This is a genomic window from Escherichia sp. HH41S, from assembly GCF_009820115.1.
Taxonomy (GTDB): domain Bacteria; phylum Pseudomonadota; class Gammaproteobacteria; order Enterobacterales; family Enterobacteriaceae; genus Escherichia; species Escherichia coli_F.
The window spans coordinates 173,015-230,685 of sequence record NZ_VNXE01000015.1 but is presented as its reverse complement, the minus strand read 5'-3'; the positions used below and the strand labels follow the sequence as shown (position 1 = coordinate 230,685).

General features: G+C 51.3%; 51 protein-coding genes, 1 tRNA gene and 2 pseudogenes (1 of these 54 cut by a window edge). 28 read left to right on the top strand and 26 right to left on the bottom strand.

The features are described from left to right. Positions 1-41: 41 nt before the first annotated feature. The 5 genes from glxR (at position 42) to glxK (ending at position 6,490) form a co-directional block, all read left to right on the top strand. Positions 42-920, top strand: coding sequence for a 2-hydroxy-3-oxopropionate reductase (glxR, locus tag FQZ95_RS04290; RefSeq protein WP_000765839.1), 879 nt, complete (start codon positions 42-44; stop codon positions 918-920). Positions 921-1,088: 168 nt separating this feature from the next. Then, positions 1,089-2,543 (top strand): allantoin transporter, encoded by a 1,455-nt coding sequence (locus FQZ95_RS04285; RefSeq protein ID WP_160529911.1) that lies wholly within the window; start codon positions 1,089-1,091, stop codon positions 2,541-2,543. A 60-nt stretch (positions 2,544-2,603) separates the two neighbouring features. Next, the gene (allB, locus tag FQZ95_RS04280; RefSeq protein WP_000006898.1) at positions 2,604-3,965 is read left to right on the top strand and encodes an allantoinase AllB; all 1,362 of its coding nucleotides are present in this window, start codon (positions 2,604-2,606) and stop codon (positions 3,963-3,965) included. Between the two features lie 56 nt (positions 3,966-4,021). After that, positions 4,022-5,323 (top strand): uracil/xanthine transporter, encoded by a 1,302-nt coding sequence (locus tag FQZ95_RS04275; RefSeq protein ID WP_148048135.1) that lies wholly within the window; start codon positions 4,022-4,024, stop codon positions 5,321-5,323. A 21-nt stretch (positions 5,324-5,344) separates the two neighbouring features. Then, positions 5,345-6,490 carry a glycerate 3-kinase gene (gene glxK, locus FQZ95_RS04270; protein ID WP_160529910.1) on the top strand — a complete coding sequence of 382 codons (1,146 nt, stop codon included), beginning with the start codon at positions 5,345-5,347 and terminating at the stop codon, positions 6,488-6,490. A 128-nt stretch (positions 6,491-6,618) separates the two neighbouring features. Here the strand turns inward: glxK and allE are convergent, their stop codons facing one another. Genes allE through allD form a run of 3 tightly spaced genes read right to left on the bottom strand, consistent with a single transcriptional unit; the run spans position 6,619 to position 9,721 of the window. Continuing rightward, positions 6,619-7,404: a (S)-ureidoglycine aminohydrolase gene (gene allE / locus FQZ95_RS04265; RefSeq protein WP_000540941.1), complete on the bottom strand. Its 786-nt coding sequence runs from the start codon at positions 7,402-7,404 to the stop codon at positions 6,619-6,621. Positions 7,405-7,414: 10 nt separating this feature from the next. After that, on the bottom strand, positions 7,415-8,650 hold the full coding sequence (gene allC, locus FQZ95_RS04260) for an allantoate deiminase (RefSeq protein WP_160529909.1): 1,236 nt from the start codon (positions 8,648-8,650) through the stop codon (positions 7,415-7,417). 21 nt (positions 8,651-8,671) lie between these two features. Further along, a complete protein-coding gene (gene allD, locus FQZ95_RS04255) occupies positions 8,672-9,721 on the bottom strand; it encodes an ureidoglycolate dehydrogenase (protein ID WP_032183526.1) in 1,050 nt (349 codons plus the stop codon). 316 nt (positions 9,722-10,037) lie between these two features. On the opposite strand from allD, the gene FQZ95_RS04250 reads away from it, so the two are divergent. The 4 genes from FQZ95_RS04250 to FQZ95_RS04235 are packed head-to-tail and all read left to right on the top strand — an operon-like array spanning position 10,038 to position 14,690. Further along, positions 10,038-11,705 carry an acyl-CoA synthetase FdrA gene (locus FQZ95_RS04250; RefSeq protein WP_032183527.1) on the top strand — a complete coding sequence of 556 codons (1,668 nt, stop codon included), beginning with the start codon at positions 10,038-10,040 and terminating at the stop codon, positions 11,703-11,705. 9 nt (positions 11,706-11,714) lie between these two features. Further along, entirely contained in the window at positions 11,715-12,974 is a 1,260-nt protein-coding gene (locus FQZ95_RS04245) for a DUF1116 domain-containing protein (protein ID WP_032183528.1), read from the top strand. 10 nt (positions 12,975-12,984) lie between these two features. Beyond that, the gene (locus tag FQZ95_RS04240; protein ID WP_032183530.1) at positions 12,985-13,800 is read left to right on the top strand and encodes a DUF2877 domain-containing protein; all 816 of its coding nucleotides are present in this window, start codon (positions 12,985-12,987) and stop codon (positions 13,798-13,800) included. Then, positions 13,797-14,690 (top strand): carbamate kinase, encoded by an 894-nt coding sequence (locus FQZ95_RS04235; RefSeq protein ID WP_032183532.1) that lies wholly within the window; start codon positions 13,797-13,799, stop codon positions 14,688-14,690. The genes FQZ95_RS04240 and FQZ95_RS04235 overlap by 4 nt, the downstream gene beginning before the upstream one ends. Positions 14,691-14,809: 119 nt before the next feature. On the opposite strand, the gene purK is transcribed toward FQZ95_RS04235, so the two are convergent. The 4 genes from purK to ppiB form a co-directional block, all read right to left on the bottom strand. Next, the gene (gene purK, locus FQZ95_RS04230; RefSeq protein WP_088541946.1) at positions 14,810-15,877 is read right to left on the bottom strand and encodes a 5-(carboxyamino)imidazole ribonucleotide synthase; all 1,068 of its coding nucleotides are present in this window, start codon (positions 15,875-15,877) and stop codon (positions 14,810-14,812) included. Beyond that, the gene (gene purE, locus FQZ95_RS04225) at positions 15,874-16,383 is read right to left on the bottom strand and encodes a 5-(carboxyamino)imidazole ribonucleotide mutase (RefSeq protein ID WP_001295318.1); all 510 of its coding nucleotides are present in this window, start codon (positions 16,381-16,383) and stop codon (positions 15,874-15,876) included. Before purE ends, purK begins: the two co-directional genes overlap by 4 nt. Before the next feature lie 116 nt (positions 16,384-16,499). Further along, entirely contained in the window at positions 16,500-17,222 is a 723-nt protein-coding gene (gene lpxH / locus FQZ95_RS04220; RefSeq protein WP_088541947.1) for a UDP-2,3-diacylglucosamine diphosphatase, read from the bottom strand. A gap of 2 nt (positions 17,223-17,224) precedes the next feature. After that, positions 17,225-17,719, bottom strand: a complete 495-nt coding sequence (gene ppiB / locus FQZ95_RS04215) for a peptidylprolyl isomerase B (protein WP_000256002.1) — start codon at positions 17,717-17,719, stop codon at positions 17,225-17,227. A gap of 173 nt (positions 17,720-17,892) precedes the next feature. Here ppiB and cysS point away from each other — a divergent pair, with 173 nt between their 5' ends. Then, positions 17,893-19,278 carry a cysteine--tRNA ligase gene (cysS, locus tag FQZ95_RS04210; RefSeq protein WP_000912346.1) on the top strand — a complete coding sequence of 462 codons (1,386 nt, stop codon included), beginning with the start codon at positions 17,893-17,895 and terminating at the stop codon, positions 19,276-19,278. Positions 19,279-19,313: 35 nt separating this feature from the next. Here cysS and FQZ95_RS04205 read toward each other — a convergent pair whose 3' ends face one another. From FQZ95_RS04205 to folD, 3 genes are all read right to left on the bottom strand, one after another. Next, entirely contained in the window at positions 19,314-19,835 is a 522-nt protein-coding gene (locus tag FQZ95_RS04205) for a metal-dependent hydrolase (RefSeq protein ID WP_160529908.1), read from the bottom strand. A gap of 107 nt (positions 19,836-19,942) precedes the next feature. After that, positions 19,943-20,155: a ribosome-associated protein YbcJ gene (ybcJ, locus tag FQZ95_RS04200; RefSeq protein ID WP_000190288.1), complete on the bottom strand. Its 213-nt coding sequence runs from the start codon at positions 20,153-20,155 to the stop codon at positions 19,943-19,945. 1 nt (position 20,156) lies between these two features. Further along, a complete protein-coding gene (gene folD / locus FQZ95_RS04195; protein ID WP_000729155.1) occupies positions 20,157-21,023 on the bottom strand; it encodes a bifunctional methylenetetrahydrofolate dehydrogenase/methenyltetrahydrofolate cyclohydrolase FolD in 867 nt (288 codons plus the stop codon). Positions 21,024-21,494: 471 nt separating this feature from the next. Between folD and fimA the strand changes: the two genes are divergently transcribed. The 5 genes from fimA to sfmF all read left to right on the top strand — a co-directional run bounded on the left by fimA (position 21,495) and on the right by sfmF (position 27,135). Then, positions 21,495-22,037 carry a type 1 fimbrial major subunit FimA gene (fimA, locus tag FQZ95_RS04190; protein ID WP_000776555.1) on the top strand — a complete coding sequence of 181 codons (543 nt, stop codon included), beginning with the start codon at positions 21,495-21,497 and terminating at the stop codon, positions 22,035-22,037. Positions 22,038-22,256: 219 nt separating this feature from the next. Then, entirely contained in the window at positions 22,257-22,949 is a 693-nt protein-coding gene (gene fimC / locus FQZ95_RS04185; protein WP_000988389.1) for a type 1 fimbria chaperone FimC, read from the top strand. A 30-nt stretch (positions 22,950-22,979) separates the two neighbouring features. Continuing rightward, positions 22,980-25,589 (top strand): fimbrial biogenesis usher protein, encoded by a 2,610-nt coding sequence (locus FQZ95_RS04180; protein ID WP_160529907.1) that lies wholly within the window; start codon positions 22,980-22,982, stop codon positions 25,587-25,589. Between the two features lie 12 nt (positions 25,590-25,601). After that, the gene (gene fimH / locus FQZ95_RS04175; RefSeq protein ID WP_160529906.1) at positions 25,602-26,609 is read left to right on the top strand and encodes a type 1 fimbria D-mannose specific adhesin FimH; all 1,008 of its coding nucleotides are present in this window, start codon (positions 25,602-25,604) and stop codon (positions 26,607-26,609) included. A 10-nt stretch (positions 26,610-26,619) separates the two neighbouring features. Then, positions 26,620-27,135, top strand: a complete 516-nt coding sequence (sfmF, locus tag FQZ95_RS04170; RefSeq protein ID WP_160529905.1) for a fimbria assembly protein — start codon at positions 26,620-26,622, stop codon at positions 27,133-27,135. Positions 27,136-27,137: 2 nt separating this feature from the next. Here the strand turns inward: sfmF and fimZ are convergent, their stop codons facing one another. Then, entirely contained in the window at positions 27,138-27,770 is a 633-nt protein-coding gene (gene fimZ, locus FQZ95_RS04165) for a fimbria biosynthesis transcriptional regulator FimZ (RefSeq protein WP_000805420.1), read from the bottom strand. Positions 27,771-28,012: 242 nt separating this feature from the next. Here fimZ and FQZ95_RS04160 point away from each other — a divergent pair. After that, positions 28,013-28,089, top strand: a tRNA-Arg gene (locus FQZ95_RS04160). Positions 28,090-28,134: 45 nt separating this feature from the next. Here the strand turns inward: FQZ95_RS04160 and envY are convergent. The 6 genes from envY to cusR all read right to left on the bottom strand — a co-directional run bounded on the left by envY (position 28,135) and on the right by cusR (position 37,431). Beyond that, positions 28,135-28,896, bottom strand: coding sequence for a DNA-binding transcriptional regulator EnvY (envY, locus tag FQZ95_RS04155; RefSeq protein ID WP_112912134.1), 762 nt, complete (start codon positions 28,894-28,896; stop codon positions 28,135-28,137). A 182-nt stretch (positions 28,897-29,078) separates the two neighbouring features. Then, positions 29,079-29,969 carry a DUF4434 family protein gene (locus FQZ95_RS04150; protein WP_160529904.1) on the bottom strand — a complete coding sequence of 297 codons (891 nt, stop codon included), beginning with the start codon at positions 29,967-29,969 and terminating at the stop codon, positions 29,079-29,081. Beyond that, positions 29,970-32,942 (bottom strand): bacteriophage adsorption protein NfrA, encoded by a 2,973-nt coding sequence (gene nfrA, locus FQZ95_RS04145; protein ID WP_160529903.1) that lies wholly within the window; start codon positions 32,940-32,942, stop codon positions 29,970-29,972. It abuts the gene before it with no gap. After that, positions 32,929-35,166, bottom strand: a complete 2,238-nt coding sequence (nfrB, locus tag FQZ95_RS04140; RefSeq protein ID WP_105288296.1) for a cyclic di-3',5'-guanylate-activated glycosyltransferase NfrB — start codon at positions 35,164-35,166, stop codon at positions 32,929-32,931. The genes nfrA and nfrB overlap by 14 nt, the downstream gene beginning before the upstream one ends. A 149-nt stretch (positions 35,167-35,315) precedes the next feature. Beyond that, on the bottom strand, positions 35,316-36,758 hold the full coding sequence (gene cusS, locus FQZ95_RS04135; RefSeq protein ID WP_160529902.1) for a Cu(+)/Ag(+) sensor histidine kinase CusS: 1,443 nt from the start codon (positions 36,756-36,758) through the stop codon (positions 35,316-35,318). Continuing rightward, a complete protein-coding gene (gene cusR / locus FQZ95_RS04130) occupies positions 36,748-37,431 on the bottom strand; it encodes a copper response regulator transcription factor CusR (RefSeq protein ID WP_000770953.1) in 684 nt (227 codons plus the stop codon). Before cusR ends, cusS begins: the two co-directional genes overlap by 11 nt. 156 nt (positions 37,432-37,587) lie before the next feature. On the opposite strand from cusR, the gene cusC reads away from it, so the two are divergent. From cusC to pheP, 5 genes are all read left to right on the top strand, one after another. Then, entirely contained in the window at positions 37,588-38,970 is a 1,383-nt protein-coding gene (gene cusC / locus FQZ95_RS04125) for a Cu(+)/Ag(+) efflux RND transporter outer membrane channel CusC (RefSeq protein ID WP_160529901.1), read from the top strand. 22 nt (positions 38,971-38,992) lie between these two features. Beyond that, the gene (gene cusF / locus FQZ95_RS04120; protein WP_000709873.1) at positions 38,993-39,325 is read left to right on the top strand and encodes a Cu(+)/Ag(+) efflux RND transporter periplasmic metallochaperone CusF; all 333 of its coding nucleotides are present in this window, start codon (positions 38,993-38,995) and stop codon (positions 39,323-39,325) included. Positions 39,326-39,340: 15 nt separating this feature from the next. After that, the gene (gene cusB, locus FQZ95_RS04115) at positions 39,341-40,564 is read left to right on the top strand and encodes a Cu(+)/Ag(+) efflux RND transporter periplasmic adaptor subunit CusB (RefSeq protein WP_160529900.1); all 1,224 of its coding nucleotides are present in this window, start codon (positions 39,341-39,343) and stop codon (positions 40,562-40,564) included. Between the two features lie 11 nt (positions 40,565-40,575). Continuing rightward, a complete protein-coding gene (gene cusA, locus FQZ95_RS04110) occupies positions 40,576-43,719 on the top strand; it encodes a Cu(+)/Ag(+) efflux RND transporter permease subunit CusA (protein ID WP_160529899.1) in 3,144 nt (1,047 codons plus the stop codon). Positions 43,720-43,820: 101 nt separating this feature from the next. Next, a complete protein-coding gene (pheP, locus tag FQZ95_RS04105; RefSeq protein WP_032183580.1) occupies positions 43,821-45,197 on the top strand; it encodes a phenylalanine transporter in 1,377 nt (458 codons plus the stop codon). 79 nt (positions 45,198-45,276) lie between these two features. Here pheP and ybdG read toward each other — a convergent pair whose 3' ends face one another. From ybdG to FQZ95_RS04080, 5 genes are all read right to left on the bottom strand, one after another. Further along, the gene (gene ybdG, locus FQZ95_RS04100) at positions 45,277-46,524 is read right to left on the bottom strand and encodes a mechanosensitive ion channel YbdG (protein WP_001153126.1); all 1,248 of its coding nucleotides are present in this window, start codon (positions 46,522-46,524) and stop codon (positions 45,277-45,279) included. A 107-nt stretch (positions 46,525-46,631) separates the two neighbouring features. After that, on the bottom strand, positions 46,632-47,285 hold the full coding sequence (nfsB, locus tag FQZ95_RS04095) for an oxygen-insensitive NAD(P)H nitroreductase (protein WP_088541950.1): 654 nt from the start codon (positions 47,283-47,285) through the stop codon (positions 46,632-46,634). Positions 47,286-47,379: 94 nt separating this feature from the next. Beyond that, complete coding sequence (locus FQZ95_RS04090; RefSeq protein ID WP_088541951.1) at positions 47,380-47,748, bottom strand: MmcQ/YjbR family DNA-binding protein; 369 nt, start codon at positions 47,746-47,748, stop codon at positions 47,380-47,382. Positions 47,749-47,812: 64 nt separating this feature from the next. Further along, positions 47,813-48,061 (bottom strand): DUF1158 domain-containing protein, encoded by a 249-nt coding sequence (locus FQZ95_RS04085; protein WP_088541952.1) that lies wholly within the window; start codon positions 48,059-48,061, stop codon positions 47,813-47,815. A gap of 65 nt (positions 48,062-48,126) precedes the next feature. After that, positions 48,127-49,245, bottom strand: coding sequence for a YbdK family carboxylate-amine ligase (locus FQZ95_RS04080; RefSeq protein WP_088541953.1), 1,119 nt, complete (start codon positions 49,243-49,245; stop codon positions 48,127-48,129). 58 nt (positions 49,246-49,303) lie between these two features. Here FQZ95_RS04080 and FQZ95_RS26670 point away from each other — a divergent pair, with 58 nt between their 5' ends. Beyond that, on the top strand, positions 49,304-49,432 hold the full coding sequence (locus FQZ95_RS26670; protein WP_265327857.1) for a hypothetical protein: 129 nt from the start codon (positions 49,304-49,306) through the stop codon (positions 49,430-49,432). Positions 49,433-49,467: 35 nt separating this feature from the next. Here the strand turns inward: FQZ95_RS26670 and FQZ95_RS26805 are convergent. Continuing rightward, positions 49,468-49,727, bottom strand: a pseudogene (locus FQZ95_RS26805) (hypothetical protein). On the opposite strand from FQZ95_RS26805, the gene hokE (FQZ95_RS04075) reads away from it, so the two are divergent. Continuing rightward, positions 49,696-49,848 carry a type I toxin-antitoxin system toxin HokE gene (hokE, locus tag FQZ95_RS04075; protein WP_000956465.1) on the top strand — a complete coding sequence of 51 codons (153 nt, stop codon included), beginning with the start codon at positions 49,696-49,698 and terminating at the stop codon, positions 49,846-49,848. The pseudogene FQZ95_RS26805 and the gene hokE (FQZ95_RS04075) sit on opposite strands and share 32 nt — an antisense overlap. Before the next feature lie 350 nt (positions 49,849-50,198). After that, positions 50,199-50,351: a type I toxin-antitoxin system toxin HokE gene (hokE, locus tag FQZ95_RS26080; RefSeq protein WP_000956467.1), complete on the top strand. Its 153-nt coding sequence runs from the start codon at positions 50,199-50,201 to the stop codon at positions 50,349-50,351. A gap of 107 nt (positions 50,352-50,458) precedes the next feature. Here hokE (FQZ95_RS26080) and FQZ95_RS26800 read toward each other — a convergent pair. Continuing rightward, positions 50,459-50,732: pseudogene (locus FQZ95_RS26800) on the bottom strand (hypothetical protein). Here FQZ95_RS26800 and hokE (FQZ95_RS04065) point away from each other — a divergent pair. Further along, positions 50,701-50,853 carry a type I toxin-antitoxin system toxin HokE gene (gene hokE / locus FQZ95_RS04065; RefSeq protein WP_000956467.1) on the top strand — a complete coding sequence of 51 codons (153 nt, stop codon included), beginning with the start codon at positions 50,701-50,703 and terminating at the stop codon, positions 50,851-50,853. The pseudogene FQZ95_RS26800 and the gene hokE (FQZ95_RS04065) overlap by 32 nt on opposite strands. 121 nt (positions 50,854-50,974) lie before the next feature. Here the strand turns inward: hokE (FQZ95_RS04065) and entD are convergent, their stop codons facing one another. After that, a complete protein-coding gene (gene entD, locus FQZ95_RS04060) occupies positions 50,975-51,595 on the bottom strand; it encodes an enterobactin synthase subunit EntD (RefSeq protein WP_077630135.1) in 621 nt (206 codons plus the stop codon). A 174-nt stretch (positions 51,596-51,769) separates the two neighbouring features. After that, positions 51,770-54,010, bottom strand: a complete 2,241-nt coding sequence (gene fepA, locus FQZ95_RS04055) for a siderophore enterobactin receptor FepA (RefSeq protein ID WP_032183587.1) — start codon at positions 54,008-54,010, stop codon at positions 51,770-51,772. Between the two features lie 242 nt (positions 54,011-54,252). Here fepA and fes point away from each other — a divergent pair, with 242 nt between their 5' ends. The 3 genes in view from fes to entF are tightly spaced (at most 2 nt apart) and all read left to right on the top strand, a layout consistent with a single transcriptional unit that may run on beyond the window. Next, on the top strand, positions 54,253-55,455 hold the full coding sequence (gene fes / locus FQZ95_RS04050) for an enterochelin esterase (protein ID WP_088542214.1): 1,203 nt from the start codon (positions 54,253-54,255) through the stop codon (positions 55,453-55,455). Between the two features lie 2 nt (positions 55,456-55,457). Further along, positions 55,458-55,676, top strand: a complete 219-nt coding sequence (locus FQZ95_RS04045) for an MbtH family protein (protein ID WP_000885808.1) — start codon at positions 55,458-55,460, stop codon at positions 55,674-55,676. Beyond that, on the top strand, positions 55,673-57,671 hold the 5' portion of the coding sequence (entF, locus tag FQZ95_RS04040) for an enterobactin non-ribosomal peptide synthetase EntF (RefSeq protein WP_160529898.1). The gene runs 1,883 nt beyond the window's last position; only the first 1,999 of its 3,882 coding nucleotides appear in the window; the start codon lies at positions 55,673-55,675; the stop codon falls past the right edge of the window. Before FQZ95_RS04045 ends, entF begins: the two co-directional genes overlap by 4 nt.

Below are 57,671 nucleotides of genomic sequence, written 5' to 3'. Positions count from 1 at the left end.
TGTCTGAATTCAGGAAAAGCGAAATTTAAAAGAGGTTAATTATGAAACTGGGATTTATTGGCTTAGGCATTATGGGTACACCGATGGCCATTAATCTGGCGCGTGCCGGTCATCAACTGCATGTCACAACCATTGGTCCGGTTGCTGATGAATTACTGTCACTGGGTGCCGTCAGTGTTGAAACTGCGCGCCAGGTAACGGAAGCATCGGACATCATTTTTATTATGGTGCCGGATACGCCACAGGTTGAAGAAGTTCTGTTTGGTGAAAATGGTTGTACCAAAGCCTCGCTGAAGGGCAAAACCATTGTTGATATGAGCTCCATTTCCCCGATCGAAACTAAACGTTTCGCTCGTCAGGTGAATGAACTGGGCGGTGATTATCTCGATGCGCCCGTCTCCGGCGGTGAAATCGGCGCGCGTGAAGGGACGTTGTCGATTATGGTTGGCGGTGACGAAGCGGTATTTGAACGTGTTAAACCGCTGTTTGAACTGCTCGGTAAAAATATCACCCTCGTGGGCGGTAACGGCGACGGCCAGACCTGCAAAGTGGCAAATCAGATTATCGTGGCGCTCAATATTGAAGCGGTTTCTGAAGCCCTGCTGTTTGCTTCAAAAGCCGGAGCGGATCCGGTACGGGTGCGCCAGGCGCTGATGGGCGGCTTTGCTTCCTCACGTATTCTGGAAGTTCACGGTGAGCGCATGATTAAACGCACCTTTAATCCAGGTTTCAAAATTGCGCTGCACCAGAAAGATCTCAACCTGGCACTGCAAAGTGCGAAAGCACTGGCGCTGAACCTGCCAAACACCGCGACCTGCCAGGAATTGTTTAATACCTGTGCGGCAAACGGTGGCAGCCAGTTGGATCACTCTGCGTTAGTGCAGGCGCTGGAATTAATGGCTAACCATAAACTGGCCTGATACCCGCAATAAAAATGGCCGATATCAGAAAATGAATCGGCCAGCAATATTAAAAAAGAAAGCAGCCAAAGATGTTGCTTCAGTATTAAAAATAATATTTTTATTTTATTTGTTCCTCATAGCTAGATTAAAAAGACGTTATTCGATACGTGAAATTAAGAGGGATTTATGGAACATCAGAGAAAACTATTCCAGCAACGCGGCTATAGCGAAGATCTATTGCCGAAAACGCAAAGCCAGCGGACCTGGAAAACATTTAACTATTTTACCTTATGGATGGGTTCGGTTCATAACGTTCCCAATTATGTGATGGTTGGCGGCTTTTTTATTCTCGGCTTGTCTACCTTTAGTATTATGCTGGCAATTATCCTCAGTGCCTTTTTCATTGCCGCGGTAATGGTATTAAACGGTGCTGCGGGCAGTAAATACGGCGTACCGTTTGCCATGATCCTGCGTGCTTCTTACGGCGTACGTGGTGCACTGTTTCCCGGATTATTAAGAGGCGGTATTGCTGCCATTATGTGGTTTGGCCTGCAATGTTACGCCGGATCGCTGGCTTGCTTGATCCTGATTGGCAAAATCTGGCCGGGATTTTTAACTCTCGGTGGTGATTTTACCCTGTTAGGGCTTTCTCTACCGGGCTTAATCACTTTCTTACTCTTCTGGCTGGTGAACGTCGGAATCGGTTTCGGTGGTGGCAAAGTTTTAAATAAATTCACCGCCATTCTTAACCCGTGTATCTATGTTGTCTTCGGCGGTATGGCGATTTGGGCGATTTCGCTGGTCGGGATCGGTCCAATCTTTGACTACATTCCGAGCGGTATTCAGAAAGCAGAAAACGGTGGCTTCCTGTTCCTGGTGGTGATTAACGCGGTAGTTGCGGTCTGGGCGGCACCGGCGGTGAGCGCATCCGACTTTACGCAAAACGCCTACTCGTTTCGTGAGCAAGCGCTGGGGCAAACGCTGGGTTTAGTTGTGGCCTATATTCTGTTTGCGGTCGCCGGGGTATGTATTATTGCCGGAGCCAGTATTCACTACGGCGCTGACACCTGGAACGTGCTGGATATTGTTCAGCGTTGGGATAGCCTGTTTGCCTCGTTCTTTGCGGTACTGGTTATTCTGATGACGACTATCTCCACTAACGCCACCGGTAATATTATTCCGGCTGGTTATCAGATTGCCGCTATTGCACCGACGAAACTGACCTATAAAAACGGCGTACTGATTGCCAGTATTATCAGCCTGCTGATCTGCCCGTGGAAATTAATGGAAAATCAGGACAGTATTTATCTGTTCCTCGATATTATCGGCGGAATGCTGGGTCCGGTAATTGGTGTCATGATGGCGCATTATTTTGTGGTGATGCGCGGACAAATTAATCTTGATGAACTGTATACCGCAGCAGGGGATTTCAAATATTACGATAACGGCTTTAACCTTACCGCGTTCTCAGTAACTTTGGTCGCCGTTATTTTATCTCTCGGTGGTAAATTTATTCCGTTCATGGAGCCTTTATCACGCGTTTCATGGTTTGTCGGCGTTATTGTCGCCTTTGCGGCCTACGCCTTATTAAAGAAACGTACTGCAGCAGAAAAAACAGGAGAACAAAAAGTCACAGGTTAATTAATCCCGATATTGAACATTGAGTTAAAAAACCAATCTGTATTTTACAAGGAGTTTGTTATGTCTTTTGATTTAATCATTAAAAACGGCACCGTTATTTTAGAAAACGAAGCTCGCGTTGTAGATATCGCCGTTAAAGGCGGAAAAATTGCTGCTATCGGTCAGGATCTGGGCGATGCAAAAGAAGTTATGGATGCGTCTGGTCTGGTGGTTTCGCCAGGCATGGTTGATGCGCACACCCATATTTCTGAACCGGGTCGTAGCCACTGGGAAGGTTATGAAACGGGTACTCGCGCAGCGGCAAAAGGGGGTATCACCACCATGATCGAAATGCCGCTCAACCAGCTGCCTGCAACGGTTGACCGCGCATCGATTGAACTGAAGTTTGATGCCGCTAAAGGCAAGCTGACTATCGATGCGGCGCAACTCGGTGGCCTGGTGTCTTACAACATCGACCGTCTGCATGAGCTGGATGAAGTGGGCGTTGTCGGCTTCAAATGCTTCGTTGCGACCTGTGGCGATCGCGGTATCGACAACGACTTCCGTGACGTCAATGACTGGCAGTTCTTCAAAGGTGCGCAGAAGCTGGGCGAACTGGGTCAGCCAGTGCTGGTGCACTGCGAAAATGCGCTGATCTGTGACGAACTGGGCGAAGAAGCGAAGCGCGAAGGTCGCGTAACCGCTCATGACTATGTGGCTTCGCGTCCGGTGTTTACCGAAGTGGAAGCGATTCGCCGCGTACTGTACCTGGCGAAAGTCGCCGGTTGCCGTCTGCACGTTTGCCACATCAGCAGCCCGGAAGGTGTTGAAGAGGTGACTCGTGCGCGTCAGGAAGGCCAGGACGTTACCTGTGAATCCTGCCCGCATTACTTTGTACTGGATACCGATCAGTTCGAAGAAATCGGTACTCTGGCGAAGTGTTCACCACCGATCCGCGATCTGGAAAACCAGAAAGGCATGTGGGAAAAACTGTTTAACGGTGAAATCGACTGCCTGGTTTCCGACCACTCTCCATGCCCGCCGGAAATGAAAGCCGGTAACATCATGAAAGCATGGGGCGGTATCGCCGGTCTGCAAAGCTGCATGGACGTGATGTTCGATGAAGCAGTACAGAAACGTGGTATGTCTCTGCCGATGTTCGGCAAATTAATGGCAACTAACGCAGCAGATATTTTCGGTTTGCAGCAAAAAGGCCGTATCGCCCCAGGAAAAGATGCCGACTTCGTCTTCATTCAGCCGAATAGCAGCTATGTTCTTACCAATGACGATCTGGAATATCGCCACAAAGTCAGCCCGTATGTTGGCCGTACCATTGGCGCGCGTATCACGAAAACCCTCTTACGTGGTGATGTGATTTACGACATCGAACAGGGCTTCCCTGTTGCGCCGAAAGGTCAATTTATCCTTAAACATCAGCAGTAATCTGGCCCCTGCAATGCCCGTCCTTGCGGCGGGCATTCTCCGGTTAAGGTGTGTTTATGTTCAATTTTGCAGTGAGCCGTGAAAGCCTGTTATCAGGATTTCAGTGGTTTTTCTTTATTTTTTGCAACACGGTTGTGGTTCCTCCTACGCTACTTTCGGCTTTTCAGTTGCCGCAAAGTAGCCTGCTTACGCTCACGCAATATGCTTTTCTTGCTACCGCGCTGGCCTGTTTCGCTCAGGCGTTCTGCGGTCATCGTCGCGCTATTATGGAAGGTCCGGGCGGCCTGTGGTGGGGAACCATCCTTACTATCACCCTTGGCGAAGCATCGCGCGGAACCCCGATCAACGATATCGCTACCAGTCTGGCGGTGGGGATTGCGATTTCTGGCGTGCTGACGATGTTGATTGGTTTTAGCGGATTAGGTCATCGCCTGGCGCGGTTATTTACGCCGTCGGTGATGGTCTTGTTTATGTTGATGCTGGGCGCGCAGCTGACCACTATCTTTTTCAAAGGTATGCTCGGGCTGCCGTTTGGCATAGCCGACCCGAATTTTAAAATTCAGTTACCGCCGTTCGCGCTCTCGGTGGCGGTGATGTGCCTGGTACTGGCGATGATTATCTTCCTGCCGCAACGTTTTGCCCGTTATGGCCTGCTGGTCGGTACCATAACCGGCTGGTTGTTGTGGTACTTTTGCTTTCCTTCTTCGCATTCGCTCTCCGGTGAGTTGCACTGGCAGTGGTTCCCGCTCGGCAGTGGCGGTGCTTTGTCGCCGGGGATTATTCTGACGGCGGTGATTACAGGTCTGGTAAATATCAGCAATACCTACGGTGCGATTCGTGGCACGGATGTTTTTTATCCGCAACAGGGCGCGGGGAATACGCGTTATCGTCGCAGCTTTGTGGCGACCGGATTTATGACGCTGATAACCGTGCCGCTGGCGGTAATTCCATTTTCACCGTTCGTTTCATCCATTGGTTTATTAACCCAGACCGGCGACTATACGCGACGATCGTTTATTTATGGCAGCGTTATTTGCCTGCTGGTGGCGTTGGTTCCGGCACTCACGCGACTGTTTTGCAGTATCCCCTTACCAGTGAGTAGCGCGGTCATGCTGGTTTCTTATCTGCCTTTACTCTTTTCCGCGCTGGTGTTTAGCCAGCAAATCACGTTTACCGCTCGCAATATTTATCGACTCGCATTGCCGTTATTTGTCGGCATATTTTTAATGGCATTACCGCCTGTGTATCTGCAAGACCTTCCATTAACGCTTCGTCCTCTGCTCAGTAACGGCTTACTGGTCGGAATTTTACTGGCTGTTCTTATGGATAATCTTATTCCGTGGGAACGCATCGAATAATTTTTTGAAAAAGGATTGATAATGAAGATTGTCATTGCGCCAGACTCGTTTAAAGAGAGCTTAAGTGCAGAAAAATGTTGTCAGGCAATTAAAGCCGGGTTTTCGACCCTCTTTCCCGATGCGCACTATATCTGTTTGCCGATAGCGGATGGCGGCGAAGGGACGGTGGAGGCGATGGTCGCAGCGACGGGCGGCAAAATCGTGACACTTGAAGTCTGTGGGCCGATGGGCGAAACAGTGAATGCTTTTTATGGCATTACCGGCGACGGGAAAACGGCGGTGATTGAGATGGCGGCGGCAAGTGGCCTGATGCTGGTCGCGCCTGAGAAGCGTAATCCGTTGCTGGCGTCAAGTTATGGCACTGGCGAGCTGATTCGTCATGCGCTGGATAACGGTATTCGCCATATTATTCTCGGCATTGGTGGTAGCGCGACGGTCGACGGCGGTATGGGCATGGCGCAGGCGCTCGGTGTGCGTTTCCTTGATGCCGACGGTCAGGTGCTGGCGGCTAACGGCGGCAATTTAGCACGCGTGGCAAGTATTGAGATGGATGAATGCGATCCGCGTCTGGCGAACTGCCATATTGAAGTAGCGTGCGATGTAGATAATCCGTTGGTAGGGGCACGCGGCGCGGCGGCGGTGTTTGGCCCGCAAAAAGGGGCGACGCCAGAAATGGTCGAAGAGCTGGAACAGGGGCTGCAAAATTACGCCCGTGTTTTACAACAGCTAACTGAAATCAACGTCTGCCAGATGGCGGGCGGCGGCGCGGCGGGCGGTATGGGCATTGCGGCGGCGGTATTCCTCAATGCGGATATTAAACCGGGTATTGAGATTGTGTTGAATGCGGTCAATCTTGCGCAGGCGGTGCAGGGCGCAGCGCTGGTGATCACCGGGGAAGGACGCATCGACTCGCAAACGGCAGGCGGTAAAGCGCCGCTGGGTGTGGCATCGGTGGCGAAGCAGTTTAATGTACCGGTGATTGGGATTGCTGGCGTATTGGGTGATGGCGTGGAAGTGGTGCACCAGTACGGCATTGACGCGGTATTCAGCATTTTGCCACGTCTGGCACCTTTAGCCGAAGTGCTCGCCAGCGGTGAAACCAATCTCTTCAACAGTGCGCGAAATATTGCCTGCGCCATTAAAATAGGTCAGGGAATTAAAAACTGACTCTTACCTTTAAAGCGGATGCGATTTATATCGCATCTTTTTTTACCTGAATTTACCGCAAAAAAAGCCACGGTATAAACCGTGGCAAAATCCAACATAGCTAAAAATAATCAGGCGAGTGGTATGACTTAAATCTCAACGTCGCGGTTACAATCCTTCGAATAAATATAACTAAACGCTTCACCACGCCCTACGCCATAACCGGCCTGTAAGGAATAAGCGCCCATAAAGATGTAATCGCCTTTTTTCACCGGGATCCAGTTATTGTCGAGGTTATAAACCCCCTGACCGGAAAGAATATAGGCACCGTGTTCCTGAACGTGTGTTTCGATATAACCGTGGCTGGCACCTGGTGCAAAAGAGAGGATATGCATGTTCATATCAAAGCCTAACTCTTTGGGCAGGAAGTCCAGCAAGATCACATCGTCCATACCTTCATAGTGAATGCGTTCCAGTTCGCTGGCATTGCCAGAAACCAACCACGGCGCATGGCCTTCTACCGGAACATAGCGGCGCTTATACAAGAATATTTGGCTGTCTTCGGCCTGAGCATTAACAAACGTCATTAAGGAACCCGGCGGGCAATAAAGATAGCCACCTTCACTTAAGGAAAATGTTTTCCCTTCAGCTTCGGCAGTGATATTTCCAGAAATCACATACAGGAACGTTTCAATTCCTTCACCACCGAAGCCCTGTTGGTTGCCGCCGTTTTGATGCAGTGTGACCAGATAATCAACAAAAGAGGCCCCCAGCTTTGGCGTGGACAGGATTGTCGCGTCACAATTTTCAAAGCCCGGAATAATATTTTTTACCAGACCGTCCGGGGTTAGCAGCGCGAAATTACCGTGTTTAACAATCGCACGGTTAGCCAGTAAATCATCGCGGTAACCGGTGACGTTATTTAAATATCCCATTTATAACTCCTTATTTCTGCCAGGCAAGTTGATAAAGCATGAGTGCCAACGTTTTGACCCCTTCGGCAAGGTCGGTAATATTGGTGCGTTCCGCCGGGTTATGGCTGATCCCGTTGATGCTGGGAATGAAAATCATGCAGGTCGGCACGCGAGGCGCGAAAATTTGTGCGTCGTGCCCGGCACCACTGTGCATTACCCGGTAATTCAGTTTTTCGCTTTCACACAATTCTGTCAGGGTGGCGACAAGCTCCTTGTTCATCGGCACGGGTTCTTCATCCATCCATAAATCGATATCAATACCAATGTCCATTTCATCGCAAATCGCCCGCATGTCGTTTTCTAACTGTTGGGTAAAATCGCGCAACACGGCAGTGTCGGTATGACGACAATCAATAGTGAACGTGGTTTTACCCGGCACTACATTCACCGTATTCGGGCGCGGCTCCACCTTGCCAAAGGTCAGCACCAGCGGATCGCCCATCTTTTTCGCTTTCTCAACTGACTGATGGCAAATGCGACTGAAAGCGTAAACCGTATCACGACGATAACCCATCGGCGTGGTGCCTGCATGGTTTGATTCGCCGTTCAGCGTCACCGTGTAGCGACGTTGCCCGACAATCGCATTCACCACGCCAATTGACTGACCATTACTTTCCAGCACACAACCCTGTTCGATATGCAGTTCGACAAAGGCTTTGATGTCCTGACGCGGAGCCAGTGGGGCGGCGGGCAGAGTAAATCCACAAGCCTTCATCGCATCGACAAAACTATTTCCTTTGGCATCACAGATATTCCGCACGTCGTCAGGATTCGCCAGCCCAAAGATATTTTTACTGCCCCAGAAGACATACGGGAAGCGGCTGCCTTCTTCTTCCGCCATTGCCACCACTTCGACCGTTCGCAGCGGCGCGCCGTATTGCGTTTTCAGCCAGTCAATCGCCAGCCACGCCGCCAGTGCGCCGAATTGTCCGTCGAGGTTACCGCCGTTAACCACGGTATCAATATGCGAACCGCTCAGAATCACTTCCTGGGGGTATTCGCTGCCGTTCAGGCGGCCGTATAAATTCCCCACTTCATCGAAACGTGTTTCCAGCCCACTTGCTGCCATTCTTTTTTTAAATTGCTGCTGGGTTTCCAGCCACTCCGGCGAATAAAGTAAACGGGTCATTCCACCCGTTGGGTCAGCGCCAAAAGAGGAAAGCCAGGGCAGCGTTTCTTCTATGGCTTGACGGAAATGTGTAATCATAAGAAAGTCCTGTCTCAACAATTATTGCGCAAAGGGATTTTTCGTTTCGTATGACGTGTTATAAAGCGCGTCGGAAATTAAATACTGGTAAATATCATCAACAATTTCGATGCCTTCGACGGCGGCTTTGCGTTGTTTAATATCCTGATCCTGTCCGGGATAATAAACCTGGTTAAAACCGGGCGCGGGGGTTATGGCATTTAATTCGCGCATGGTCTGGCTAAGATGTTGACGGAATAATTCGCTGGAGGAGAAAAAATTCGGGTTAATAACTACATGTAATTGCCCTAAATTACGCCCGGCGTGTAAATCGTCATACATCGAACTGACCTGACGCCCGAACGGTAAGCCGAGTAAGACGCCTGAGAGGACGTCGATCATCATCATCAGGCCATAACCTTTCGGTCCGGCAGCCGGGAGCAGGGCGTTAACCGCGAAGGGATCGGTTGTTGGTGCACCGTTTTTATCGACCGCCCAGGTATCCGGGATAGACATATTGCGCGAGCGGGCGTCGAGCACTTTTCCCCATGCCTGTACGGTAGTCGCCATATCAAAAGTAAGAATCTCGTCGCCTTTTCCCGGCGCGGCAAAGGCCAGTGGGTTAGTGCCGTAGTAAATTTCCGCGCCGCCAAACGGCACCACCATTGGATCGGACTGGCACATCGAAATGCCAATCAATCCGGCGCGGGCTGCCTGCTGCACAAAATAAGAGATTGCGCCGCTGTGACCCATCCGGCTGATGCCGACCACCGCCACGCCATGTTGTTGGGCGGTTTTGATGGCATGTTCCATACCCATTTTCGCCGCGACCTGTCCGGCGGCATTGTCAGCATGTAAAATTGCCGAGCACGGTCCGGTTTCTTCAAGACGAAACGCTGGTTCGCGGTTGGTGCCGCCTTTTGATATGCGCTCTGCGTAGTATTCAACGCGCACCGCGCCATGAGAGTGGATCCCTCTGGCATCGGCGTAAACCAATACTTCAGCCACGGTTGCAGCGTGCTCACGTTTTAACCCAGCCTGACAGAGTTTATTCTCAATTAACTGGTGGAGTGTTTCCCGACTGATTTTCATCTGTCTTCCTTTTTAACGACGGTGTGAAGCATGACTGCAATTAACATACAGGGAAAATATCTGGATTATGTGATCCAGACAGGCAAAAAAATATAGTTAGAATTTATTTGATAATCCGCTCGCTTTTAACCTGGTTTTTAAAACAACTATGCTTATTAAAAAATAACGTGTAATAGTCTGGCGGTTATTTGAATTCTTTTGTTAATAATGTCTGTGTGATATTCATCACCTTATTTACTCGTTGTCATCGATACCGTAATCGCCACATTAACACTGCTCGTGCAATTGCCATGGGTGCAATTTTTAAGGAGTTGTTATGATCCACGCCTTTATTAAAAAAGGGTGTTTTCAGGATTCAGTCAGTTTAATGATTATTTCACGAAAACTCAGCGAATCAGAAAATGTTGATGATGTTACCGTAATGATGGGTACGCCCGCCAATAAAGCGTTACTAGAGACTACAGGTTTCTGGCATGACGATTTTAATCACGCCACGCCGAACGATATTTGCGTGGCAATTCGTAGCGAAGCGGCGGATGCGGGGATCGCGCAGGCGATTATGCAGCAGCTTGAAGAGGCGCTAAAGCAACTGGCGCAGGGAACGGGCAGCAGCCAGGCGTTGACGCAGGTACGTCGCTGGGACAGTGCCAGTCAGAAATTACCCGATGCCAATCTGGCGCTGATTTCAGTGGCTGGCGAGTATGCGGCGGAGCTGGCGAATCAGGCGCTGGATCGCAACCTCAACGTGATGATGTTCTCCGATAACGTCACGCTGGAAGATGAAATCCAACTTAAAACCCGCGCACGGGAAAAAGGCTTGCTGGTGATGGGGCCAGACTGCGGTACGTCGATGATTGCCGCCACGCCGCTGGCTTTTGCTAACGTGATGCCGGAAGGCAACATTGGCGTCATTGGCGCTTCCGGTACCGGGATTCAGGAACTGTGTTCGCAGATTGCACTGGCAGGTGAGGGAATTACTCACGCGATTGGTCTTGGCGGGCGCGACCTCAGCCGTGAAGTGGGCGGCATCAGTGCGCTAACGGCGCTGGAAATGTTAAGCACCGATGCGAAAAGCGAAGTGCTGGCATTTGTTTCAAAACCACCTGCCGAAGCTGTGCGTCTGAAAATTGTTAATGCCATGAAAGCAACCGGCAAACCAACGGTGGCGCTGTTTTTAGGTTATATCCCGGCGGTGGCCCGCGACGAAAATGTCTGGTTTGCCTCCTCGCTGGATGAGGCCGCGCGTCTGGCTTGCCTGCTTTCACGCATTACGGCGCGACGTAACGCAATAGCACCTGTCAGCAGCGGACTTATTTGCGGCTTGTATACCGGCGGTACGCTGGCCGCCGAAGCGGCGGGATTACTTGCCAGGCATCTTGGCGTGGTAGCCGACGATGCCCATCATCACGGCATGATGCTGGACGCCGATGGTCACCAGATCATTGACCTCGGCGATGATTTCTACACCGTCGGGCGTCCCCATCCGATGATCGACCCAACCTTACGCAACCAGTTAATTGCCGATCTCGGCGCTAAACCGCAAGTGCGCGTATTGCTGCTTGATGTGGTGATTGGCTTCGGTGCGACTGCCGATCCTGCAGCCTCGCTGGTAAGCGCCTGGCAAAAAGCCTGTGCCGCGCGTTCAGACAATCAACCACTGTATGCCATTGCCACAGTGACAGGCACTGAACGTGACCCGCAATGCCGCTCGCAACAAATCGCCACGCTGGAAGATGCGGGGATCACGGTAGTGAGTTCGCTGCCGGAAGCCACCTTGCTGGCGGCGGCGTTAATTCATCCGCTCTCGCCTGCCGCACAGCAACATACACCGTCATTACTGGAAAACGTCGCCGTGATTAACATCGGATTACGCAGCTTTGCGCTGGAGCTACAAAGCGCCAACAAACCGGTTGTGCATTACCAATGGTCGCCAGTCGCCGGCGGCAATAAAAAACTGGCTCGTTTATTAGAACGTTTGCAATAAGGGGTTCCCATGTTTACATCAGTGGCGCAAGCCAATGCTGCGGTTATCGAACAAATTCGTCGCGCTCGTCCACACTGGCTGGATGTGCAACCGGCTTCTTCACTCATTAATGAATTAAATCAGGGTAAAACACTGCTTCACGCCGGGCCGCCGATGCGCTGGCAGGAGATGACCGGCCCCATGAAAGGGGCGTGCGTGGGCGCATGTCTGTTCGAAGGCTGGGTGAAAGATGAAGCGCAGGCGCTGGCAATACTGGAGCAGGGGGAAGTGAACTTCATTCCTTGTCACCATGTGAATGCTGTCGGGCCAATGGGCGGAATTACTTCTGCCAGTATGCCGATGCTGGTGGTCGAGAACGTGACCGACGGTAACCGGGCGTACTGCAACCTCAACGAAGGTATCGGTAAAGTGATGCGTTTTGGCGCTTACGGCGAAGATGTCCTGACTCGCCATCGCTGGATGCGTGATGTGTTAATGCCGGTATTAAGCGCGGCGCTGGGGCGCATGGAGCGCGGTATCGATCTCACCGCGATGATGGCGCAGGGCATTACGATGGGCGATGAATTCCATCAACGCAATATTGCTTCCTCAGCACTGTTAATGCGTGCGCTGGCCCCACAAATTGCTCGCCTCGATCATGATAAACAGCACATTGCGGAAGTGATGGATTTCCTCAGCGTGACCGATCAGTTCTTCCTTAACCTCGCGATGGCTTACTGCAAGGCGGCGATGGATGCTGGTGCGATGATCCGCGCAGGCAGCATCGTCACGGCAATGACCCGCAACGGCAATATGTTCGGGATTCGGGTCAGCGGGCTGGGCGAACGCTGGTTTACTGCGCCTGTAAACACTCCCCAAGGTCTGTTTTTCACCGGCTTCTCGCAGGAGCAGGCGAACCCGGATATGGGCGATAGCGCGATTACCGAAACCTTTGGTATCGGTGGTGCGGCAATGATCGCCGCCCCTGGCGTAACACGCTTTGTCGGTGCAGGTGGTATGGAAGCAGCCAGAGCTGTATCTGAAGAGATGGCAGAAATCTTCCTTGAGCGCAATATGCAGTTGCAGATCCCTGGCTGGGATTTCCAGGGCGCGTGTCTGGGGCTGGATATTCGTCGCGTGGTAGAAACCGGTATTACACCACTCATCAATACGGGTATCGCCCATAAAGAGGCGGGGATCGGGCAGATTGGTGCAGGTACTGTGCGGGCACCGCTGGCGTGCTTTGAACAGGCGCTGGAAGCTCTGGCTGAAAGCATGGGGATTGGTTGAGGAACGCGCAATGACGATCATCCATCCTCTGCTTGCCAGCCGTAGTGCACCGAATTATCGCCAGTCCTGGCGGTTAGCGGGCGTGTGGCGGCGGGCGATTAACCTGATGACGGAAAGCGGTGAATTGTTAACGCTGCATCGTCAGGGTAGTGGTTTCGGTCCCGGAGGATGGGTGCTTCGCCGCGCGCAATTCGATGCGTTATGCGGTGGATTATGCGGCAATGAACGACCACAGGTTATGGCTCAAGGGATTCGCCTCGGTCGTTTCACGGTTAAACAGCCACAGCGTTATTGTTTGCTACGTATTACGCCGCCTGCGCATCCTCAACCGCTTGCAGCTACATGGATGCAACGCGCGGAGGAAACCGGGCTTTTCGGGCCACTGGCGTTGGCGGCAGGCGATCCGCTGCCTGCTGAATTACGCCAGTTTCGCCACTGTTTTCAGGCCGCGCTCACTGGTGTTAAGACCGACTGGCGGCACTGGCTGGGTAAAGGGCCGGGATTAACGCCGAGTCATGATGACACGCTAACGGGAATGCTGCTGGCAGCCTGGTATTATGGCGCTTTAGATGCGCGCTCCGGTCGCCCGTTTTTTGCCTGTTCCGACAATCTTCAACTCGTTACCACAGCGGTGAGCGTTAATTATTTACGTTATGCCGCGCACGGATATTTCGCCTCGCCACTCCTGCACTTTGTTCATGCTCTGAGTTGCACGAAACGTACTGCTGTGGCGATTGATTCGCTGCTGGCGCTGGGGCATACGTCAGGGGCAGATACGCTGCTGGGGTTCTGGCTTGGTCAACAATTATTACAAGGAACACCATGAAAACACTGGTTGTGGCTCTTGGGGGCAACGCCTTACTCCAGCGCGGCGAAGCGCTGACGGCAGAAAATCAATATCGCAATATTGCCAGTGCTGTTCCCGCGCTGGCGTGCCTGGCCCGTTCTTATCGGCTGGCGATTGTTCACGGCAACGGACCGCAGGTGGGGCTGCTGGCGTTACAGAATCTGGCGTGGAAAGAGGTAGAACCGTATCCGCTGGATGTGCTGGTGGCGGAAAGCCAGGGGATGATTGGCTATATGCTGGCGCAGAGCTTGAGCGCACAGCCGCAGATGCCGCCTGTCACGACGGTGCTGACGCGCATTGAAGTTTCGCCTGATGATCCGGCGTTTTTGCAGCCAGAGAAGTTTATCGGTCCGGTTTATCAGCCAGAAGAACAAGAGGCACTGGAAGCGGCTTATGGCTGGCAGATGAAACGTGATGGTAAATATTTACGCCGGGTGGTGGCGTCTCCGCAACCGCGTAAAATTCTCGACAGTGAAGCCATCGAGTTGTTGCTCAAAGAGGGGCATGTGGTGATTTGCAGTGGCGGCGGCGGTGTTCCGGTGACGGATGACGGAGCAGGGAGTGAAGCTGTGATTGATAAAGATCTCGCCGCGGCGTTGCTTGCCGAGCAGATTAATGCCGATGGACTGGTGATCCTCACCGATGCTGACGCGGTTTATGAAAACTGGGGAACGCCGCAGCAACGCGCCATTCGCCATGCCACACCGGATGAGTTAGCGCCATTTGCCAAAGCCGATGGGGCGATGGGACCGAAGGTAACGGCGGTGAGTGGTTATGTCAGAAGCCGTGGTAAACCTGCGTGGATTGGGGCGTTATCGCGGATTGAAGAGACGCTGGCGGGCGAAGCGGGGACCTGTATTTCGCTTTAGTCGTAGGCATTCGGTATTTGTGCCTGATGCGATGCTGATTATCCGACCTGGAAATATCACCGCTTCCGCAGGTCGGATAAGGCGTTCACGCCGCATCCGGCAGGAATATGAGTACCAGGTTAACTGAACTTACTCTGCGCCCACATCACGCCGCTGGCATACTCCGGCGGCAGCAGCGGGATTAATGCTTCCAGCGTCGCGGTCAGACGCGATGTGTCGCTGTCGGTCAAATTCAGATGCCCCACCTTACGGCCCGGACGCACTTCTTTGTCGTACCAGTGCAGATGCACCAGCGGCAGTTTCAGCCAGTCATAGTTCACATCGCTACCAATCAGGTTGATCATCACTGACGGGCTATTTACCACCGGTTGCGGTAACGGCAGATCGGTAATCGCCCGCAGATGCAGCTCAAACTGGCTGATGCTGGCACCGTTTTGTGTCCAGTGACCACTGTTATGCACACGCGGAGCCAGTTCGTTGATCAGCAGACCTTGCGGAGTGATAAAACACTCCATCGCCATCACGCCCACATAGCCCAGATCCTGCATAATCGCCGACAGCATCTCTTCGGCCTGCGCCTGCTGCTGTGCGTTGGCCTGCGGGAAAGCGACGCTGGTGCGCAAAATACCATCCTGATGCAGGTTATGCGTCAGCGGATAAAACACAGTGCTGCCATCAAAGCCGCGCGCGCCAACCAGCGATACTTCACCAGTGAAGTTAATGCCCTGCTCGACAATACATTCGCCGTAGCATTCAGCCGGTAACTGTGCGGTTTCATCGGCGCGTAAACGCCATTGACCGCGACCGTCATAGCCACCAGTGCGACGCTTAACAATCGCCAGTTCACCTAAACGATCAAACACCGCAGGCCACTCACTGCGATCGGCAAGTAACTGCCACGGTGCAGTCGGCAGGTGAAGCTTGTCGAAAAGCTGCTTCTGAGTCAGACGGTCGGCAATAATCGGGAACACATCGCGGTTCACAAAGGCCGGATGGCGTGCCAGCTCGCGCGTTAATGCGGTTTCCGGCCAGCGTTCGATCTCAGCGGTAATCACGCTTTGTTGAAAGGGCACCGCCGCCGGTTCAGCGTCCAGCCCGACCGGCCAGACAGCAATGCCTAACGGTTCGCCTGCCTGGCGCAACATACGGCCTAACTGCCCGTTACCGAGGACGCAAACCTGTTTCATGCCGCACCTCGCGGGTCCGGGTTTTCCAGCACTTCATCAGTCTGGGCTTTGCGCCAGTCATTCAAACGCTGGTGCAGTTCTTTATCATGAGTCGCAAGAATTTGTGCTGCCAGTAACGCGGCGTTTGCCGCGCCAGCTTTACCTATCGCCAGCGTACCCACCGGAATGCCGCGCGGCATTTGTACGATGGAGTAGAGGCTATCGACACCGCTCAGTGCGGCGCTCTGTACTGGCACACCCAGCACTGGCACCAGCGTTTTGGCGGCAATCATGCCCGGCAGGTGCGCTGCGCCGCCTGCGCCCGCAATAATCACCTGATAACCGTTCTCTTCGGCACTTTCGGCGAAGCTGAACAGTTTATCGGGGGTGCGGTGAGCAGAAACCACTTCAACGTGGTGCGGGACATTCAGGATTTCGAAGATTTCGGCGGCGAACTGCATGGTAGCCCAGTCGCTTTTGGACCCCATCACGATGGCGACACGCGCCGGATTATTGCGGGAAGACATGCGTCTTAAAACTCCTGTGGTGCACAACTCTCGGCTTTAGAGGGCACAGAGAATAGCACGGAAAGAGAGCAAGGAAAACGGTTGCGTGGCTGTGAAATCAGTAAAGTTGCGGGTATTTAAAACGGAAAATGAATCAGCTCAACGTCATCCGCCGTGACTTTCACCATTGAACCTTCCGTATGCCAGGCACCCAACACGACACGGAAAGCAGGTTGCTGATTGGCGATAAGTTCATGGATCGCCGGGCGATGGGTATGCCCGTGGATCAGCCATTGCACCTGATGTTTTTCCATCGCACTGACCACCGCGTTTTGGTTAACGTCCATGATCGCCAGCGATTTACTGCTGTTGGCTTCTTTGCTGTTCGCGCGCATTCGCGCGGCAATGCGTTTACGCACAAACAACGGCAGGGCGAGGAATAGCGTTTGCAGCCAGGGTTTGTGGACTTTGGCGCGAAAAGCCTGATAACCGATGTCATCGGTGCACAGCGTGTCGCCATGCATAATCAACACCCGGCGACCATAAAGTTCGAGCACTTTTTCTTCCGGCAATAACGTCATGCCACTCTCACAGGCAAAGCGTTTGCCAAGCAGAAAATCACGGTTGCCATGAATGAAATAACAGGGAACACCGGAATCGGACACCGCTTTGATCGCTGCGGCCATCTGGCGATGAAGTGGGTTGGGATCGTCATCGCCAATCCATGCTTCAAACAGATCGCCAAGAATATACAGCGCGTCGGCCTTGCGGGCTTCCCCCGCTAAAAAACGCAGAAAACCGGCGGTGATCGCCGGTTCTTCCACGCAGAGATGAAGATCTGCAATAAAGAGTGTCGCCACGATTACTCGCTAACGGTCACGCTTTCAATGATAACGTCTTCTTTTGGCACGTCCTGGTGCATACCGCTACGACCGGTTGCTACACCTTTGATTTTGTCAACCACGTCCATGCCTTCAACCACTTCAGCAAACACGCAGTAACCCCAACCTTGCAGGCTTTCGCCAGAGAAGTTCAGGAAGTCGTTATCAACCACGTTGATGAAGAACTGTGCAGTTGCAGAGTGCGGTGCCTGAGTACGGGCCATTGCCAGCGTACCGCGGGTGTTTTTCAGACCGTTGTTGGCTTCGTTTTTGATCGGTTCTTTGGTGGCTTTTTGCTTCATGCCTGGCTCAAAACCGCCGCCCTGAATCATAAAGCCGTTGATAACACGGTGGAAAATGGTGTTGTTGTAAAAACCTTCGCGGCAGTAGTCCAGGAAGTTTTTAACTGTTTCAGGTGCTTTATCGTCAAAAGTTTTGATGACAATATCGCCGTGATTGGTGTGGAAAGTAACCATTTTTGCATCCTGTTCCGTTTGATTGGTGCTTCAACCCGATTCGGGTCATATATAGGGTGGTGTTATAGCATAACCGCACGATCGGATCATCACGCAATGTATGCTGATTCGCGCGGGAAATATGGGTATTATACGCAACTCAATTACCCACACATGTCTAAACGGAATCTTCGATGCTAAAAATCTTCAATACTCTGACACGCCAAAAAGAGGAATTTAAGCCTATTCACGCCGGGGAAGTCGGCATGTACGTGTGTGGAATCACCGTTTACGATCTCTGTCATATCGGTCACGGGCGTACCTTTGTTGCCTTTGATGTGGTTGCACGCTATTTGCGTTTCCTCGGCTATAAGCTGAAGTATGTGCGCAACATTACCGATATCGACGACAAAATCATCAAGCGTGCCAATGAAAATGGCGAAAGCTTTGTAGCGCTGGTGGATCGCATGATCGCCGAAATGCACAAAGATTTTGATGCTTTGAACATTCTGCGCCCGGATATGGAGCCGCGCGCGACGCACCATATCGCAGAAATTATTGAGCTCACTGAGCAACTGATCGCCAAAGGTCACGCTTATGTGGCGGACAACGGCGACGTGATGTTCGACGTACCGACCGATCCAACCTATGGCGTGCTGTCGCGTCAGGATCTCGACCAGCTGCAGGCAGGCGCGCGCGTTGACGTGGTCGACGACAAACGCAACCCGATGGACTTCGTTCTGTGGAAGATGTCGAAAGAGGGCGAACCGAGCTGGCCGTCTCCGTGGGGCGCAGGCCGTCCAGGCTGGCACATTGAATGTTCGGCAATGAACTGCAAGCAGTTGGGTAACCACTTTGATATCCACGGCGGTGGTTCAGACCTGATGTTCCCACACCACGAAAACGAAATCGCTCAGTCCACCTGTGCCCATGATGGTCAGTATGTGAACTACTGGATGCACTCGGGGATGGTAATGGTTGACCGAGAGAAGATGTCCAAATCGCTGGGTAACTTCTTTACCGTGCGCGATGTGCTGAAATACTACGACGCGGAAACCGTGCGTTACTTCCTGATGTCGGGCCACTATCGCAGCCAGCTGAACTACAGCGAAGAGAACCTGAAGCAGGCACGCGCGGCGCTGGAGCGTCTCTACACTGCGCTGCGCGGCACAGATAAAACCGTTGCTCCTGCGGGTGGCGAAGCGTTTGAAGCGCGCTTTATTGAAGCGATGGACGACGATTTCAACACCCCGGAAGCCTATTCCGTGCTGTTTGATATGGCGCGTGAAGTGAACCGTCTGAAAGCAGAAGATATGGCAGCGGCGAACGCAATGGCGTCTCATCTGCGTAAACTTTCTGCCGTGCTGGGCCTGCTGGAGCAAGAACCAGAAGCATTCCTGCAAAGCGGCGCGCAGGCAGACGACAGCGAAGTGGCTGAGATTGAAGCCTTAATTCAACAGCGTCTGGATGCCCGTAAAGCCAAAGATTGGGCGGCGGCGGATGCGGCGCGTGACCGTCTTAACCAGATGGGGATCGTGCTTGAAGATGGTCCGCAAGGAACCACCTGGCGTCGTAAGTAAATACTCTATTGCCGGATGCGAGTTCTCGCATCCGGTTATCGCCTCCACCACCACAACATTCCCATCAGTACCATCCCCGGCAACCATACCCACATCAATTCAGAAATTATTACCTGATGACCGTACGGCGTGGTGTAACGAGACAACGCGAACGGCGCGACCTTAATCACCTGCCAGGAAGCGAAAAAGCGTTCATCTGACCACGGCCACAGCCAGCCAACGCCTTTACCGCCAGTGGTTACCGAATCCAGCAAGCTGTGCGATAACAAGGAGACGGTTAAAAACAGCCAGCAGCGAATCAGCCCAGCCCTGAACCATCGACGTCCAATCAGCACACATAACAGCGGGACAACAAACGCAAACACCAGCGAATGGGTAAACCCGCGATGACCAAAAACATTGCCGTAAGCAACGCCAAATTTAAACGACAATACGTCGGCATCGGGTAGCATCGCCAGGATGATTCCGGCAAATAACAGGCGCGGAGGGATGACTTTCGAACCCAACCCTAAACCAATGCAAAGGGGAACGGCGGCGTGCGTAATAACGGTTGGCATGATGGTCGCTTCGGCAAAATGTCGATGCTATCAGCATGGATGACAGGGACGTAGAGGACAAAAGTCTGAAAAGAGAACCGGCCTGTTGATACAGGCCGGGAAAGGGATCAGGCAACAACCTGTACGCTGTGACCTGCAAAACTCACTGTCTGACCGGCGACGATTTTGCAGCGTTTGCGCGTTTCAACCGCGCCGTCGACTTTTACCTGGCCTTCAGCAATCGCGATTTTCGCCTGTGCGCCGCTTTCGCTCCAGCCTTCCAGTTTCAGCAAGTCGCACAGCTCAACGTGCGGATGTTTACCTAAAGAAAATGTCGCCATGTTACTCACCCTGTGGATCATGATATTCAACGCACGCCTGTAGCGTGTTTTCGATCAGCGTGGCAACCGTCATCGGGCCAACGCCGCCCGGAACAGGCGTAATGTATGAGGCGCGTTTAGCCGCGTCTTCAAACACCACGTCGCCCACAACTTTGCCATTTTCCAGACGGTTGATGCCGACATCAATCACAATTGCGCCTTCTTTGATCCAGTCACCGGGAATAAAGCCTGGCTTACCGACGGCAACGATCAGTAGATCGGCATTTTCTACGTGATGACGCAGATTTTTAGTGAAGCGGTGAGTCACGGTGGTGGTGCAACCTGCGAGCAACAGTTCCATGCTCATTGGGCGACCGACGATATTCGATGCGCCAATCACCACGGCGTTAAGGCCGAAGGTATCAATGTTGTAACGCTCAAGCAGTGTGACGATACCACGCGGGGTGCAGGGGCGCAGACGTGGCGCGCGCTGGCACAGACGACCGACGTTATAAGGATGGAAACCGTCAACGTCTTTGTCCGGGTGAATTCGTTCCAGCACTTTGACGTTATCAATACCCGCCGGTAACGGCAGTTGGACCAGAATGCCATCAATGGTGTTGTCGGCATTCAGCGCATCGATAAGCTCCAGCAGCTCCGCTTCGCTGGTGGTTTCCGGGAGGTCATAAGAACGGGAGACGAACCCGACTTCTTCACAAGCTTTGCGTTTGCTTGCGACATAAATTTGCGATGCAGGGTTGCTACCCACCAGTACTACGGCCAGTCCTGGTGCCCGCAGTCCAGCTGCAATACGTGCCTGAACTTTTTGAGCAACTTCAGAGCGCACCTGCTGCGCAATCGTTTTACCGTCAATAATCTTTGCTGCCATCAGAGAGAGGATTCCATCTGTTACGTAGGTCGAAGGGGATGCGCCTATTTTGTCAGAAGCGGGGCGCGCTGTCAGGTTTCGTTTCAGATTTATCGTGTGAAGCGGCCTCTTGCGAAGGTGAGGCACACCGTCGCTGAGATTGAAAACTTCATTTTTCGTCCATGATGACGTTGTAAATCTGGAACTGATTTATTTCCTTGTCTAAGGATTAAGATAATTTAAGAAATACCTGACAATATAAAAAGAATTTTCAGCCTGGTAATTTACCGCTTCAGGTCTATATTTGTGTTGAATATATTTTGCGCGGAAATATTCATCTGACGGGGCTCTCTATTTTTTAGAATAGAGTGCATATTTTCAATTAAGACCTTCTTAGAGGATAAAAAGGAATTTTACTACTATCAGTGTCTTAAATAAAGTAATCGGTTATATACGGATGTGGAGTCGATAAATGAGATTGAAGGAATATATATGAAATTAAGATTTATTTCGTCTGCGCTGGCTGCCGCACTATTCGCCGCTACGGGTAGTTATGCTGCCGTTGTAGATGGCGGTACAATTCACTTTGAAGGCGAACTGGTGAATGCTGCCTGTTCAGTGAATACTGACTCGGCAGACCAGGTTGTCACACTCGGTCAATATCGTACCGATATTTTCAATGCTGTTGGTAATACCTCTGCATTAATTCCATTCACTATACAGTTGAACGACTGCGATCCTGTTGTTGCCGCTAATGCTGCCGTTGCATTTTCTGGTCAGGCGGATGCAATCAATGATAATTTATTGGCCATTGCATCCAGTACCAATACAACAACAGCAACGGGTGTCGGTATTGAAATACTTGATAATACATCCGCAATTCTCAAACCTGATGGGAATAGCTTCTCAACCAACCAGAACTTGATCCCCGGGACCAACGTTCTTCATTTTTCTGCGCGTTATAAAGGCACCGGTACAAGTGCATCAGCAGGGCAAGCAAATGCTGACGCGACTTTTATTATGAGATACGAATAATCAAAACTACGTAGTTTTGAATTATATATCACGTCTTATAACAAAGTAATGTACCGGTTGTCTGAAGCGGTATGGTGGCAATGTAAATCGAAATCACGCTCACTTTGTATCATGCCGCTTTATTAAATGAAAAGGGAATGATGTGTTGTAATAAACCAAAGCAATCATTTCTTTATACTCCTTATTTTTGCCGTCAGGAATACACAAGGCGTATTAACTATGATGACTAAAATAAAGTTATTGATGCCCATTATATTTTATTTAATCATTTCGGCCAGCGCCCATGCTGCCGGAGGGATCGCATTAGGTGCCACGCGTATTATTTATCCCGCTGATGCTAAACAGACTGCGGTATGGATTAGAAATAGCCATACCAATGAGCGCTTTCTGGTCAATTCGTGGATTGAAAACAGTAGCGGTGTAAAAGAAAAGTCATTCATCATTACACCGCCACTGTTTGTTAGTGAACCCAAAAGCGAAAATACCTTGCGTATTATTTACACCGGTCCACCGCTGGCGGCAGATCGTGAGTCTTTGTTCTGGATGAATGTTAAGACGATCCCTTCGGTAGATAAAAATGCATTGAACGGCAGGAATGTTTTGCAACTGGCGATTTTATCGCGCATGAAGTTATTTCTCCGTCCAATTCAACTACAAGAATTACCCGCAGAAGCGCCGGACACACTCAAGTTTTCGCGATCCGGTAACTATATCAATGTTCATAATCCATCACCTTTTTATGTCACCCTGGTTAACCTGCAAGTGGGCAGCCAAAAGTTGGGGAATGCTATGGCTGCACCCAGAGTTAATTCACAAATTCCCTTACCCTCAGGAGTACAGGGAAAGCTGAAATTTCAGACCGTTAATGATTATGGTTCAGTAACCCCGGTCAGAGAAGTGAACTTAAACTAACCGAATCATCTGACAATATCAGAGCTAATTATGAAAATACCCACTACTACGGATATTCCGCAGAGGTATACCTGGTGTCTGGCCGGAATTTGTTATTCATCTCTTGCCATTTTACCCTCCTTTTTAAGCTATGCGGAAAGTTATTTCAACCCGGCATTTTTATTAGAGAATGGCACATCCGTTGCTGATTTATCGCGCTTTGAGAGAGGTAATCATCAACCTGCGGGTGTGTATCGGGTGGATCTCTGGCGTAATGATGAGTTCATTGGTTCACAGGATATCGTATTTGAATCGACGACAGTAAATACAGGTGATAAATCAGGTGGGTTAATGCCTTGTTTTAACCAGGCACTCCTTGAACGAATTGGCCTTAATAGCAGTGCATTTCCCGAGTTAGCTCAGCAGCAAAACAATAAATGCATCAATTTACTGAAAGCTATACCTGATGCCACAATTAACTTCGATTTTGCAGCGATGCGCCTGAACATCACTATTCCTCAGATAGCGTTGTTGAGTAGCGCTCACGGTTACATTCCGCCTGAAGAGTGGGATGAAGGTATTCCTGCTTTACTCCTGAATTATAATTTCACCGGTAACAGAGGTAATGGTAACGATAGCTATTTTTTTAGTGAACTCAGTGGGATTAATATTGGCCCGTGGCGTTTACGCAACAATGGTTCCTGGAACTATTTTCGCGGAAATGGATATCATTCAGAACAGTGGAATAATATTGGCACCTGGGTACAGCGCGCCATTATTCCGCTGAAAAGTGAACTGGTAATGGGAGACGGTAATACAGGGAGTGATATTTTCGATGGCGTCGGATTTCGAGGTGTACGGCTTTATTCTTCTGATAATATGTATCCAGATAGCCAGCAAGGGTTTGCCCCAACGGTACGTGGGATTGCCCGTACGGCGGCCCAGCTAACGATTCGGCAAAATGGTTTTATTATCTATCAAAGCTATGTTTCCCCCGGCGCTTTCGAAATTACAGATTTGCACCCGACATCTTCAAATGGCGATCTGGACGTCACCATCGACGAGCGCGATGGTAATCAGCAGAATTACACTATTCCGTATTCAACAGTGCCAATTTTACAACGCGAAGGGCGTTTCAAATTTGACCTGACGGCGGGCGATTTTCGTAGCGGTAATAGTCAGCAATCGTCGCCTTTCTTTTTTCAGGGCACGGCACTCGGCGGTTTACCACAGGAATTTACTGCCTACGGCGGGACGCAATTATCTGCAAATTACACCGCCTTTTTGTTAGGGCTGGGGCGCAACCTCGGGAACTGGGGCGCAGTATCGCTGGATGTAACGCATGCGCGCAGTCAGTTAGCCGACGACAGTCGTCATGAGGGGGATTCCATTCGCTTCCTCTATGCGAAATCAATGAACACTTTCGGCACCAATTTTCAGTTAATGGGTTACCGCTATTCGACACAAGGTTTTTATACCCTTGATGATGTTGCGTATCGTCGAATGGAGGGGTACGAATATGATTACGATTATGACGGTGAGCATCGCGATGAACCGATAATCGTGAATTACCACAATTTACGCTTTAGTCGTAAAGACCGTTTGCAGTTAAATATTTCACAATCACTTAATGACTTTGGCTCGCTTTATATTTCTGGTACCCATCAAAAATACTGGAATACTTCGGATTCAGATACCTGGTATCAGGTGGGGTATACCAGCAGCTGGGTTGGCATCAGTTATTCACTCTCATTTTCGTGGAATGAATCTGTAGGGATCCCCGATAACGAACGTATTGTCGGACTTAATGTTTCAGTGCCTTTCAATGTTCTGACCAAACGTCGCTACACCCGGGAAAATGCGCTCGATCGCGCTTATGCCTCCTTTAACGCCAACCGTAACAGCAACGGGCAAAATAGCTGGCTGGCAGGCGTTGGTGGGACCTTACTGGAAGGCCACAACCTGAGTTATCACGTAAGCCAGGGCGATACCTCGAATAATGGGTACACGGGCAGCGCCACGGCAAACTGGCAGGCCGCTTACGGTACGCTGGGGGTCGGGTATAACTACGACCGCGATCAACATGACGTTAACTGGCAGCTGTCTGGCGGTGTGGTCGGGCATGAAAATGGTATAACGCTGAGCCAGCCTTTAGGGGATACCAATGTTTTGATTAAAGCGCCTGGCGCAGGCGGTGTACGCATTGAAAATCAAACTGGAATTTTAACCGACTGGCGCGGCTATGCGGTGATGCCGTATGCCACGGTTTATCGGTATAACCGTATCGCGCTTGATACCAATACGATGGGGAATTCCATCGATGTTGAAAAAAATATTAGCAGCGTTGTGCCGACGCAAGGCGCGTTGGTTCGTGCCAATTTTGATACCCGCATAGGCGTGCGGGCGCTCATTACCGTTACCCAGGGCGGAAAACCGGTGCCGTTTGGATCACTGGTACGGGAAAACAGTACCGGAATAACCAGTATGGTGGGTGATGACGGGCAAGTTTATTTAAGTGGTGCGCCATTGTCTGGTGAATTACTGGTTCAGTGGGGAGACGGCGCGAACTCACGCTGCATTGCGCACTATGTATTGCCGAAGCAAAGCTTACAGCAAGCCGTCACTGTTATTTCGGCAGTTTGCACACATCCTGGCTCATAAAGGAAATTATCAATGAAGATAATCTGCAGGTCATTATTGGCAATGGCATGTTTGTGGTTAACAAACATATCCTGGGCTACTGTTTGTGCAAATAGTACTGGCGTAGCAGAAGATGAACACTATGATCTCTCAAATGTTTTTAATAGCACCAATAACCAGCCAGGTCAGATTGTTGTTTTACCGGAAAAATCCGGCTGGGTAGGTGTGTCAGCAATTTGCCCACCCGGCACGCTGGTGAATTATACATACCGTAGTTATGTCACCAACTTTGTTGTTCAGGAAACTATCGATAATTATAAATATATGCAATTAAATGATTATCTATTAGGTGCGATGAGTCTGGTTGATAGCGTGATGGATATTCAGTTTCCCCCGCAAAATTATATCCGTATGGGAACAGATCCTAACGTTTCGCAAAACCTTCCGTTCGGGGTGATGGATTCTCGTTTGATATTTCGTTTAAAGGTTATTCGTCCTTTTATTAACATGGTGGAGATCCCCAGACAGGTGATGTTTACCGTGTATGTGACATCAACGCCTTACGATCCGTTGGTTACACCTGTTTATACCATTAGTTTTGGTGGCCGGGTTGAAGTACCGCAAAACTGCGAATTAAATACCGGGCAAATTGTTGAATTTGATTTTGGTGATATCGGTGCATCGTTATTTAGTGCGGCAGGGCCGGGGAATCGACCTAATGGTGTCATGCCGCAAACCAAGAATATTGCGATCAAATGTACGAATGTTGCTGCGCAGGCTTATTTAACAATGCGTCTGGAAGCCAGTGCCGTTTCTGGTCAGGCGATGGTGTCGGACAATCAGGATTTAGGTTTTATTGTCGCCGATCAGAACGATACGCCGATCACGCCTAACGATCTCAATAGCGTTATTCCTTTCCGTCTGGATGCAGCTGCGGCAGCCAATGTCACACTTCGCGCCTGGCCTATCAGTATTACCGGTCAAAAACCGACCGAAGGGCCGTTTAGCGCGCTGGGGTATTTACGCGTCGATTATCAATGAGGTATGGAGAATGAGAAGAGAACTCTTTAGCTGTTTCTGCGGGCTACTGTGGAGTTCCAGTGGATGGGCAGCTGACCCTTTAGGAACGATTAATATCAATTTGCACGGTAACGTTGTTGATTTCTCCTGTACCGTAAACACAGCGGATATTGATAAGACGGTAGATTTAGGCAGATGGCCTACGACACAACTACTGACCGCTGGCGATACCACGGCACTCGTCCCTTTTAGCCTGCGGCTGGAGGGATGTCCTCCGGGTTCAGTCGCGATTTTATTTACGGGAACGCCGGCATCCGATACCAACCTGCTGGCCCTGGACGATCCCGCAATGGCACAAACCGTCGCTATCGAATTACGCAAGAGCGATCGCTCCCGGCTTGCGCTGGGCGAGGCGAGCCCGACTGAGGAGGTAGATGCAAATGGCAATGTAACGCTAAACTTTTTTGCCAATTATCGAGCGTTAGCCAGCGGTGTCCAACCAGGTGTGGCGAAAGCGGATGCGATATTTATGATCAATTATAATTAATATTATATTAATTCATATAATTTGGCGTAGTCGATAAGTTCTACAATTGAATGCAAACCGAGTTTGCCATAAATATTAGATTTATGCGCACTAATTGTTTTATTGCTAAGTAATAGTTTGTCGGCAATTTCTTTATTAGATAATCCGCTAACCAGATAGCGTAATATAGTCACTTCACGATTAGATAGCACTGTAGCTGTTGAATTATTGGTGCTGCATTTATTACTTTTTATATAGTTGAGCGTTTCACTGGGAAAAAAAGTGTATCCAGAGAGAATCATCTGAACGGCATGAAAAATATCATTCTGATCATTGCATTTACTGACAAAACCGTTAGCACCCGCTTGTATCGCTCTGCCAGCATAAAAGCATTCTGATTTCGATGATAAAAATAATACTTTCACCGTACTCTGGATTTGTTTGATTCTTTTCAGGAAGGTAAAACCGTCTGTACCGGGTAAGTCTATATCCATAATGATTAAATCAACAGGACGGGTTCGGAGATAATCGATGGTTATGCGGTAATCATCCGTTTTCAGGACAATCTGCAATTCACTGTTTTTTTGCAACAGAACTTCAATGGACATTCTGATGATAGGATGGGTATCCATAATGATCACCGACGTTGGTTTCATAGTTACCAGTCTCATAGGATCGGACAATTTTCCGTTAGGGCGGGAAATTGTACTTTGATACATGAAAATACGGGTTTTCTTGATTCAGACGCACAGCGGTGTACGTTTGTTTGCCGCTATAGCGAAATAAATCAGAAAATCAGACGCGGTCGTTCACTTGTTCAGCAACCAGATCAAAAGCCATTGACTCAGCAAGGGTTGACCGTATAATTCACGCGATTACACCGCATTGCGGTATCAACGCGCCCTTAGCTCAGTTGGATAGAGCAACGACCTTCTAAGTCGTGGGCCGCAGGTTCGAATCCTGCAGGGCGCGCCATTTCTTCTTCATTTATGCCAGTCTTATCTGTTTCCGCTTTGCCCTTCACCACATCACTTTTTGTCGCTGTTTGGCGAGATAATTCAACGGTGTCAGGCCGTAAAACGCCTTAAAAACAGAGATAAAGTACGACGTGCTGCTATAGCCACATAATTGCGCTACCTGAGTGATATTTTTGTTATCCATCAATAACATCTGTACGGCGTAACGCATACGACACTCTGTGACAATCTGGCTATAGCTGGTATTTTCGTTTTTTAATTTCTTTTTGAGCAGGCTGGGGCTTAAACAGAGCGAACTGGCGACAATTCGCAGATTCCAGTAATGCTGAATATCGCTTTGAATAATGCGGCAGACGCTGTCGCGGACGCTGCTGCGTAAGATATACATCAGTAGGGCAATAAACCGCGATTGCTCAAGAAAGTTAGACAATACGGTAAAAAGCAATGCGCGCGTCAACTCCGCTTCGCAGGGTTTGCTGGGTTGCTGCTTGCTGTGGTTGGCGGCTAGCCGGAACACTTCCGGTGTACGGCTATGACAAGCGATAACCGGGGTAGCCAGCCGCGACCAGGGCTTTACGCAGGTTAAGTTCTTATTTAAAAACAACAGATAATCGTTGATGATGTTACGGTTGATGTGGGTGATTAATACGTGATTTAACGTTGAGAGTTCAATGATGTTATTGTTGCACGCGAAGGCGGCCAGGTAATTTTTCGGAAGGGTAAACGTAGCATGGTTATTGACGCTTACCTCTACCTCTTTTTCGGTCAGGATCACCACGCAAGGTTCACTGCTGCTCAATTGCATTTCGCACTCCTCAGATATCAGAAACTCCGCTCAAAGGATCTATGCTTCCTGCATGAGTGATCGGCCCGTTCGCCGATAACGATCTTCTTTCTTTAGCACGCTTTTTAGCAATTAATCTTGATGGAATTCTGACGAGAGCGAAAGAGGTAAGCCAGGTCGTACCCGACTTACCTGGAGGAGATTTAATACTCGAGAATACCGTGCGCAACGGGCAAATAGCGCAGAGAGAAATAGAGCGTGTCTTTACCGCAAGAGGAACGTTTCGCTAACAGTGAGGCAATTTCTGCGTCTGGCTTCGGTTTCGCGGTAAAGGTTTTGCCTTTACCGGCGACAAACAGTTCATAAACAATGCCGCTGGCAGGGGCGGAGCTTTGGCAATCGGCGCTGGCCTGTAGATAACGTTCACGCTGTTCAGCAGTAAGTTTATCCACGCCGCTGCCATCCTGAACCCAGACATTAACGCCGGTTGCTTTAACGTGTTCCAGCAGTTGGCGATAGCCATCGGGCGACATATTTCCGGCGAAAAAACTACTGATATAAACCGGTTTTGCCGAAACATCACTAATCAGCCGCTGCGCATTGTTTAACCACGTTAGCAAGGGCTGACGGGCGGCTTCGCTGCGCCAGTTCAGGTCGTCAATTTCTGCGCTGATGTACCAGCCATCCGGCGTTACGCCAGGTACGGCGCTCCATATTCTGGCTTGCTGGAGATCGGCTGCCAGCAGGCGATTAAGATAGCTTTCCAGCGCCGCGGACGACTGTTTCTGGTGCATAAAAAATTCTGGATCGGCGTTCAGCCCGACAATCAGCTTCAGGCCAGCCTGTTGCGCAGCTGCGGCACGCTTAAACAATAACGCGCGCTGTTCTGGCTGGGTGAATGCATCGCCGTAACGGGTCCATTGCAAAACCAGGGTATCGAAGCCTTGCAAACGTAACTGACTCATCAGCCCCTGCCACTGGGTATCGGTAACCTGACTATCACGGTTTTGTGGTTGCCAGATAATACCTTTCATCGCAAAGGAAAAAGGGCTGACCAAAAGCAGTGTCAGCAATACGAAAATGAACTTACGCATTTACCAGTGCACTCCAATGGTGAGAAACGCGTTGTTGCGCTCTCCGTTACGTTGATTAATCGCCTTAAAGGTATGTTGATATTCGACGCCGAGACTGACTTTGTGCGGCCAGGCGTCGTAGTGCGTCTCGCCGGTCCAGATATTCCAGCGGACCCCGACACCGCCAAGCTGCGCGCCCTGAGTGCCTTTATCACGATAACCGTTGTCCTGAACGTGAGCGTAAGGCTCAATAGTCTGTCCGTTCGCCACCTTCTGATGCCAGCTTACGCGATAATCTGCCGTCCACGCCTGAATATCCTGGCGGACATATTGCGCCGCATCGAGGTACAGGTTTTGGGCAAACCAGCCTGAACCGTTCGGGTGCCATTCGTCGCTGTATTTGCCGCCATTAAAGAATGAGGCGCTGGCGCGCAGCATGGTATCGGATGCGCCGTTTTGTCCGTTCAGCGGCAATTGCTGTTCGACGGCGAGGAAAAAGATCTGATCGCGCAGCGGCTTCCAGCGCAGACCGGTGCCGGACATCGGATTTTTCACCGGCATCATCACCCCGTTTTCTCCGGTATCGGCAAATACACGGCTGTAAACCGAGAGCAGATCGCCTTCCAGCAGCATATTGCGTCCGATGCGGTACTCGGCTTCCAGTTGCCCGTAGCTACGATAGCTTTTCCCTGGCGCTGCGCCGCCGACATTATTGTTAGCGGTACTCATTGCGCCGGAACGCAAGCCGATAGAAGAATCGAAACTGAACGTCCAGCGGCGACCGACCTCCTCATGCAGACGGCGGAAATTGAAGCGTTGCTGATTTTGCTCTGGGGTCAGTGGGGTTATCAGCGCCTGATTATCAATGTCATCAATCACCAGCCGGGCGTAGTGCTGCGTCGCAGGCATATCATCCAGACGCTGGTTCACGTAGGCCAGTTGTCGGATAAGTGCCGGATCGTCCGGTAGCCCTTTATGCGCCTGTTCGAGCATTTCCCGCGACTGTGCGATATCACCGCTATCCCACAAGGCGTAACCGAGCGCTGCCTGGGTGTTGCTATTATTCGGTTCCAGTTCCAGAGCGGCGCGCAAATCACTCACCGCCGCCGGGACATTATGACGTTGGCGATAAATTGTCGCCCGCGCAACGTAAGCGTTGGCAGAAGGCGCAATATTGATTGAGCGCGTGAGATCGTTCAGTGCGAGTTCCGGCTGACCAGGAATGTAACGTTGCGCATGCAGCCACCAGTAGAGGGCATTGTTTCCCAGCCCACGTTGTTCTGCCTGCTGAAGCCAGCGATCGCGAGCCGCACCATTTCCTGCCGCCTGGGCGGTATTGGCAGCAGCAAGCAGATCCTCATTGCTCATGTCGTGAAGACTGATTTTCTGCCAGGCCGCCAGTGCGGTGGCGTAATCCTCAACCTGATACGCCTGATAGGCTACCGCACGATGTTGCCAGGCGTTCGGTTGCCGTTGTTCGGCCTGAAGCCATGCATACAACGCCACACCGGGTAGCGTGTCCCGATAACACTTTGCCAGACGGTTCCAGGCGGCGGCATCGTAGGAAGGCGACATATCGCCCAGCAAGCGAACTATTGCCGGGCAATTATCTGCAATACCCGGCAACTGACTTTGCCACTGACGTTGCTCCGCCAGCGGTAAGGGTTTCGATAAAATCGCCACCTTCGCCGGAGTTGCCAGGTAAGGATGACTTTCCAGCAAAGACGCCAGTCGCGTCATTAAAGTCTGGCTGACGCGCGCATCGCCCTGGAAGGGATAGCGTTGCAGCAACAAATCGGCAGCTTCGCGTGACTGCTCGTTCTGCATCAGTTGCCAGGTCAGTTGATCCAGGCGGGTAAGATTTGTCGGTTCTTGCTGATACAGCAATCGTGCCAGACGCAGAGCTTCAGCCTTGTTATGAGTCGCTACGCTAACGGTATAACGCTCCTCAAGCATTTCATTGGCGGGGAGGGTGGCGAGCAGTTTTTGCGCTGCGTCGTACTGACCTTCTTTTAACAGCACCGGTAGCGTCGCGCCAACAACATACTGGCGGTTATCGGCAAACTGTACCGTATAATTCGCCAACGCCTGAACGGGGTTGGCGCTGTATTTAGATAACAGATAGAGCCAACTTTTCTCTTGTGCGTCCGTGGTAAACAGCGGCTTATTTTCAATGAGATAATGCTGGAGGCGTGCTTTCTCGCCACGATAAGCCAGCGCGGTCGCGTAAGTAATGTACGACTGTGGATCGGTGAAGATCCCCTCTGATTGCAGCGCCAGGATCCGATCATCCAGCTGGCCTGCGAGCAGAACATCAAACCACTGACGGCGCTCAGCTGCGTTTAATGTATTTTGTTGCCGTGATTCACTGAACAACGTTTCTGCCAGCGACCACTGCTTGAGGTAGATTGCCCGTTGCAGCAGATCGGTTCGCAGCGTTTTTCCTTCCGGCGATGCAGCAAACGTCGCATCGTTCAGTTGCGCTCTGGCGACAGGTAATTGTGCCAGCCGCAGGGCATTCTGCCCGACTTCACTGCGACAACGCAGGGTCGGCGCAGCGTCGCACGCTTTTTGCTGGGCAAGCAGTTCTTCAACAGTCGTAACGCTTTTCACTTCAACTGGAATAGCCGCCAGACTGCGCTCAAGTCGGGCATCTCCTGGGTGACGTTTCAGTTGATCCTCAAGCAACAGCCGCGCCCGGTCATCATGACCAAAATGGCGATAGGCTTCCGCAAGGTATAAAGTCAGCGGAATATTATCCGGCACCTGCTGGTGTATATATTCAAATTCGCGGATGGCGGTTGCTTCGTCGTTATTTTTCTGTGCCTTCAGCGCCTTATCGAGACGGGGATAAATAACAAAATGGCGATAATCGCTCAGCCCCAGCTCTTCTGCGCTGGTGCCGATATTGTCTGCGAGTGCGCTGGTACTCAATAAAGACGTCAGCAGTAAACCAGACCATCCGATGACGCGATTAAGGTTATTCTCCTTCATTTTCGGACTCCAGTTGCGCAACCTGTTCTGTGTTTAAACCTGCTTTGAGTAATAGTGATTGCATCGAAACTTGTAATTCGCGTTGAATTGTCAGGACGCGATCCAACGTTTCCTGGCTGATAACGCCTTCGGTGACCAAAAACTTGCCGAGCGGCAGAGAACTGCGTTCATGGCGCAATAACAACACGTTAATTGCTGAACGATTAATATGACCTAGCGTGGTCAGTATTTCGGCGAACAGGAACTGATGCGGCACATATTGCCGCCAGATTTCACCGGCCTGCTGTTCCGTGAGCCACTGATGCTGAACCGCATTGTACAACATTGCCCGCGGATCGTGACCGCGTCGGCGTGCATACCAGTGACGTAACCCCGTGACAATTTGTCCCCGCAGAACAATGACGTAACGCACTTTGCGTCCGACTTTACGCGTCAGGGCTGCCAGCGAAACCGGGTCAATACCATCTTCACTGCCGACAATTAACTCATCATTTTCCAGACGCAGCGGTAGCACCGCATAATGCAGCGCCACGGAGGCCGGCATCGCGGCAATCAGCGAAGAAGGGATCTGCCAGGCATCGATGGACTCCCACGCCACGCCGTTTTGCTCTGCCAGTGCCTGTGCCAGCTGTTCGGCGCTAATCAGCCCCTGCATCAGCATTGAACCGCCCAGGCGTAGACCTTCGACACGATTACGCAGTGCCGTATCGAGTTGTTCTTCAGTGATGACCTGATTTTCCAGCAGAATTTGACCTAACGGGCGCAACGAGCGGGTATCGCCAGTGACGCTGGGGAAGTCATGCGTTGTTTTATCCCACGCGACGCGACGTGGATCGCCGTGTTGAAGCACCTGTTTTAACGCGCGCCAGTTGGCCATGAAGTTAATCAGGTTGCCCCAGAAAAGACGCAGGACAGATAGCAGCCCCTGCGTCAGACCGTAGTAGCCAGTGACAAAAATCACCCGCTGCACGATGCGGTTAACCATCAAACCAAAGTTTAGCCACAGCAGGGTCATTAACCATGTGCTGCCGCTGAAAATAGAAAGGAAATGCCAGGCATCGGGCCACAAACTTTCATACGCCAGTAACAGCAAAAGCTGGATCATCACCAGCATCGCGAGGAAGCTGACAAAGTTACTGATTGCCCCTTTGCGGTCGCGCCAGAGAAAGTAGTTGAGTGTCAGGCTGGAGGTCCATTTATGGGTTTTAAAGCCCTGGAAAACAATGCCGATGATCCAGCGAGACTTTTGTCGAACCGCCGTCGAAAAGGTATCGGGGAAATATTCGCGCACGCAGATCATGTTTGACGTCCGCGCGTGCTGTAAAAATTTACGCTGCTCGCGTTCTTTGGCTTCGTCCACCACCGGAAAACGGACAAAAATTTCCGTCATACCTTTTTCTTTCAGGCGGAAACCAATGTCGTAATCTTCAGTAAGACTCTGCACGTCGAAAGCAATACCGTCACCGTCAGCTAACAGTGCGGTCACGGCGCGGCGGCTGAAACAAGTACCGACGCCTGCGCTGGGCACCTGTCCGGCGAGGGCTTCACGCACCGGAACATCTTTGCCATGCAGTTCTGAAAACTCATCAATGTAAGTCATGCTGGTGAAGTGCGTCCATTCGCGTTCGAATGGGTATACCGGGATCTGAATCAGATCTTTACGCTCGACCAGATAGTTGAACAGACGCAATTCCATCGGTGAAATTACGTCTTCGGCGTCATGCAGAATAAAACCAGCAAAAGCGAAATTGGCGCTACGCTCAAACTGGGTGATGGCGTCCAGCACGTTGTTCAGGCAGTCGGCTTTGCTGGTGGGGCCAGGACGCGCGCAGACTACCTTATGCACGTTTGGGAAGCGAGCGCACACTTCGTCAACATCACGCTGAGTATCGGGGTCGTTGGGGTAGGTGCCAACAAAGATATGATAGTTTTCATAGTCGAGCGTGGTCGCCGCCAGCTCGGCCATATTGCCGATGACGCCCGTTTCATTCCACGCCGGAACCATAATCGCTAACGGCTTTTCATCTGGTTTATACAGTTCGCGGTAACTCATTCGCGGGTAGCGGCGATAAACACTCAACTTGCGTTTAATGCGGCGTACCCAGTAGACGACATCAATAAAAAAATCGTCCAGCCCGCTGATGAACATGATGACCGCTAACGTTATCGCGATTACTTTTAAGCCATATAGCCAGGTTGCAAAAACATCAAGAAGCCAGTCCACACAAAAACCTTACATTAACGCTGGTTATGTTTAGGGTGGCGTATATTAAAGTTTTTTATGAATTGTGACAGCTTTTTATCATTAATAGGTAGGATTATTGCGGCACGTTATTTTTACACTGGTTATAAAAGTTGCCGATTGCTGAAGGATTAAGCGGGTAATATGATAACAAACCTTGTTCCCCGCGCATCTGACGTTACTGCAACCGTGCCTTTATGCGCGACAACAATCGATTTCACTATCGCCAGCCCAATGCCGCTACCTTCACCTTTTCGCTGGCGGGAAGGATCAACGCGGTAGAAACGGTCAAACAAACGCGGTAAATGCTCGGGCGCAATGGGCGTACCGGGGTTTTCGACGGTAACTTGCACCTGGTGATCGACCGTCTGGCAGCGCACTACAATTGCCTCTCCGGGCGGCGTATAACGCAGGGCGTTAGAAAGCAGGTTGCTTAACGCCCGACGCAGCATCAGCGGATCGCCCGCAACCTGACATTCGTCGCCAACAAACCGCAACTCCACGCCGCGATCTTCCGCTAACGCCTCGAAAAAATCGAACACTTTGCCAACTTCATCCGCCAGGTTGAGCATTTTCTTTTCGGGGATTAACTGGTTGTTATCGGCCTGAGCGAGAAACAGCATATCGCTGACCATTTTCGCCATTCGCGTCAGCTCTTCGAGATTAGAGTAGAGCACATCTTCCAGCTCCTTCTGGCTGCGCGACTGGCTGAGGGCGATTTCCGTTTGCGTTATGAGATTCGTAATCGGCGTGCGAATTTCGTGGGCGATATCCGCTGAGAAATTGGACTGGCGGGTAAAGACATCCTCGATACGCTCGATCATATGGTTGAACGACAGCACCAGTTGTTCCAGTTCAATGGGCACGGTCTGTGGATCGAGGCGAACGTCGAGATCTTTCGAGGTAATGTTCTGGATTTGACAGCTGACGCTGCGAATTGGCGCGTGGCCTTTATGTACCGCCAGCAGCACGATAAAGACGATCAGGATGCTGATGATCGATGCGGTCATAATAAGTTTATTCATCAAATCATTAATGTAATGAAGATGAAAATCGATAGACAGCGCGATGTAGAGCGTATAAATCGGTTTGCCGTCCACCAACGGGCCAACCGGCAAGTTAATCATCCGCCAGTTGCTGTGTTCCATATGCCCGTGACCGTGGCCTGGCATCATCATTGTCGGGCCGGAAAGGAGATACACCTCGCCGCCCCGAGCGTCTTTATCGGGTATGGCATCACGTGCAAACTCGCGGATATCCGGCGCACCGGGAGAGTGATACACCGTTTTACCGTGGCTATCTGCCAGGGAAATCAACACGTTGGAATAACCACTGACGATATCTTCCAGCGTCATTAAGCGTCGGGCTTGTGTCTCTTCGGGATGATTAAGAACACGCCTGAATGTGGCGCTAATCTCTTTTAAATCATTAATATCCTGCTCGGCAAAATGCACTTTTACCGAGTGGATCATGATCCAGGCAAAGACGAAAAACGCTGCAATGGTGGCAAGGCTGATAAAAAAGGTCAGGCGGGTTGCCAGCGAAAACGGGCGCTGAAACGGCTTACTGGCCATCCGGCACCTCAAGCATGTAACCCACGCCGCGCACGGTTTGAATCAGCTTCGGCTCAAAGTCGTTGTCGATTTTGCCGCGCAGTCGCTTCACCGCCACATCAATAGCGTTAGTATCGCTGTCAAAATTCATGTCCCATACCTGCGAGGCGATAAGCGAGCGGGGCAGCACTTCACCCTGATGGCGGAGGAAAAATTCCAGCAGGGTAAATTCTTTACTGGTCAAAGTGATGCGCGTACCGCTGCGGGTGACTTTGCGGCTAACGAGATCGACCATCAGGTCGGCAACCTGAAACTGACTTTCGATAATTACCGCCGCCCCGCGCCGCAGTAGAGTCCGCACCCGCGCCAGCAGTTCAGCAAAAGCGAACGGTTTCACCAGGTAGTCATCTGCCCCCAACTCCAGCCCCTTGACGCGATGTTCAATGGTGCCAAGCGCGGTAAGTAACAGAATCGGCATCCCTTTATTGGCGGAACGCAACATACGCACGATATCCCAGCCGTTCACGTCCGGCAGCATAATATCGAGGATTATCAGGTCATAATCACCTGTCATCGCCAGATGATATCCATTCAGCCCGTTATCGGCCAAATCAACCACAAAACCGGCCTCGGTTAACCCTTTGGTTAAGTATTCGCCGGTTTTCTTTTCATCTTCGACAATCAACAGTTTCATATTTCCTCCGCATGTTGTCCGGGCAATTCTAGAGTAGCGGGATCAGATGGCAATCGCTTATTGGCAAAATGACAATTTTGTCATTTTCCTGTCACCGGAAAATCAGAGCCTGGCGTGTAAAGTTGGCGGCATAAAATCACCAGAAATTATGTGCCTATGTTTCCTTGTAAACTTCTGCCATTTTGTGTGGCCCTTGCGTTAACCGGTTGTTCTCTGGCACCGGAATATCAGCGTCCGGCAATGCCCGTGCCGCAGCAGTTCTCACTCAGCCAGAACGGCCTGGTTAACGCGGTAGATAACTACCAGAACGCGGGCTGGCGCACCTTTTTTGTTGATAATCAGGTGAAGACGCTGATTAGCGAGGCGCTGGTGAATAATCGGGATTTGCGCATGGCGACGCTGAAAGTGCAGGAGGCACGGGCGCAATATCGTCTGACCGATGCCGACCGCTACCCACAGCTCAATGGCGAGGGCAGCGGCAGCTGGAGCGGCAATCTTAAAGGCGATTCAGCCACGACGCGGGAGTTCTCGACTGGCCTTAACGCCAGCTTTGATCTAGATTTTTTCGGTCGCTTAAAGAACATGAGCGAAGCCGAGCGACAAAATTATTTAGCCACTGAGGAAGCTAAGCGCGCGGTGCATATTCTGCTGGTTTCTAATGTCGCGCAAAGCTATTTCAATCAGCAACTGGCTTATGCGCAATTACAAATAGCCGAAGAAACGCTGCGTAATTATCAGCAGTCATATGCGTTTGTCGAAAAACAACTTTTGACTGGTAGCAGCAATGTTCTGGCGCTGGAACAGGCTCGCGGGATGATAGAAAGTACCCGCAGTGACATCGCTAAACGTCAGGGGGAACTGGCGCAGGCGAATAATGCATTGCAACTGTTATTGGGAAACTACGGCAAGCTGCCGCAAGCGCAGACAGTAAACAGCGACAGCCTGCAAAGCGTTAAATTACCGGCGGGCTTGTCGTCGCAAATCTTGTTGCAGCGCCCGGATATTATGGAAGCTGAACACGCGTTAATGGCGGCTAATGCCAATATTGGTGCTGCGCGTGCGGCATTTTTCCCGTCTATAAGCCTGACCAGCGGAATATCAACTGCCAGCAGCGATCTGTCATCATTATTTAACGCCAGTAGCGGGATGTGGAATTTTATTCCCAAAATTGAGATCCCCATTTTTAATGCCGGACGCAACCAGGCCAATCTGGATATCGCCGAAATTCGCCAGCAGCAGTCGGTGGTGAATTATGAACAGAAAATTCAGAACGCCTTTAAAGAAGTGGCAGATGCGCTTGCATTACGTCAAAGCCTGAACGATCAAATCAGCGCCCAGCAGCGTTATCTGGCGTCGCTGCAAATTACTTTGCAACGGGCGCGGGCATTATATCAGCACGGCGCGGTAAGTTATCTGGAAGTGCTGGATGCCGAGCGTTCCTTTTTTGCAACCCGACAAACTTTACTCGACCTGAATTATGCCCGTCAGGTTAACGAAGTTTCCTTATATACCGCCCTGGGTGGCGGTTGGCAGCAATAAATTTTAACTCCAGGAGAGAATAATGAAAAAAGCACTGCAAGTTGCAATGTTCAGTCTGTTTACTGTTATTGGCTTTAATGCTCAGGCTAACGAACATCATCATGAAACCATGAGCGAAGCACAACCACAGGTTATTAGCGCCACCGGTGTGGTAAAAGGTGTTGATCTGGAAAGCAAAAAAATCACCATCCACCACGATCCGATTGCCGCAGTGAACTGGCCGGAGATGACCATGCGCTTTACCATCACCCCGCAGACGAAAATGAGTGAAATTAAAACTGGCGACAAAGTAGCGTTTAATTTTGTCCAGCAGGGCAACCTTTCTTTATTACAGGATATTAAAGTCAGCCAGTAACCCAGGTTTAATGAGATGAAAAAAATCGCGCTTATTATCGGCAGCATGATCGCGGGCGGTATTATTTCTGCGGCAGGTTTTACCTGGTTTGCAAAGGCTGAACCGCCCGCAGAAAAAACGTCGACCGCAGAACGTAAAATATTATTCTGGTACGACCCGATGTATCCCAATACGCGGTTCGATAAACCAGGTAAATCGCCGTTTATGGATATGGATCTGGTGCCGAAATATGCCGATGAAGAGACTTCTGCGTCTGGTGTGCGCATTGACCCGACCCAGACGCAAAATCTGGGGGTGAAAACGGCGACCGTCACGCGCGGGCCGCTGACTTTTGCCCAGAGTTTCCCAGCGAATGTGAGTTACAACGAGTATCAGTTTGCCATTGTGCAGGCCCGCGCAGCCGGGTTTATCGACAAGGTGTATCCGCTTACCGTAGGCGATAAAGTGCAAAAGGGCACACCGCTTCTCGACCTGACCATTCCCGACTGGGTGGAAGCGCAGAGTGAGTATTTACTGCTGCGCGAAACCGGCGGGACGGCGACCCAGACTGAAGGCATTCTTGAACGCCTGCGGCTGGCGGGAATGCCGGAGGCCAATATTCGCCGCCTGATTACCACGCAAAAAATCCAGACTCGCTTTACGCTCAAAGCCCCTATTGATGGCGTGATCACTGCGTTTGATCTGCGTGCGGGAATGAATATCGCCAAAGATAACGTGGTCGCGAAAATTCAGGGTATGGACCCGGTGTGGGTCACTGCTGCGATCCCGGAGTCCATCGCCTGGCTGGTGAAAAATGCCTCGCAGTTTACGCTCACCGTTCCGGCGCGACCGGATAAAACGCTCAGCATCCGCAAATGGACCCTTCTACCCGGCGTGGATGCCGCGACCCGCACGCTGCAACTGCGTCTGGAAGTCGACAACGCCGACGAGGCGCTAAAACCGGGAATGAACGCCTGGTTGCAACTCAACACCGCCAGCGAACCGATGCTGCTCATTCCGTCACAGGCGCTGATTGATACTGGTAACGAACAGCGGGTGATTACCGTTGATGCCGACGGGCACTTTGTACCGAAACGCGTTGCTGTTTTCCAGGCGTCGCAAGGCGTCACCGCGCTACGTTCTGGTCTGGCGGAAGGCGAAAAGGTGGTTTCCAGCGGCCTGTTCCTGATCGATTCCGAAGCCAATATTTCTGGCGCACTGGAGCGGATGCGCTCTGAAAGTGCTACCCATGCGCATTGAGGGAATAACCAATGATTGAATGGATTATTCGTCGCTCGGTGGCGAACCGTTTTCTGGTGCTGATGGGCGCGTTGTTTCTGAGTATCTGGGGCACCTGGACTATCATTAACACGCCAGTGGATGCGCTGCCTGATCTCTCCGATGTGCAGGTGATTATTAAAACCAGCTATCCCGGTCAGGCACCGCAAATCGTTGAAAATCAGGTGACTTATCCGCTAACCACCACCATGTTGTCAGTACCTGGCGCGAAGACTGTGCGCGGTTTCTCGCAGTTTGGCGACTCTTATGTGTATGTCATTTTCGAAGATGGCACCGATCCGTACTGGGCGCGCTCGCGGGTGCTGGAGTACCTCAACCAGGTACAGGGTAAGCTGCCTGCGGGAGTCAGCGCCGAGTTGGGGCCAGATGCCACGGGTGTTGGCTGGATCTATGAATATGCACTGGTGGATCGCAGCGGTAAGCACGATCTGGCCGATTTACGCTCATTGCAGGACTGGTTTCTCAAATATGAGTTAAAAACCATCCCTGACGTTGCGGAAGTGGCGTCGGTAGGTGGTGTGGTGAAAGAGTATCAGGTGGTTATCGATCCCCAGCGCCTGGCGCAATATGGCATCAGTCTTGCCGAAGTAAAAAGCGCGCTGGATGCTTCAAACCAGGAAGCGGGCGGTTCGTCGATCGAACTGGCGGAAGCGGAATATATGGTACGCGCCAGCGGCTATCTGCAAACGCTCGACGACTTTAATCACATCGTTTTAAAAGCCAGCGAAAATGGCGTGCCCGTTTATCTGCGTGATGTTGCGAAGGTCCAGATTGGCCCGGAGATGCGCCGGGGCATTGCCGAACTCAATGGTGAAGGCGAAGTGGCGGGCGGGGTGGTGATCCTGCGCTCCGGCAAAAACGCCCGTGAAGTGATCGCCGCCGTGAAGGACAAACTGGAAACGCTGAAAAGCAGTCTGCCGGAAGGCGTGGAGATAGTTACAACATACGATCGCAGCCAGCTCATTGACCGCGCCATCGACAACCTCAGCGGCAAGCTGCTGGAAGAATTTATTGTGGTGGCGGTAGTCTGCGCGCTGTTTCTCTGGCATGTGCGCTCGGCGCTGGTGGCGATTATTTCGTTGCCGCTGGGGTTGTGTATTGCTTTTATTGTCATGCACTTCCAGGGACTGAATGCCAATATTATGTCGCTGGGCGGTATTGCGATTGCCGTCGGGGCGATGGTCGATGCCGCTATCGTCATGATCGAGAATGCGCATAAACGGCTGGAAGAGTGGCAGCACCAGCATCCTGACGCCACGCTGGATAATAAAACGCGCTGGCAGGTGATCACCGATGCATCTGTTGAAGTGGGGCCAGCGCTGTTTATCAGTCTGCTGATTATCACGCTGTCGTTTATCCCGATCTTCACCCTGGAAGGGCAGGAAGGGCGTCTGTTTGGCCCGCTGGCGTTCACCAAAACGTATGCGATGGCGGGCGCGGCGCTGCTGGCGATCGTAGTGATCCCCATCCTGATGGGCTACTGGATCCGTGGCAAAATTCCACCAGAAAGCAGTAATCCGCTCAATCGCTTTTTGATTCGTGTTTATCATCCGCTGTTGCTGAAAGTACTGCACTGGCCGAAAACCACGCTGTTGGTGGCGGCGCTTTCGGTACTGACGGTTCTCTGGCCGCTCAATAAAGTTGGCGGAGAATTTTTACCGCAGATCAATGAAGGCGACTTGTTGTATATGCCATCGACGCTGCCGGGGATTTCCGCAGCGGAGGCGGCGAGTATGCTGCAAAAAACCGACAAGCTGATTATGAGCGTACCTGAAGTGGCGCGGGTATTTGGCAAAACCGGGAAAGCGGAAACCGCCACCGACTCCGCACCGCTGGAGATGGTAGAAACGACCATCCAGCTTAAGCCACAGGATCAGTGGCGGCCAGGCATGACGATGGACAAAATCATTGAGGAACTGGATAACACCGTGCGTCTGCCGGGGCTGGCAAATCTGTGGGTGCCGCCAATTCGTAACCGTATCGATATGCTCTCAACCGGCATTAAAAGCCCCATCGGCATTAAAGTTTCCGGCACTGTGCTGGCGGATATCGACGCGATGGCGGAGCAAATTGAAGAAGTGGCGCGAACGGTGCCAGGCGTGGCTTCTGCCCTTGCCGAGCGTCTGGAAGGTGGGCGCTATATCAACGTTGAGATCAACCGTGAAAAAGCCGCCCGTTACGGTATGACGGTGGCGGATGTGCAGTTGTTTGTGACTTCAGCAGTGGGTGGGGCGATGGTTGGCGAAACGGTGGAAGGGATTGCCCGTTATCCAATTAATCTGCGTTATCCGCAAAGCTGGCGCGACAACCCGCAGGCGCTGCGCCAGTTGCCGATTTTGACGCCGATGAAGCAGCAAATTACCCTGGCAGATGTGGCCGACGTTAAAGTCTCTACCGGACCGTCGATGCTGAAAACCGAGAATGCGCGCCCGACAAGCTGGATTTATATCGATGCCCGCGATCGTGACATGGTGTCGGTGGTTCACGATTTGCAAAAAGCGATTGCCGAGAAAGTGCAGTTAAAACCGGGCACCAGCGTGGCATTCTCCGGGCAGTTCGAGCTACTGGAGCGCGCCAACCATAAGCTGAAACTCATGGTGCCGATGACGTTGATGATCATCTTCGTGCTGTTGTATCTGGCGTTCCGTCGCGTGGGTGAAGCGTTACTGATTATCAGCAGCGTACCGTTTGCGCTGGTGGGTGGCATCTGGTTGCTGTGGTGGATGGACTTTCATCTTTCCGTGGCAACGGGCACTGGCTTTATCGCCCTCGCGGGAGTCGCCGCCGAATTTGGCGTGGTGATGTTGATGTATTTACGTCACGCCATAGAGGCAGATCCATCCCTGGATAATCCGCAAACATTCAGCGAGCAGAAGCTGGATGAAGCGTTATATCACGGCGCGGTACTGCGCGTGCGCCCGAAAGCGATGACGGTGGCGGTGATTATCGCGGGTCTGCTGCCGATTTTGTGGGGAACGGGGGCAGGTTCAGAGGTGATGAGCCGGATTGCCGCGCCGATGATTGGCGGCATGATCACCGCACCTTTGCTGTCGCTGTTTATTATTCCGGCGGCGTATAAGCTGATGTGGCTGCACCGACACCGGGTACTGAAATAAAAGCAAGATACCCGGTTTAACCGTGTGGATTGTGTCTTGCGACGATGGGCACTAAATGTTAAAAGGTGCCCCTCAACAAAAAAGACACACAGGGGAAAGGCGTGAAAAACGCGTCAACCGTATCGGAAGATACTGCGTCGAATAAAGAGCCGACGCTTCATCGCGGATTACATAACCGTCATATTCAACTGATTGCGCTGGGCGGCGCTATTGGTACTGGTCTGTTTCTTGGCATTGGCCCGGCGATTCAGATGGCAGGTCCGGCTGTATTGTTGGGCTACGGCGTCGCCGGGATCATTGCTTTCCTGATTATGCGCCAGCTTGGCGAGATGGTGGTTGAGGAGCCGGTATCCGGTTCGTTTGCCCACTTTGCCTATAAATACTGGGGACCGTTTGCGGGCTTCCTCTCTGGCTGGAACTACTGGGTGATGTTCGTACTGGTGGGGATGGCTGAGCTGACCGCTGCGGGCATCTATATGCAGTACTGGTTCCCGGATGTTCCAACGTGGATCTGGGCTGCCGCCTTCTTTATTATCATCAACGCCGTTAACCTGGTGAACGTGCGCTTATATGGCGAAACTGAGTTCTGGTTTGCGCTGATTAAAGTGCTGGCAATTATCGGCATGATCGGCTTTGGCCTGTGGCTGCTGTTTTCTGGTCACGGCGGTGAGAAAGCCAGTATCGACAACCTTTGGCGCTATGGTGGTTTCTTCGCCACGGGCTGGAATGGGCTGATTTTGTCCCTGGCGGTGATCATGTTTTCCTTCGGCGGGCTGGAACTGATTGGGATTACTGCGGCTGAAGCGCGCGATCCGGAAAAAAGCATTCCAAAAGCGGTAAATCAGGTGGTGTATCGCATTCTGCTGTTTTATATCGGTTCGCTGGTGGTATTACTGGCACTCTACCCGTGGGTGGAAGTGAAATCTAACAGTAGCCCGTTTGTGATGATTTTTCATAATCTTGACAGCAATGTGGTGGCTTCTGCGCTGAACTTCGTCATTCTGGTAGCATCATTATCGGTATACAACAGTGGGGTTTACTCCAACAGCCGCATGCTGTTTGGCCTTTCTGTGCAGGGTAATGCGCCGAAGTTTCTTACCCGCGTTAGCCATCGCGGTGTGCCGATCAACTCGCTGATGCTTTCCGGGGCGATCACTTCTCTGGTGGTGCTGATTAACTATCTGCTACCGCAAAAAGCGTTTGGTCTGCTGATGGCGCTGGTGGTGGCAACGTTGCTGTTGAACTGGATTATGATCTGTCTGGCGCATCTGCGTTTTCGCGCGGCGATGCGACGTCAGGGGCGTGAAACACAGTTTAAAGCGCTACTTTATCCATTCGGCAACTATCTCTGCATTGCCTTCCTTGGCATGATTTTGCTGCTGATGTGCACGATGGATGATATGCGCTTGTCAGCGATTTTGCTGCCAGTGTGGATTGTGTTCCTGTTTGTGGTGTTTAAAACGCTGCGTCGGAAATAAGGCGTTCACGCCGCATCCGACAAAACGAAGTCAACCATCTGAATCTGCTCTCATCCATTCGATGAGAGCGGTTTTTTAATTACTGCTTAAATGCACCTGCCAGGGAGCGAATATCATTGCCGGTTGGTGACTGATGAAGCCGCAGACCAAACTCTTCGACAATCGCAAATATGTGGTCGAATATATCAGCCTGAATACTTTCATATTCCAGCCACACCACGGTGTTGGTAAACGCATAGATCTCGAGCGGTAAACCGTTATCGCCAGGAGCCAGTTGGCGCACCATTAAGGTCATATCTTTACGAATCCGCGGATGGTTACGTAGATATTCGTTCAGATAGGCGCGAAAGGTTCCAATATTGGTCATTCGACGCAGGTTTAATACCGACTCCGTAGAACCTTGCTGGCGATTCCACTCATTAATTTCCTGATGGCGGCTGGTTAAATAAGGTTTTAACAAATGCGCTTTATTCAGACGTTGCATTTCGTCTTCATCAAGAAAATGAATACTGGTGACATCAATGCTGATACTGCGTTTAATACGTCGCCCGCCGGATGCTGACATCCCGCTCCAGTTTTTAAAGGAGTCAGAAACCAGAGACCAGGTAGGAATAGTGGTAATGGTATTGTCCCAGTTACGCACTTTGACGGTGGTTAACCCAATATCGATCACCGCGCCATCCGCGCCGTATTTCGGCATCTCCAGCCAGTCGCCCAGTTTCAGCATATCGTTCGCGGAAAGCTGAATACCTGCCACCAGACCAAGAATCGGATCTTTAAATACCAACATCAGCACGGCAGCCATTGCACCAAGACCGCTGATCAGAATCGCTGGCGATTGACCAATCAGCAGCGAGATCATCAAAATGCCGACCAGAATCGCGCCGATCAGTTTAATCCCCTGAAATATCCCTTTCAGCGGTAACTGAGACGCCGCCGGGAATTTCTGCGCCAGATTCAAAATAACATCCAGCAACGAGAAGACTGAAAGCAGTGCATACATCATGATCCACAACTGCGCGCAGGTGGTCAGAATATCAGCCGCTTCGGTGCCTTTTTGCAGCCAGAATACCGCCTGAATATTGACGATAATCCCCTGCAAGGTGAAAGCTAAACGGTGGAAGAGTTTATTCTGGGTAATGATTTGCAACCATAGCCGTGAACTGGCGATGGCACGTTTTTCGAAGGTCCGTAGTACTACCCAGTGCAAAATAATATGCACCACAACGGCAGTCAGAAAAATAATACCGAAAATCATCACCATCGAGGTGGTGTGATCAAACTCAATACCCGCTAAATCTTCAACCTGGGATATTAAATCCTGCATAACGTCTCCTTTATACAACAGTAGCCTATGATGACGGCTGAAACAGGGTTATGCAAATCAGGATAATCTGAGGGGAAATAGCCGGGCGGATGCCCGGCAAAGGAGAATTACACTTCAGTTATGGTGATGTTTTGCGGCAGACGGGATTTCGGCAGTGTAGCGTTGAAATCTTCGACGCTGTGATGACCTACCGGAACAACCACCAGGCTGGTGTAGCCTTTCTCTTTCAAACCGAATTCTTCATCGAGGATTGCGGCGTCAAAACCTTCGATGGGTACCGCGTCCAGACCCAGTGCCGCAACGCCCAGCAGGAAGTTACCGACGTTGAGATAAACCTGTTTTGCCATCCACTCAGCATCATCTTGCAGATCTTTACGGTGCATATCGGCGAAGAATTTGCGACCTTTATCGTTCGCGGCTTTCGCTTCCGGCGTGGCAAAGCGGCCATCGGCATCTTCCTGGTCAACAACCTGTTTCAGCCAGGCATCGTCCATCGCGGTTTTCGCGCAGAACACCACGACGTGCGAGGCATCAAGCATTTTGCGCTCGTTGAACACGTAATTATCGGCGGCGGATTTGGCAACACGCGCTTTGCCTTCTTCCGTGCTGGCAACAATAAAATGCCACGGCTGGGAGTTGGTGCTGGATGGGCTGTATTGCAGCAGCGTTTTGATCTGCTCGGCCTGTTCCGGGGTAAGTTTTTTGCTGGCATCAAATGCCTTAGTGGAATGACGCTTTAAGGCGACAGAAATGATATCCATAAAGACTCCATGTGTAAGTAGTTTTGCGTGCCAGCAGATTACAAGGTTCAACGAGAAATGGTAAGCGAGAAAAATGCGCTATAGATTTTCGCTTTTAGTCTGGGCGCACTCTTTTTTGATCGCGTTTAGATAAGCCATCAACCACTAAATTCCATGAATCATCGATAAGATCGCGCAGTAACGCTTCGGAGATCTCATCGCCTGGATACACTGAAATCCAGTGCTTCTTATTCATGTGATACCCTGGCTTAATGCTCGGGTATATCTGCTGATTTAACAGGGATTTTTGTGGATCGGACTTCAAATTGATAAAGGGGACGCCGCGCAGCTCCGACGACAGCAAAAAAATCTTGCCGCCAACTTTAAAGACATCGAACTCCGGGCCAAAAGGCCAGCAAAGCTCGACAAAGGGTAACTCAAGGGCCAGGCGTTTCGCCGTTTCGTGCAGTGATTGCTTATCCATAAACGTTCCTTTAGGCGAAGGAGAATAAGCAAAGTATGCCGCGAAGTACGGCGATAATCGACGTTTAATCCGCCAGCGAGAACCAGCGTCGCCAGATAAAACGCAGAATAAAATACTCAATAGCGCCCAGCACTAAAAACCACAGACAAAACAATAAAGTGTAAAGCTGGCTAAGATCCATCAGATGGAACATGGTCACCAGTTTTTGTGCCAGCGTCAGCCCCAGTGCGGGGGCGGGCAGCAGCAGGCAAGAGAGGAAAGCCATCAGCAAAATGCCTGCTGCGGTGGTTAAGGTTTCTAAAGGGTGTTTCATAACATTGTTAAATGTAAGTTAAAACACCATTGTCAGGGATATTCTTCTGTAAGGCAATTCCCGACTTATTCTCCGGCCCAAATCTCACAATGCTTTTTCACCAGTCCAATCAGCGAGCCGCCATCGGCGACGAAATCACGCATCAGCTGCGATTCATTCAGACCGCTAACGACCTGGCGATGCAGGGCCTCAATCGCGCTCGATGCGCCAATTTTATGTGCCGAAGGGGCGATTTTTTCCAGCAATCGCAAGGTGTCTTCCGTTAGTGGCCGACGATCGCCAGTGTGCGGATCGGTAATGGCACCTTCCAGCCCATAACGGCAAGCCTGGAAGCGGTTGAATTTATACAGCAGGTAATCTTTCTCCTGATGTTTGAACGGGCGTTCCGTCAGTAACCAGTGGGCGGTGGCCTGAATCAATCCTGCCATATTTACCGCGTGGCTAAGGGTTAATGGGGTATCCATCACCCGAACTTCCACCGTGCCAAAATGGGGGCTGGGGCGAATATCCCAGTGCAGATCTTTAATGCTGTCGATCATCGTGGTGTAACTCAGACAACGAAACAGGGCTTCAAATTGTTGCCAGTTACTGACCCACGGCATTGGGCCATTGTCGGGAAAGGCGGAAAAAATATTCGGTCTTGAGGAAGCAAAGCGTGTATCCGTTCCCTGCATATACGGCGATGCGGCAGAAAGGGCGATAAAGTGCGGCACAAACCGCGACAAGCCGTGCAGCAAATAAATGGCGTCATCGCCACTGGCGCAGCCAACATGGACATGCTGACCAAAAACGGTCGCCTGCTGAATGAGATAACCAAAGTTTTCCAGCGTTCGTTGATAGCGTTCGTTATCGCATACCTCCTGACGCTGCCATTTCTGAAACGGGTGCGTGCCACCGCCGCAAATTTCCAGATGATGGTCTGCGGCTGCCTGCAATACGACTTTCTGCATCGCTGAAAATTGCCCGGCAGCCTGGTTGATATCACGGCAAACATCCGTCGCCAGCTCCAGCATACTTTCGGTGATATCGTGCTTTACTTCCCCGGCAGTGATCTGATTTTTAACCGCGTCAATCAGCGTTGAAGAGTCCTGGCTTAAGTCATAGCCCGGCGGATTAACCACCTGCATTTCCAGTTCAATACCGAGGGTAAAAGGTTCAGAGACTTGAAAATCGGGTATTGGCATAGGTTTCTCTTATGTTGGCGTTTTCATTTCAGTATAGAAGTGGGAGCGGCCGGGGGAGATGCGGAAGTTCTGGAATGTTTCTTTTTTTGGTGATGGTGAACTGATTGCTACTGAAGCAATTTGGCTACTTTTGCAATGTGCCAGGTTATGGCAGAGCTGGCTGGCGGCGGAGAATTTTGACGATTGAGGGGCGAAGGAAAAACTGGCTTAGTTTCGGTTGATCTAATGCGTAGTGAGAAGTCCGAAATAAGACCAACTGTATAAATAAACAGCTATTTTGCTAAGGAAGGGTAAGATGACTGCGGGTGCCTGAAGCTTTCCGGTTTCAGGTTTACTCTGAGGTCTGGAAAGATGAAGCCCCAGGAGATATTTCTATCAACCCTGGGGCTGCCACTCCAAACCCGAACAATTTGGATGGTAGTCCCTTCTTCGCATGGAGGCAATATAAACATGCTGACGAAATATGCCCTTGTGGCAGTCATAGTGCTGTGTTTGACGGTGCTGGGATTTACGCTTCTGGTCGGCGACTCGCTGTGTGAGTTTACGGTGAAGGAACGTAATATTGAGTTTAAGGCTGTTCTCGCTTACGAACCGAAGAAGTAGCCGTTGTGCGGGGAGTAATCCCCGCATATCCGGTTGTCAGGTCAGGGTGGTAAGGCACCTGTTTTACACTTTCGCCCGCGGTCAGTGATGGCTGCGGGCGATGTCGTTTTAAGGGCAATGATCAGTTTTGCCAACAGAAGTCCGAAACAGGACTCACTGTATAAATAAACAGCCATTTTGCTAAGGAAGGGTAAGATAACGGCGGGTGCCTGAAGCTTTCCGGTTTCAGGTTTACTCTGAGGTCTGGAAAGATGAAGCCCCAGGAGATATTTCTATCAACCCTGGGGCTGCCACTCCGAACCTCAACAACTCGGATGGTAGTCCCTTCTTCGCATGGAGGCAATATAAACATGCTGACGAAATATGCCCTTGTGGCGGTCATAGTGCTGTGTTTGACAGTGCTGGGATTTACGCTTCTGGTCGGCGACTCGCTGTGTGAGTTCACCGTAAAGGAACGTAATATTGAGTTCAGGGCTGTTCTCGCTTACGAACCGAAGAAGTAGCCGTTGTGCGGGGAGTAATCCCCGCATATCCGGTTGTCAGGTCAGGATGGTAAGGCACCTGCTTTACATTTTCGCCCGCGGTCAGCAATGGCTGCGGGCGATTTCGTTTAACTGGCATGGGCGATAATACCAATGAAAAGTCCGGAACAGGATTTACTGTATAAATAAACAGTTATTTTGCTAAGAAAGGGTAAGATAACGGCGGGTGCCTGAAGCTTTCCGGTTTCAGGTTAACTCTGAGGTCTGGAAAGATGAAGCCCCAGGAGATATTTCTATCAACCCTGGGGCCGCCACTCCAAACCAGACAATTTGGATGGTAGTCCCTTCTTCGCATGGAGGCAATATAAACATGCTGACGAAATATGCCCTTGTGGCGGTCATAGTGCTGTGTTTGACAGTGCTGGGATTTACGCTTCTGGTCGGCGACTCGCTGTGTGAGTTCACCGTAAAGGAACGTAATATTGAGTTCAGGGCTGTTCTCGCTTACGAACCGAAGAAGTAGCCGTTGTGCGGGGAGTAATCCCCGCATATCCGGTTGTCAGGTCAGGATGGTAAGGCACCTGCTTTACACTTTCGCCCGTGGTCAGTGATGGCTGCGGGCGAATCGTACCAGATGTTGTCAATTAATCGTGTTGGCACAGCGTTATGACTATTTTTTCTTTTATCTGCCAGTGCACAGCAAACATCTCATTCTCACGATGAATGATGATCCGCTGTTTATTCCAGCTAATTATCTGATAATCCAGAAAACCTTGAGCGGCCTGTATCTTGCTTGCCTTAAATGCGCTCTCTTTGGCGGAAAATGCCAGTGTCAGCGCCAGAGAAAAGGTTAAACCACATTCTGCGAGTCGCTCGTGTTCTGCTGGTGTAATAATGTTGTCTGTCAATTCTCTTGCGGTTTGTACAGAGAAAATCTCTTCGATATCAATGCCAATCGGTTGACGAGATACCACGGCTAATGCCGTAGTCCCGCAGTGGCTAATACTGCCGTATACCTCCGCAGGCCACACAGGTTGGCGGAGCTCGCCGATTGCGGGCACACATTTATAGCCATATTCCCGCAAGGCGTAAACAGCAGCGATCCGTCCGGCTAAATGCTCTGTTTTACGTTTACGTCCAGCGTGTTGCAGTTGTGCGTAGTGTGGCAGCCAGAGTAAATCCTGCTCGCGAAAACTCACCGGATCGAACTCAACAAAATGCAGCGTATGTCCGGCAAAGGGGAGGGAGGTATGCGTAGTTTTCATGTCGACCATATTAGAGACTGATGACAAACGCAAAACTGCCTGATGCGCTACGCTTATCAGGCCTACACTATCCTGCAATATATTGAATTGGCAAGATTTTTGTAGGCCGGATAAGGCGTTCACGCCGCATCCGGCATGAACGACGCGCACTTTGTCAACAATTTGACGTTAGCATCAGAAGTGAGTGTTTACGCTCATATACCATGTACGTCCCGGCTCGTTATAGGTATACGCCCCGGCACCCGCGATATAGTTGGCTCCTGCCAAATCGCCCGTGGTCTGGGCATTACCCGCACGCCACAAACGCTTGTCGAACAGGTTGTCCACGCCGCCGGTCAGACTGACATTCTTCGTCACATCCCAGGTCGCGCTCAGACCCACAATGCTGTACGGACTGATTTCTTTGGTTTCCGGGCCAACCGCTGGCTGACCTTTATAGTTGTACTTCTTCGGCTGCTGCTTGCCGTACCAGGTGAAGGTCGTTTGCATCGACAAATCTTCCCGTGCCTGCCAGCTCAGCGTTGAGTTCAACGTATACTCCGGGATGATCGACAAACGGTCGCCCGTGGTTTTGTTTTCACTCTTCAGCATATAAGTGATGTTGTTGGTCCACATCACCGTTTCGCTAACCGGTACGTTTAACGATCCTTCCAGACCTTCAACCACCGCTTTCGGCACGTTATCCCACTGATAGAGATCGGTGCCGACTGCGTTTTGCCCTACAGCCACATAGCCCGCTTCAATCTTATTGCGATAATCGTTACGGAACCAGGTGACACCCGCCAGCCAGCCGTCGCGTTTGAACTCCAGACCAATCTCTTTGTTGATGCTGGTTTCCGCTTTCAGGTCATCATTACCTTGCAAATAGCAGCCGCCCGCGCTGGCATAGCAGCCCTGACCTTTACTGTAGAGAATGTAGTTCGGGTTAGTCTGGTACAGGCTCGGCGCTTTATAAGCACGGGCGATGCCCATTTTCAGCGTGAAGTCATCGCCTAAACCTTGCGATATATTCAGCGCCGGACTCCAGTTATTGCCGACAATGCTGTGATGATCGAAACGCAGCCCCGGCGTTACGATGGTGCTGTCAGTCAGCTCCATGTTGTTTTCGGCAAATAGCGAGAAAATTTCTGCCTTTGAATATGGGCTACGGTCAGTGGCACTTACACCATCAATAGCACCGCCGGTATTCGTTCCGGTCAGCGCCTGGGTGTTGGAACTTAAGTCCTTCATCCGCTGCTGATTCCACTCAGTCCCCAGCGTCAGCGTCTGGTTAACGAGGAAATCAATCGGCAGGTTAACTTCGCTGTGCAACATCACGTCATCAAGATCGATATCGACGAAATCTTGTGTCGCTTTTTCGTTAAATTTCCCTTCGGTGCCGCCCGCCAGGCCTTCCGGTATACGCGAGTTACGGGTGTGTTCGTACTGCACCCAATTGCTGGTGGTCACGCCGTTATCCCAGCCACCGTTCCAGGTCAGCGAGTAGTTCTGGCGATACAGGCGGTTGGTTTCATCGCCATATTTAGAGCGAGTGTAAGCGTCAGAGTTGGTGTTCTGGGTGTCACCCGCATACAGGTTACCCTGGCGGCTGTAGCCCGCTTCAAGTTCGAGTGACTGCATAGGGGCGAAGTCCCAACGCACCACGCCATTGATATCTTTGTTGATCACCCCTTCGCGCCCGGCTGGTAACGTCGTGGCATAGGTTCCGGCACGCGCTGACTGATGGCCCTGGTTAATATCCCACGCATCAGCCTGAGTTTTGTCGAGGTTGCCATATAAACGGAAGCTGAATTCGTCGCCCAGCGGACCGGTCAAGCTGAAGTTGGTGCGTTTGGTGGCACCTTCCTCTTTATGCTCTGGCGCATTGAAATAAGCATCCCAGGAGCCGTGCCACTCGCCGCTGCCTTTTTTGGTAATGATGTTAACCACGCCGCCCGCCGCGCCGTTGCCATAACGCGCAGCTGCCGGACCACGCAGAACTTCAATACGTTCAATCATTTCAGGCGGCACCCAGGAGGTATCACCACGGGTATCACGCTCGCCACGCCAGCCCTGACGCACCGAGTTACGGCTGCTGACAGGCTTACCGTCAATCAAAATCAGCGTGTTTTCCGGACCCATGCCGCGAATATCAATCTGGCGGTTATTACCACGCTGACCACTAGTGGAGTTACCTGTCAGGTTAACGCCAGGCATGGTACGAATGATCTCCGATACATCGCGGGCAACCGGGTTTTTGCGGATTTCATCTGCGGTGATGGTCGAAACGCCTGGCGCCTGCAAGTTCTGCTCGGCGGCGGTAACGACAATAGTATCGTCATGTGAAACAGGAGTATCGGTTGGCTCTTGTGCCTGCGCTACCCCATAAATCCCCAGATTGACCAACAAGGCCAGGGAATGAATCTTCTTGTTCATTGTTTTATTCCTGCATTTTTGCCACGAATTGCAACTGTCGGGCGTAGTCGTCATCAATACGACGTATCCCGCTACCGCGAAAACCTTTGATCCTGAAAGACACGCAGTGCAGTTGGTTAATTAATGTCCGCGCTTCCCACGGCGCGCCATTACGCTATTGCAAATGCAAATAGTTATCAATAATATTATCAATATATTTCTGCAATCAATGAAAAATTGCACAGTAAACATGGGGTTATGGTGTGACGGCGTTAAAAGTAGGAAGTGAGAGCTGGTGGCAGTCGAAACATGGCCCGGAATGTCAGCGTCTGAATGACGAAATGTATCAGGTCACTTTCTGGTGGCGTGATCCACAAGGTTCTGAAGACCACTCGACGATAAAGCGCGTATGGGTCTATATCACTGGCGTGACCGATCACCATCAGAACAGCCAGCCCCAGTCGATGCAGCGAATTGCAGGGACCGATGTCTGGCAGTGGACGACACAACTCAATGCCAACTGGCGCGGCAGCTACTGTTTTATTCCTACCGAACGTGATGACATTTTTTCTGCTCCATCACCTGATCGCCTCGAATTGCGCGAAGGCTGGCGAAAACTATTACCCCTGGCGATAGCCGATCCGCTGAATCCACAAAGCTGGAAAGGCGGGCGAGGGCACGCTGTTTCTGCACTCGAAATGCCGCAAGCGCCCCTGCAACCAGGATGGGATTGTCCGCAAGCGCCAGAAACGCCTGCCAAAGAAATTATCTGGAAAAGTGAACGGTTGAAAAATTCACGCCGTGTATGGATTTTTACCACCGGCGATGCAACAGCAGAAGAACGTCCGCTGGCAGTTTTACTTGATGGCGAATTTTGGGCGCAGAGTATGCCCGTCTGGCCTGCGCTGACTTCGTTGACCCATCGTCAGCAACTTCCTCCCGCCGTGTACGTGTTGATCGACGCTATCGACACCACGCAACGTGCCCACGAACTGCCATGTAATGCGGATTTCTGGCTGGCAGTACAGCAAGAGTTATTACCCCAGGTGAAAACTATCGCCCCCTTTAGCGATCGCGCCGATCGTACTGTGGTCGCCGGGCAGAGTTTTGGTGGGCTTTCCGCGCTGTATGCCGGACTGCACTGGCCTGAACGCTTTGGCTGTGTATTAAGCCAGTCGGGATCGTACTGGTGGCCGCACCGGAGCGGTCAGCAAGAGGGCATGTTACTTGAACAGCTCAAAGCTGGTGAAGTTAGCGCCAAAGGTCTGCGCATTGTGCTGGAAGCGGGTATTCGCGAGCCGATGATCATGCGGGCCAATCAGGCGCTGTATGCGCAATTAGCCCCCCTAAAAGAATCCATTTTCTGGCGTCAGGTTGACGGCGGACATGATGCGCTTTGTTGGCGCGGTGGCTTGATGCAGGGGCTAATCGACCTCTGGCAACCACTTTTCCATGACAGGAGTTGAATATGGCATTCAGTAATCCCTTCGATGATCCGCAGGGCGTGTTTTACATTTTACGCAATGCGCAGGGGCAATTCAGTCTGTGGCCGCAACAGTGCGCCTTACCGGCAGGCTGGGATGTTGTGTGTCAGCCGCAGTCACAGGCGTCCTGCCAGCAGTGGCTGGACGCCCACTGGCGTACTCTGACACCGGCGAATTTCATCCAGCAGCAGGAGGCGCAATGAGCCAGCATTTACCTTTAGTTGCCGCACAGCCCGGCATCTGGATGGCAGAAAAACTGTCGGATTTACCCTCCGCCTGGAGCGTGGCGCATTACGTTGAGTTAACCGGAGATGTTGATGCGCCATTACTGGCTCGCGCGGTGGTTGCCGGATTAGCGCAAGCAGATACGCTGCGGATGCGTTTTACGGAAGATAACGGCGAAGTCTGGCAATGGGTCGATGATGCGCTGACGTTCGAACTGCCAGAAATTATCGACCTGCGAACCAACATTGATCCGCACGGTACTGCGCAGGCATTAATGCAGGCGGATTTGCAACAAGATCTGCGCGTCGATAGCGGTAAACCTCTGGTTTTTCATCAACTGATACAGGTGGCAGATAACCGCTGGTACTGGTATCAGCGTTACCACCATTTGCTGGTCGATGGCTTCAGTTTCCCGGTCATTACCCGCCAGATCGCCAACATTTACTGTGCATGGGGGTGTGGCGAACCAACGCCTGCTTCGCCGTTTACGCCTTTCGCTGATGTCGTGGAAGAGTACCAGCAGTACCGCGAAAGCGAAGCCTGGCAGCGTGATGCGGCATTCTGGGCGGAACAGCGTCGTCAACTACCACCGCCCGCGTCACTTTCTCCAGCCCCTTTACCGGGGCGCAGCGCCTCGGCAGATATTTTGCGTCTGAAACTGGAATTTAACGGCGGGGAATTCCGCCAGTTGGCTACGCAACTTTCAGGTGTGCAGCGTACCGATATAGCCCTTGCGCTGGCGGCTTTGTGGCTGGGGCGATTGTGCAACCGCATGGACTACGCCGCCGGATTTATCTTTATGCGTCGACTGGGCTCAGCGGCGCTGACGGCTACCGGACCCGTGCTCAACGTGTTGCCGTTGGGTATTCACATTGAGGCACAAGAAACATTGCCGCAACTGGCAGCACGACTAGCGGCACAACTGAAAAAAATGCGTTGTCATCAACGTTACGATGCCGAACAAATTGTCCGTGACAGCGGGCGCGCGGCGGGAGAGGAACCGCTGTTCGGTCCGGTGCTCAATATTAAAGTATTTGATTATCAGTTAGATATTCCGGGGGTACAGGCGCAAACCCATACCCTGGCAACCGGTCCGGTTAATGACCTTGAACTGGCCCTTTTCCCGGATGAAAACGGTGATTTGAGTATTGAGATCCTCGCCAATAAACAGCGTTACGATGAGCCAACGTTAATCAAGCATGCTGAACGGCTGAAAATGCTGACGGCGCAGTTTGCCGCGGATCCGGCGCGGTTGTGCGGCGATGTCGATATTCTGCTGCCAGAAGAGTATGCACAGCTGGCGCAGATCAACGCCACTCAGGTTGAGATTCCAGAAACCACACTGAGCGCGCTGGTGGCAGAACAGGCGGCAAAAACGCCGGATGCTCCGGCACTGGCAGATGTGCGTTACCAGTTCAGTTATCGGGAAATGCGCGAGCAGGTGGTGGCGCTGGCGAATCTGCTGCGTGAGCGCGGCGTTAAACCTGGCGACAGCGTAGCGGTGGCACTACCGCGCTCGGTCTTTTTGACTATGGCGCTACATGCGATAGTTGAAGCAGGTGCGGCCTGGCTACCGCTGGATACGGGCTATCCGGACGATCGCCTGAAAATGATGCTGGAAGATGCGCGTCCGTCACTGTTAATCACCACCGATGATCAACTGCCGCGCTTTAGCGATATCCCCATTTTAACCAGTCTTTGCTATAACGCCCCGCTTACACCGCAGGGCAGTGCGCCGCTGCAACTTTCACAACCGCACCACACGGCTTATATCATCTTTACCTCCGGTTCCACCGGCAGGCCGAAAGGGGTGATGGTCGGGCAGACGGCTATCGTTAACCGCCTGTTATGGATGCAAAACCACTACCCGCTCACAGGCGAAGATGTTGTTGCCCAAAAAACGCCGTGCAGTTTTGATGTCTCGGTGTGGGAGTTTTTCTGGCCGTTTATTGCCGGGGCGAAACTGGTGATGG

Excerpts from the sequence above, each read along its gene's own strand:
- ybcJ (WP_000190288.1), bottom strand. The coding sequence starts at position 20,155 with ATGGCGACATTTTCTTTAGGTAAACATCCGCACGTTGAGCTGTGCGAC.
- cysS (WP_000912346.1), top strand. The coding sequence starts at position 17,893 with ATGCTAAAAATCTTCAATACTCTGACACGCCAAAAAGAGGAATTTAAG.
- purE (WP_001295318.1), bottom strand. The coding sequence starts at position 16,383 with ATGTCTTCCCGCAATAATCCGGCGCGTGTCGCCATCGTGATGGGGTCC.
- cusA (WP_160529899.1), top strand. The coding sequence starts at position 40,576 with ATGATTGAATGGATTATTCGTCGCTCGGTGGCGAACCGTTTTCTGGTG.
- ppiB (WP_000256002.1), bottom strand. The coding sequence starts at position 17,719 with ATGGTTACTTTCCACACCAATCACGGCGATATTGTCATCAAAACTTTT.
- FQZ95_RS04090 (WP_088541951.1), bottom strand. The coding sequence starts at position 47,748 with ATGGATAAGCAATCACTGCACGAAACGGCGAAACGCCTGGCCCTTGAG.
- FQZ95_RS04205 (WP_160529908.1), bottom strand. The coding sequence starts at position 19,835 with ATGCCAACCGTTATTACGCACGCCGCCGTTCCCCTTTGCATTGGTTTA.
- ybdG (WP_001153126.1), bottom strand. The coding sequence starts at position 46,524 with ATGCAGGATTTAATATCCCAGGTTGAAGATTTAGCGGGTATTGAGTTT.
- cusR (WP_000770953.1), bottom strand. The coding sequence starts at position 37,431 with ATGAAACTGTTGATTGTCGAAGATGAAAAGAAAACCGGCGAATACTTA.
- purK (WP_088541946.1), bottom strand. The coding sequence starts at position 15,877 with ATGAAACAGGTTTGCGTCCTCGGTAACGGGCAGTTAGGCCGTATGTTG.
- allD (WP_032183526.1), bottom strand. The coding sequence starts at position 9,721 with ATGAAAATCAGTCGGGAAACACTCCACCAGTTAATTGAGAATAAACTC.
- FQZ95_RS04235 (WP_032183532.1), top strand. The coding sequence starts at position 13,797 with ATGAAAACACTGGTTGTGGCTCTTGGGGGCAACGCCTTACTCCAGCGC.
- fimH (WP_160529906.1), top strand. The coding sequence starts at position 25,602 with ATGAAGATAATCTGCAGGTCATTATTGGCAATGGCATGTTTGTGGTTA.
- glxR (WP_000765839.1), top strand. The coding sequence starts at position 42 with ATGAAACTGGGATTTATTGGCTTAGGCATTATGGGTACACCGATGGCC.
- FQZ95_RS04240 (WP_032183530.1), top strand. The coding sequence starts at position 12,985 with ATGACGATCATCCATCCTCTGCTTGCCAGCCGTAGTGCACCGAATTAT.
- FQZ95_RS26670 (WP_265327857.1), top strand. The coding sequence starts at position 49,304 with ATGCGGAAGTTCTGGAATGTTTCTTTTTTTGGTGATGGTGAACTGATT.
- glxK (WP_160529910.1), top strand. The coding sequence starts at position 5,345 with ATGAAGATTGTCATTGCGCCAGACTCGTTTAAAGAGAGCTTAAGTGCA.
- FQZ95_RS04180 (WP_160529907.1), top strand. The coding sequence starts at position 22,980 with ATGAAAATACCCACTACTACGGATATTCCGCAGAGGTATACCTGGTGT.
- FQZ95_RS04275 (WP_148048135.1), top strand. The coding sequence starts at position 4,022 with ATGTTCAATTTTGCAGTGAGCCGTGAAAGCCTGTTATCAGGATTTCAG.
- FQZ95_RS04150 (WP_160529904.1), bottom strand. The coding sequence starts at position 29,969 with ATGCGTAAGTTCATTTTCGTATTGCTGACACTGCTTTTGGTCAGCCCT.
- hokE (WP_000956467.1), top strand. The coding sequence starts at position 50,199 with ATGCTGACGAAATATGCCCTTGTGGCGGTCATAGTGCTGTGTTTGACA.
- allB (WP_000006898.1), top strand. The coding sequence starts at position 2,604 with ATGTCTTTTGATTTAATCATTAAAAACGGCACCGTTATTTTAGAAAAC.
- envY (WP_112912134.1), bottom strand. The coding sequence starts at position 28,896 with ATGCAATTGAGCAGCAGTGAACCTTGCGTGGTGATCCTGACCGAAAAA.
- allC (WP_160529909.1), bottom strand. The coding sequence starts at position 8,650 with ATGATTACACATTTCCGTCAAGCCATAGAAGAAACGCTGCCCTGGCTT.
- FQZ95_RS04285 (WP_160529911.1), top strand. The coding sequence starts at position 1,089 with ATGGAACATCAGAGAAAACTATTCCAGCAACGCGGCTATAGCGAAGAT.
- fimC (WP_000988389.1), top strand. The coding sequence starts at position 22,257 with ATGATGACTAAAATAAAGTTATTGATGCCCATTATATTTTATTTAATC.
- fimZ (WP_000805420.1), bottom strand. The coding sequence starts at position 27,770 with ATGAAACCAACGTCGGTGATCATTATGGATACCCATCCTATCATCAGA.
- nfsB (WP_088541950.1), bottom strand. The coding sequence starts at position 47,285 with ATGGATATCATTTCTGTCGCCTTAAAGCGTCATTCCACTAAGGCATTT.
- FQZ95_RS04085 (WP_088541952.1), bottom strand. The coding sequence starts at position 48,061 with ATGAAACACCCTTTAGAAACCTTAACCACCGCAGCAGGCATTTTGCTG.
- cusB (WP_160529900.1), top strand. The coding sequence starts at position 39,341 with ATGAAAAAAATCGCGCTTATTATCGGCAGCATGATCGCGGGCGGTATT.
- FQZ95_RS04045 (WP_000885808.1), top strand. The coding sequence starts at position 55,458 with ATGGCATTCAGTAATCCCTTCGATGATCCGCAGGGCGTGTTTTACATT.
- cusC (WP_160529901.1), top strand. The coding sequence starts at position 37,588 with ATGTTTCCTTGTAAACTTCTGCCATTTTGTGTGGCCCTTGCGTTAACC.
- FQZ95_RS04250 (WP_032183527.1), top strand. The coding sequence starts at position 10,038 with ATGATCCACGCCTTTATTAAAAAAGGGTGTTTTCAGGATTCAGTCAGT.
- fimA (WP_000776555.1), top strand. The coding sequence starts at position 21,495 with ATGAAATTAAGATTTATTTCGTCTGCGCTGGCTGCCGCACTATTCGCC.
- cusF (WP_000709873.1), top strand. The coding sequence starts at position 38,993 with ATGAAAAAAGCACTGCAAGTTGCAATGTTCAGTCTGTTTACTGTTATT.
- hokE (WP_000956467.1), top strand. The coding sequence starts at position 50,701 with ATGCTGACGAAATATGCCCTTGTGGCGGTCATAGTGCTGTGTTTGACA.
- sfmF (WP_160529905.1), top strand. The coding sequence starts at position 26,620 with ATGAGAAGAGAACTCTTTAGCTGTTTCTGCGGGCTACTGTGGAGTTCC.
- entD (WP_077630135.1), bottom strand. The coding sequence starts at position 51,595 with ATGAAAACTACGCATACCTCCCTCCCCTTTGCCGGACATACGCTGCAT.
- folD (WP_000729155.1), bottom strand. The coding sequence starts at position 21,023 with ATGGCAGCAAAGATTATTGACGGTAAAACGATTGCGCAGCAGGTGCGC.
- FQZ95_RS04080 (WP_088541953.1), bottom strand. The coding sequence starts at position 49,245 with ATGCCAATACCCGATTTTCAAGTCTCTGAACCTTTTACCCTCGGTATT.
- FQZ95_RS04245 (WP_032183528.1), top strand. The coding sequence starts at position 11,715 with ATGTTTACATCAGTGGCGCAAGCCAATGCTGCGGTTATCGAACAAATT.
- allE (WP_000540941.1), bottom strand. The coding sequence starts at position 7,404 with ATGGGATATTTAAATAACGTCACCGGTTACCGCGATGATTTACTGGCT.
- hokE (WP_000956465.1), top strand. The coding sequence starts at position 49,696 with ATGCTGACGAAATATGCCCTTGTGGCAGTCATAGTGCTGTGTTTGACG.
- cusS (WP_160529902.1), bottom strand. The coding sequence starts at position 36,758 with ATGGCCAGTAAGCCGTTTCAGCGCCCGTTTTCGCTGGCAACCCGCCTG.
- nfrA (WP_160529903.1), bottom strand. The coding sequence starts at position 32,942 with ATGAAGGAGAATAACCTTAATCGCGTCATCGGATGGTCTGGTTTACTG.
- fepA (WP_032183587.1), bottom strand. The coding sequence starts at position 54,010 with ATGAACAAGAAGATTCATTCCCTGGCCTTGTTGGTCAATCTGGGGATT.